The organism is Rhodococcus sp. P3_B8, from assembly GCF_056402775.1.
The window spans coordinates 57,672-112,005 of the sequence record NZ_JBFUGT010000007.1 but is presented as its reverse complement, the minus strand read 5'-3'; the positions used below and the strand labels follow the sequence as shown (position 1 = coordinate 112,005).

Here is a 54,334-nt window from a genome sequence, read left to right as displayed (position 1 = left end):
CGTGGGCTCCCGATTCGGCAGTGCGCGACGTTTCCGCATCGGCGATCGTGGAGGGCGTCGATACGACCGAGCGCTTCGACTCTCGCGAGTTGGTCGATGTGGGCAGACGACTCGGTAATGCCAGCGCGGCTTCGACGGACAGGATGCTCAGCGCGCTGCTCGAGGTCGGTTGAGGTGAAGGTGCTTGCCGACAGACGACTCGCCGTGCTGGTGGCCGGCCAGTACTCGCCACTGCTCGTTCAGTTGGTGACCGGCCCCATTCTGGCGCGCGCTCTCGGGCCCACCGACCGCGGCTACCTCGGTGTTGCCCTGATTCTCGTTGCGGTCATCCCGGTGTTTGCGTCGATCGGAACACCGGCCGCTGCGAGAAGACTTGTCGCGGAGGGATCCGACGTGGCGACCGCGAGGGCGGCGGCCGCGCGATCCAACCCGGTGATCTTCGTCGTGACGGTGGTCATGAGTGCTGTGGCGGTCTACATCTGGTTCAGTGGCCTCTCTCCCGGCGAAGTGGGTGCGATCTTCGTCCTGCTCGCGCTGTCGTATTTCGGCGCAGTGCGAATGACGATCCTCTCCCTGGCTGTGAGCGAGGGCAGTACGAACATCATCGCCAGGTATCAGATCGTCGGTGCGGGCCTGTCCGGACTCGGTATCTGCGGCCTGGCAGTTCTCGGCCGGATCGACATCGTCACCGTCTGCATCGTCTATATCGTGAGTCAGCTCGCTCAGTTCGCAGCCATTTTTCGGTACGGCAGGGGACCTCGTCGCCAGGACCGAAGAATCGATTGGACGTACGCGCTGAAGTCCCTCCCCGGACAGGTGTCGGATGTGCTGCTCATCCGGGTGGACCAGCTTCTGTGCTCACTGTTCCTCGGCGGGCATGCCACCGGCGTCTACGTGGTCGCGTTCAGCTATGCCTTCGTAGCGTTTCCCCTGGTTCACTCTGTCGGCTTGCGAATCAGCGGTGGGAAGCGGCGCGACGAACTCTTGACGAACTCTGTTCGGGTTCCCCTGTCGGTCTTGTCGGGGGCACTGTGCTTCGGCGTGGTGTGGAGCGGTGCCGCCGTCTGGGTGGTGCCCTTGCTGTTCGGGGGAGACTATGCCGAATCGGTTCCTCTGGCGGCAATACTCACCTTCGGGGTCGTTTTCTTCTCCTCGGCGACCGTGAACGTTCAGGCCGCCGTGTCACTCGGGCGGGCACATCTGATGAGCGTAATCGGCCTTGTCGCAGTGTTCCTGGAGGTCGTGGCCGTCATACTTCTGGGGAACGCCAGGACGGTGACGACGACGATGGCCGTCGTCGCTGTCCTGGCGTCCTGCGTCTACTACACGCTGTCTCTCCTGGTGCGGCAACGAAGCCTCCTCGGTGCGCGTAGCAGACCCTCGTCAGAGGGGGCCGCAGATGAATCCGCCCTGCCCGCCTCTCACAGTTCCGAACGGGGATGATCCCGTTCACCCTCCACAGTTCGGCACGCTGACGGTCACTTTCGGATCATCGATGAGCGGCTGGACCGGCACTCGCGCCGCACCCGGTGCAGTGGGCTCGTTCAGTTCGTATCGCAACTCGACGGTCGCGCCCTTCGGGATGGTGACGGGGACCGTGAAGATCGGGTGACCCAGCTCCTTTCCCTGGATGGCGAACGACTGCTTGCCATCGATGCTCGCCTTCGTCAGGGTCGCGCCGTTGGTGGACAGTAGCGACACCATGGCGAGGTTGGTGCCGTATGGCAGCGGCTTGTCCTTGAAAGTGCCTGCGACGATGCGCGGAAACTTGGTGTCCGGGGTGTTGTTGGTCAGCCGTACGGTAACGGCGGTCGCACGTGTGTCACCTGTGCAGTCGCCGGCGGTGTAGTCGATCTCGCGTTCGAGGTAGTAGTCCAGCTTGTTGCCGCCGTTGTTGTTGATCACGACGCCTGCGTACGGGGCGGGATCCTGGGGCACTGTGTATCCCAGCGTGGTGTCGGCGAGAATCGCCTGCTCTTCCGGATGCGCACTCCACACGGCGATGCGTCGCTCCCCGGCGGCCCTCCCGACCGCGTCGAGAAGTCGCTGGGGTGATTCGATCTTGCCGGTCATCTTCTCGACGACTTTCCCGGCGATGGTCTGCAGGTATTCCTTGCGGTCGGCGTTGTCGGCGTGGTAATTGGCCTCGTCGGTGATGAATCGGGTGTACGCGGTGGATTCGGTCAGTTCCACGACGTTTCCGGCATCGACAACCTCCCCATCGGGCAGGGTGACCGGGCCGACGGCGGCCAGGACGTAGCTCAGTGCCACAGGATCCGTTGCGATTGCTCCGTCCACCTGCTCACCCGACTCCTGCGCCCACATCGACTGCCAGATCCGGCCGGCGTACGGGAAGTGGGAGCTCAGGTTGCTGTTTCGGATGTCGACCGAGGGATTGTAGTTGCCGTACATGCTCTTGTAGTCGGGGCCGAGATCGAGAGGTCGCTTGTCGTAGGACACTTCGGTGTTCTTGCCGAGCTTCTCGATGCCCAGCTTTCCGTCGCTGGCGCGGATGACGCTGTAACCGCCGACGAGTCCGCCGGTGGCGCGTGCCTCCGCGTTGGTCTGAAACGCGAGGAAGTAGCTCCGCGGTCCGTCGAGGCCCAGCATGGCCGGAAGTACTTTGGCGCCGATCGTCGTGTTTTCCAAAAGTTTTGCCACGTCGTCGGTCTGATTCTGTAACTCGGTCCGCGCATCGTCCACCAGGCCGACGTATCCCGCGCCTCGAATGCCCTGTGCCTGAGTTGCCAGGTTCCGCGCTGCAGTCGATGTCTCCTGCAGCGCCGGGGCCGCGTCGCGCAGCGGCTGGAGTTGCACGCTGCCGCCCTCGCCGATCAGATCCCGGGGTGACAACGCGACGCCGACGTCGACCGCGGGTGTGAGAACGTCGCGAGTGAGCCCGACCACGACGTCGGACATCTGCTGCGCCGATTCGAACGGGGCTCCGACGCCGGGCACGGCTGCCAGGGAACTCCACGGGACCGAGTGCAGGTTGTCCTGTGCACCCTCCGCCCGTTCCCGGGCTTCGGCCGCCGCTCGCTGGGCGCCCTCCGTGTCGCCGTCGAGCAGTGAATCCTTCGCGAGCTGCGCGTTGTCCCGCGCGCCGGTGAGGTTGTGCTGGACCTGCCAGGCCGAGAAGCCGAACCATACGACGACGGCGACGGCGGCAACGCCCACACCGGTCAGTACGCGCCGGCGTACGGTCCATCGGCGCGGCGCCGTCGGCGCCTCAGCTGGTATCGAACCGTCGCTGTGGGAGTTGTTGGGCGACTTCGCGTCCATTCAGGTCTGCTCCTAGCTATCGAGGATAAGGTTTCTGGTCGCGTAGCTGAACTGCCAGTCGCGGGAGGAATGCGCAGGACTACTGCCGGTCGTGTCATGATGACGGTTTCCGCTGCCGCACTCCCGTTTTCTGCGAAGTTCGTGGACTTGCGCCAACCTGTCGTATCCTCCAGTGTCCGTGTCTGTTCCGGTTGTCAAAGAGTAAGGGTAAGCGTCGTCATGTTCCTGTTCGGTGGTGGCACGGGTACCCGAGCACGAGCGCTGCGCACGAGCTGGGACTGCGAGTAGGGTCACCGTAACGATTTCCTCTGCAACACCCATACGTATACGGCCCGCTTTCGGGCTGTTCGTCAAAGTTGTAGATCGGGGGACAGATAGTGGGCTCGGGGTTCCCGCGCAAGACTGCAGGTGACGTGGATTCACGTGCATTCCCGCTCTCGCATGCCCAAAAGGGACTGTGGTTCGCGCAGCAGTTGGAACCGAACGTCCCCATTCTCGTCGCGCAGTACGTCGAGCTGCGTGGGCCTGTGGACGTCGGAGCGTTGAAGTGGGCGTCCGAGCAGGGCTCGTTCGACATCGAGTCTCCTGGTGTTCGGATCGTCGACTACGCGGGTGAGCCGTACCAGTTGGCGGACGAGACGATCGACGACGAACTCGCCTACGTCGACCTGCGGTCCCGTGAAGATCCCGTGGCGGACGCGCATCGATGGATGGACGAGCGGCGACGCCGCCCCATGTCGGTGTACCGGGACCGGCTGATTTCGGCGACACTGCTGCACGTCGGCCGTGACCACTACTTCCTCACCACCTTCGCGCACCACCTGATCCTCGACGGCTACGGCGCCATGGTGCTGATGAACCGGGTGGCCGAGCTCTACACGCACGCGGTCGAGCGCACGGAAGCTCCTGCGTCGAAGGCCCTGCCGCTTCGCGAACTGTACGAGGCCGAGGACGCGTACCCGCGGTCCCGCCGTTTCGAGATCGACCGAGAGTATTGGGCCGAACGAACGGCGAACCTGCCCGAGCCCTCCCGTTTGACCGACCGGGAGAGCGCCCCGTCGGCCGTGTCGTTGCTCGCCAGCAAGGTGATGGATCCCGGCGTCGTCGACGAGCTGGAAGCACTCGCTCGAGAGTGGAATTCGTTCGAGGTACCGATCGTGGTCGCGGCGTTCGCCGCATTTCTCGCGCGGATGACGGGCAATTCGGATGTCGTGCTGAGTCTCCCGGTGTCTGCTCGCACGACCGCGGGCGCGCGCCGTTCGGGCGGCAGTGTGGCCAACATCGTTCCGCTCCGGATCGCGGTGGATGCGCACGGGACTACCCACGACCTGGTGCGCCGTGTCCAGCTGGAACTGACCGGTGCGCTGCGACATCAACGTTTCCGGTACGAAGACATCCTCCACGACATGCGGTCGACCTCCCGCGTCGGCCGCGGCTTCGGGCCGATGGTCAACATCATGATGTTCCACACCGAGACGTGGTGGGGTGAGGTACTCGGTGAATTGAACGTTCTCACTGCCGGCCCGGTCGACGACCTTGCGGTGGCGATCTATCCGGGTGCCGCCGGCCAGAACGTGCGCGTGGACTTCGAGGGCAACCCGGCGGTGTACGAACGAGACGAACTTGCGGGACACCACGAGAGATTTCTGGAGTATCTGGGCGGATTCGTCGGCGCGGATGCCGAGGCGGCGGTCGGCAGCCTGCCTTTGCTCACCGACGACGAACTCGAGGCGCTCGTGCCTCTCACCGGCCCTCCCTCGGTGTCTCCGCTCACCCTTCCGGACATGTTCGACCTGACAGTGGATTCCGACACGGTTGCCGTTCGCTGTGGCGATGTCGAGATGACCTACCGCGCTCTGCACGAGCGATCGAATCGGCTCGCGCGCAGACTGCTCGCGCAGGGTGTGGGCGTCGGCAACCGCGTTGCGTTGATGCTGCCCCGCTCGATCGAACAGGTGGTCGCGGTGTGGGCCGTCGCGCGTTGCGGTGCGGCGTTCGTTCCGGTGGACCCGGACTATCCGGCCGAACGCATCGCGCACATGATCGACGAATCAGGCGTCACCATCGCTGTCGCAACGGAACCGGAGGTGGTGCCTCCCGGTGTCGAGTGGGTGGATGTGGCCGATGCGCCGGGGAACGGCGCACCTGTCGCCGATGCTGAACTGGCACACCCGATCAGGCTGGACAACGCGGCGTATGTCATCTACACGTCCGGCTCGGTCGGGGCGCCTCGCGGTATCACCATGCCCCATCGGGGACTTGCGAATCACGCCGCCGCATTGCGTCGTCTCTACGCAGCAGATTCCCGCTCGCGAGTGCTGATGTGCGCGTCGCCCTCGTACGACGCCTCGATTCACGAGTTGCTGGTCGCGGTCACGGCGGGCGCGACGCTGGTGATCGCGCGGCCGCCGGTGCGCGGAGGGAAAGCGCTCGCCGAGCTGCTGCAGCGGGAGCGGATCACCCACTGGACCACCACACCGGCCGTCCCAGCGCAGATGGATCCGGCTGGATTGACCGATCTCGAGGTACTCGCCGTCGCGGGCGAGGTCTGCCCGCCGGAACTGGTGGCGCGGTGGGGTGTGGGGCGCACCGTGCTGAACCTGTACGGTCCGACGGAAGTGACCGTGTGGGCCACGGCCACCGACGCACTCGTCCCCGGTTCCCGCACCACGATCGGGCGACCGATCGAAGGTGTGTCCGCAGTGGTGTTGGACCGTTTCCTGCAGCCCGTGCCGGCCGGAGTGGTGGGCGAGTTGTACCTGTCCGGTCCGGGAGTGGGCCGCGGATACCTGGAGCGGCCGGGTGCGAGCGCGACTCGTTTCGTCGCCAATCCGTTCGCGACCGATCTGCGACGCATGTACCGGACGGGCGATCTCGTCCGGTGGTCGAAGGACCACGAGTTGGAATTCGTGGACCGGGCCGACGATCAGGTGAAGATCCGCGGATTCCGGGTCGAACTGGGCGAGATCACCGCAATCCTCGGTCGGCATCCGGGGGTCGACACGGCCATCGCCGTGGCACACGACCGGAACGGTGAGTTGGTGGTGGATGGTTACGTTCACGGCACCGGCCTGGATCCGGACGACGTTCTCGCCGGCGTGGCGGAGCGGCTGCCGGCGTACATGGTGCCCTCGACGGTCACGGTTCTCGATGCGGTGCCGCTCACCCCCAGCGGCAAGGTCGATCGATCTGCGTTGCCGATTCCCGCGCCGTATGAACGCGAATTGCGCTACTGGACAGAGCAGCTCAGGGGTCTGCCGAGTTCCCTGTCGTTGCCGGTGGACCACGAAGTCTCGGTGAACTCCGGGGCTCTCCCCGGTGTGGTTCCGTTCGCCGTGGGTCCCGCCGTGTGCCGGGATGTGCACCACCTGGCGGCCCGGCACGAGGTCTCGCTCTTCACGGTCGTGCACGCGGCCGTGGCCGTGTTGTCGTCCGTCGTGAGCGGTGAGGACGACCTCGCCGTCGGAGCGGTCCTGCCGGACTGCGCCGACGGACGGGACGGTCACGATTCCGACCCTCTGGTGCTGCGAAGCAGACTGGATCCACGTCTGACGTTCGAGGAGTTCCTGGTCGAAACCCATCGCGCCGAGCAGGCCGCACGCGCGCACGGTGCGGTCCCGTTCGCGCAGGTGGTCGATGCTGTCGGGCAGGAGCTTTCGCCGGATCGTCATCCGCTTTTCCAGGTGATGCTGTCGGTGGAAGCGGAGCCGGTGCGGGAGTTCGACGGCCTGGATCTGGTGGTATCGCTGCGCGGTCGGGTCGACGGCCACGGCGACCGGATCGAGGGGGTATTGCGTTACGCAGCATCTCGTTTCGGGCAACAGACCGTGGAGCAATGGACGCGGCGGCTGCACCGGCTCTTCGTGGTGGTCGCCGACAACCCCGGCGTTGCGCTGAGCTCGATCGACCTGCTGACGCCGAACGAGCGGGCCGGAGCCATCGGTGGAACGAGGGATTCAACGCACCGGGGCATGTCGTTGCCCGAGGTCTTTCTGCAACGAGTTGCCGACCGCCCGGACGCCGCAGCCGTCAGCTGCGGTGGGGAGGTGCTCTCCTATGCCGAGATCGACCGTCGCTCCGACCGGCTGGCGCGGACACTGGGAGCGTCCGGAATCGGAGATTCGAGCATTGTCGCTGTCGGACTGTCGAACTGGGTCGACAAGGTTGTTGCGCACATCGCCGTGCTGCGGGCGGGTGCAACCTGCCTGCCACTGAGTCCGGACCATCCCACCGAACGCATCCGGTACATGCTGGCCGACGTGGTGCCGACACTGCTGCTCATCAGTCGTGCCGATGCCGGAGCGATCCCGCACGGCGGATATCCGACAGTGCTGCTCGACGAGGTCGAGCTGAACAATGATGACGACCGCGACGTCACCGCGTCGAAGTCGGAACCGATTCACCCCGACCGCGTTGCCTTTGTGCTCTGCCCCGTGGGCTCGGAACCGGTCGCGGTGACCCACGCGAATGTGCTGGCATGGTCGGGCAACGACTGCGACGCCGTGGTGGCGGACATCTGGGATCCACTCGTCGATGGCGGGACGGTGGGGCGCGATCGACGGGACCGCGAGGCTGCGCAACCCGACGAGCTGGATGCCGGGTCCCGCATTTACGTGCTGGACCGGGCGTTGCGGCCCGTCCCGCCCGGCACGGTCGGGGAACTGTATGTGGGAGGGCAGCAGGTTGCCCGAGGATTCCACCGTCGGCCCGGGGGTACTGCCGAACGGTTCGTGGCCGACCCGTTCGTGCCCGAGGGTACGGAGGGAGCCGGGGGAGTACGGATGTACCGAACCGGGGACCGAGGGCGGTATCTCGACGGGCGACTGGAGCGGCTGCCGGGGACATCCGGAGACAGCAGCCTCGCCCGGTGGCAGCGGGCGTTGCGCGGCGTCGGGTCGTCGTCGCCGGTGCCGACCGACCGGGTAGTCGGGGGAGCCATCTCCCCGTCGGATTGCGTGCACGAGTTCGCGATCGGCTCCGATCGCCACGAGGCAGCCCTGCGGTTGGCGCGCGAGCAGAGCGTGACGCTGTTCACGGTGTTGCGGGCGACTCTCGCAATCCTGCTCGCACGCATCGGTGTTCACCGCGACATCGTCGTCGGCGGCAATGCGGGGCTGACACGAGATCGCGCCCACATGGTGGCGCTGCGGGCAAGCGTCACCCCGGACATGTCGTTCCTCGAGGTCCTCGAGCAGGTCCGCAGCTTCGATGTTGCGGCTTTCCAGGACGCGGACGTGCCGATCGAGGCCCTGGCCGACCTGCTCGGTGGCGAGCGACCGCAGGTGTCGCTGGCGCTCGCACCGACCTCGGAGAACCACACAACGCCGACGCCGTTCGATCTGGCCTTCACGTATTCGGAGCGCTGGTCGGATCACGACCCGGTCGGAGTGGACGGTGTCGTCACCTACACGCCGTCGCTGTTCGACGCCGCGACCGTTCGATCGCTGGCCGAGTTGTTCGTGGACGTGCTGGCCGTCGTCACCGACCGCCCCGAGATCGACGTGGGCAGCATCGGCCTCGCTGCCGGCGCAGTCCTCGACGGCGGCGAACCTTCCGAACCGAGAACCCTTTCCGAGATTCTGACCGGCACTGCCCGCAACTTCCCGACCGTGCCGGCGCTCTCCGACGGTGCCGTGACCCTCACCTACCGTGACCTCGACGCGCGATCCGATTCGTTGGCGCGGGTCCTGATCGACGCAGGTGCGCGGCCGGGCCGCGTGATCGCGCTCGCCCTGCCGCGGTCGGTGGATTTCATGATTGCGTTGTGGGCCATCACCAAGACCGGTGCTGCCTTCCTCCCGGTGGATCCGACACATCCGGCGGAGCGTCTGGAGAGGGTGCTGACCGAGGCCGACGTGTGTGTCGGCGTCGGGGAGATGTCGGTGGGCGGTTCGCGGATCGCGTGGCTGCCGGTCACCGCGGGCGAATATCTGAAAGATGTGGCTCCGGTGCATGTTCCGGTGCATCCGGACGAGGTGGCGTACGTCATCTACACGTCGGGTTCCACCGGTACGCCCAAGGGGGTGATGGTGCCCCACCGCGGCGTGTCCTCGCTGACCGAGGAAGCGGTGCGTCGGTACCGGGTCACGTCGGACTCGCGGGTGCTCCACGCCTACAACCCCACCTTCGACGCCGCGCTCCTCGAGGCGCTGCTCGCGTTCGGTTCGGGTGCCTGCCTGGTGGTCGCCCCCGCCGAGGTATATGCGGGACCGGATCTGCACCGAGTGCTCGTGGAACACCGGGTGAGCCATTATCTGTCGACGCCGGCAGTGCTGGCGTCTCTGAGCACGGACGGGCTCGAGCACATCGACGTCGTTGCGGTCGGCGGAGAGGCTCTGCATCCCGATCTTGCCGCGGCATGGAGCGACGGCCGGCGGATGCTCAATGCGTACGGGCCGACGGAGTCGACCGTCGTCGCCACCCTCGCCGCGGTCGAGCGCCACGTGACCATCGGTGGACCGATTACCGGCACCACCGGTCGGGTGCTCGACGACCGCTTGCGCCCGGTTCCCGTCGGTGCGATCGGCGAGCTGTATCTGTCCGGTTCCGGACTGGCGCGCGGCTACGTCGGTGATCCTGGGCGGACCGCGGTGCGGTTCGTTGCGGGTGCGGGTGGTACCCGCATGTACCGGACCGGCGACCTGGTGCATCGCCGCGCCGACGACAATCTGCAGTTCATCGCTCGAGTGGACCGGCAGGTGAAGATTCGTGGCGTCCGCATCGAACCGGGGGAGGTCGACGCGGTGATCACCCGGGTCGCCGACGTCGACGGTGCGATCACGGTGGCCCGGCCCAACGCGGCCGGTGCCGACGCATTGGTGTCGTATGTCGTGCCCCGCGGGTCCCTCGACGTCGAGTTGTTGCGCAAGAGACTCGAAGACGTGTTGCCGTCGTACCTGGTGCCTGCCGCAGTCGTGGTGCTCGACGCATTTCCTCTCAACCCCTCGGGCAAGATCGATGTGAAGGCGTTGCCGGCGCCGGTACTCGAGTCGAGGGTCTTCCGGGCACCCGTGTCGCCGGTGCAGGAGGCCGTTGTCGCCGTCTTCGCCGAGGTGCTCGCGGTGGAACAGGTCGGGCTCGACGACGAATTCTTCGCACTGGGCGGTAACTCGCTGATCGCGACGCAGGCGGCCGCCCGATTGGGTGAGGCGCTGAACGCGCACGTGCCGGTCCGGATGCTGTTCGAGGCGTCGACGGTGGAGGCGCTTGCCGAGCAGGTGTCTTCGGTGCTCGGCACGGGTAACCGCCCGGTCCTGTCGAGGCAGCCTCGGCCGGAACGCATCCCCTTGTCGCCGGCGCAGCAGCGGATGTGGTTCCTGAGCCGCTTCGACCCGGCATCCCCGGCCTACAACATGCCGCTGGCTGTGCGGTTGACCGGAGCGCTGAACGTGCCCGCGCTGCAGCAGGCGGTGCACGACGTGCTGGAACGGCACCAATCTCTCCGGACGGTGTTCCCGGAACACGAGGGCGAGCCGGTGCAGATCGTGGTGCCCGCAGAAACTGTGGAGTTGGATCTGTCCCCGACAATCGTCGCCGAAGACGCTGTCGACGCCCACGTACTCTCGGTCGTCGCACGAGGATTCGACGTCTCGGCGTCGGTCCCGATCCGTGGGCGACTGCTGCGGGTGAGCGACAACGAACTGATCCTGGTCGTGGTGGTGCACCACATCAGCGCGGACGGCTTCTCCATGGCGCCGCTGGCGCGGGATGTGGCGGCGGCGTACCTGGCGCGGTCGCGGGGCGAACGTCCCGGGTGGACACCGCTCGAGGTCCAGTATGTCGATTTCGCTTTGTGGCAGCGGGAGGTGCTGGGCGACGAAGGCGACCCGGAATCGCTGGCGGCGACGCAGATCGACTACTGGACGCGCAGACTCGCGGGGATACCCGAGTTCCTCGAGCTACCGACCGACCGCCCCCGGCCCGCGACGCGCACCAACCGGGGTGCCGTCGTCCCCGTGACCATCGGTGCCGACACGCATCGACGTCTCGGTGATATTGCACAACAACACAATACGACCCTGTTCATGGTGGTGCACGCCGCTCTGGCGGTGTTGCTGGCGCGCCTGACGGGGACCTCGGACATCGTGATCGGCACTCCGGTCGCTGGCCGTGGTGAACGGGTGCTCGACGACGTGGTCGGCATGTTCGTCAACACGCTGGTACTGCGTACCGAGGTGGATCCCGGCGCCTCCCTTCTCGACGTTCTGGACGAGGCGCGCGAGGCCGATCTCGGGGCGCTGGCCCACGCGGAGGTGCCGTTCGAGCGGCTGGTCGAGATTCTGAATCCGGCTCGTTCGCAATCGTATTCGTCGCTGTTCCAGGTCATGCTCGCATTTCAGAACCAGGCCGCGGCGGCGCTGGAACTGCCGGGACTGACCATCGCGCCGCTCGACATCGATGCGCAGGTCACCAAGTTCGATCTCGACTTCTCGCTCTCGGACAGCTACGACGCGAACGGTGACCCGGCCGGTGTCTCCGGGACGCTCACGTACTCCACCGAGTTGTTCGATTCAGAGACGGCGGATCGGTTCGCCAGCGGTTTGGTGCGCGTCGCGGAGGCTTTCGCAACGCAATCGGGAGGTCGGGTCTGCGAGCTGTCCCTGCTGGCGGACGACGAGACGGCCTGGATGCTGGACACGTGGAATTCGACGGACGTGGAGTTGGGAGCAGCGACGCTGGTCGATCTTCTCGATGCTCAGGTGGCCCGCGTCCCAGGTGCTGTTGCCGTGGTCTTCGAGGGCGATGCGTTGACGTACGGCGAGCTGGACTTGCGCGTCAACCGCCTGGCGAGGCTGCTCGTCGAGCGTGGAGTGGGCCCGGACTCCCTCGTGGCGCTTGCGTTCGAGCGCTCGCCGGACATGATCGTCGGAATGTGCGCCGTCCTCCGGGCCGGCGGTGGTTACGTGCCCCTCGACCCGGACCATCCGGCGGAGCGTATCGAGGACGTGCTGAGCTCCGCAGCAACGGATCTGGTGTTGACCACGTCGTGGACGCGCGCGTCCTTGCCTGCCGGTATCGCACGCGTCGACATCGACACCGTCGATCTGTCCGGGTTCGGTTCGCACCCGATCTGCGATGCCGACCGGGTGCGTCCGCTGCGGCCGCAGAACACCGCCTACGTTCTCTTCACGTCGGGATCGACGGGACGCCCCAAGGGCGTGACCGTCAGCCACGCGGCAATCGTGAATCAGTTGCGCTGGCTCGCCGAGGAGTACGCGATCACCGCCGACGACCGCGGAGTGCTCAAGGCTCCGTACACGTTCGATGTCTCGGTGTGGGAGATCTTCCTGCCCCTGATCGTGGGTGCCCAACTGGTGGTGACGCGGCCCGGCGGGCATCGCGACCTCGGTTATCTGGCGGCGGTCATCCGCGAGCACCGGATCACGATGATGCATTTCGTGCCGTCGGTCCTGGCCGCGTTCCTCGCGATCGGTGAGGGGGAGGCCCTGTCCTCGCTACGGCACCTCCATGTGGGCGGCGAGGAGGTGGCGTCCGAGCTCGCGGAGGACGTGATTGCTCTCCGTCCGGGCGCATTCCACAATACGTATGGTCCCACCGAGGCGGCGATCACCACGACAACCTTCAGGCTGGGCGAATCCGTGGATGCGCGAGTGCCGATCGGTGCGCCCGTGTGGAACACCCGGGCGTACGTGCTGGACGCACGGCTGAATCCGGTTCCGGTGGGTGTGGCCGGCGAGCTCTATCTCGGCGGCGACCAACTGGCCCGCGGTTATGTGGGACGCAGCGAGCTCACCGCGGAACGATTCGTAGCCGACCCCTTCGGCCGGGGAGGGGAACGCCTGTACCGCACGGGCGATCTCGTGAAATGGACCCGAACTGGTCAGCTGGTGTACCTGGGCCGAACGGACCTCCAGGTCAAGTTGCGTGGCCTGCGAATCGAACTTCGGGAGACCGAGTCGGTTCTGGAGGCGGCGGCGGGGGTGTCCCAGGCCGCCGTGGCGCTGGTCTCGGACGAGCGTGGCGGTGACCACCTCGTCGGTTACGTCGTGGCCGAACAGGGCCGGCGGATCGATCCCGACGCATTGGCGGCGTCTGCCCGAGAACGGCTACCCGCGTACATGGTGCCGTCACAATTCATGGTTCTGGACGAGCTGCCCCTGGCGTCGGCCGGGAAGCTGGACAGGCGTGCGCTTCCGAAGCCGCGGTTCGAACCCCGGGCGTTCCGCGCCCCGGTGACGGACACCGAGGTCGCGGTGGCCACCGCCTTCGCGGAGCTGCTGGGTGTCGAGAGGGTCGGCGCGGACGACAATTTCTTCGAGCTGGGCGGCAACTCTCTGCTGGCGGTCCGCGTGGTGAGTGCGCTCGAGGCGTCCACCGGTGTTGCGGTTCCGCTGCAGACGGTGATGACGGATCCGACCCCGAGTTCGATAGCGGCACGGTTGAGTTCGGCCGATCGGCACCGTGACGGGGCGCTCGATGTGCTCTTCCCCATCCGGTCGGCAGGGGAGGGGCGCCCACTGTTCTGCATTCACCCGATCGTGGGTCTCGCCTGGTGCTACACGGGTCTGACGTCCAGGATCGATCCCGTACGGCCGATCTACGGCCTTCAGTCGCCGGCGATCACAGGCGAGGACTCGCTGCCGGCGTCGATCGACGATCTCGCGGCGAGGTATGTGGAGGAGATCCGCAAGATCCAACCCCGCGGGCCCTATGAACTCCTGGGTTGGTCGCTCGGCGGAGTCCTCGCGCATGCAGTCGCGGTGCAACTCCAGGCTGCGGGTGACGAGGTGGCGACCGTCGTGATGCTCGACAGTTACGCGCAGCAGCCGGACCCGAGGGGCACCGAGATGCCGGTGAGCGCGGGTGACCTGCTGGCGGGACTCGGCGTCGAGGCGGACGTGCCTGCGGCCGTTGCGGACATGACACCCGACTCGGCGGTGGACCTACTGGCGGCGACGGGCGGCCCCACGGCCGTTCTCAGCCGCGACCAACTCCACAGGCTGATCGAGAGCGCCGCGCACAACTGCGCGCTGCTCGAGCGCCACACCCCGGGCGTCTTTCGAGGTGACGTCGCGTTCTTCACTGCCGGCCGGGACGATCCGACGGGATCCGCGGCGGCAGCGAGTTGGGAGCCCTACGTGACGGGCGCTGTCCGGAACCGCCTCGTCGACAGTGCGCATTGGCACATGACGTCACCTGGGGTGTTGAGGGTGGTCGGGTCGGCCCTGAGCGGCTGAGCCGGTCAGTACCGGGTCCGGAACGGCGTTCGGCGGCGTCGCCCGGTCCGTCGAGCCGACGGTCGGTCCCCGGTGGTCGAGAACGTCCAGACGGCGATGGCGACGGCCGCAACGGACAGCAGATCGGACACCGTGAGGCCGTGCGTGGCGTCGAACTCCCACAGCACTTGACCCTCGAGCGGGCCGTTGCCGAATATCCACAGCACGGCGGCAGCGACGGTGGCTGCGGCGGCCGCGCGGGAGGGTCGTGCAAGGCACAGTGTGGTCGCCGCAAACAACAGGTTCATGAACACGAGTGGATAGAAGGGCAGCGCCATCCCGTCATTCTTCCAAGCTGCAGCGGGACCGCACCCGGTGGGGCGCGGTCATGCGACCGTTCGGTCGGGAGGGTCGTTCTTACTCCTCGCGTCCTCTTTGGCGGGCAGTTCGTGCAGGTCTTTCTGCCGTATCGCTTTCCCGATGAGGATCGCGAGCGGCACCGACAGCGCTATCCACACCAACGCGACCCAGGCAATCCACCACACAATTCGAGTATGCCCGCCCCTGGACGCTTGCCCAAGGGCGCCGCGGTCCGTGGGGACTGGTCGGTAGCACAAACTCGCAAAAATTACCTGGTTATCGCTGGTTTGCCCTGTCAAGTTCGGGGCACCCCCTTCGGTAGGGATTGGTTCTCTTTTCAAGGAGGTGGGTGATGACGACACCAGGTATGTCGATCGAGCGACACCCTGATATCGCCGAGTTGCGGGCTCGCTACGACCGAGTCTCGGAACAGCCGATGACGCAGGTCACCGAAGGCCTGATGTTCATGGCGGGCCTCTACATGGCGGCGTCGCCGTGGATTATCGGGTTCGCGAGCCAGTCGGGCCTGGCGATGTGCAATCTGTTGTCGGGTGTTGCGGTGGCACTGCTTGCCGTCGGCTTCACGTCGGCCTACTCACGCACACACGGCATGGCGTTCGTCGCGCCGCTGCTGGGTCTGTGGATGATCGTCAGCCCGTGGCTGGTCGTCGGAGTAACCACCACGGCGGGAATGATCTGGTCGAACGTGATCTGCGGCATCGTCGTCTGTCTGCTGGGCCTGGGCATCACCGCCATGGGGATGGCGGACGGCGGAATGCGGATGAGGAGGAGGTAGTCGCGGCGCGTGCCTTCATGGGGATGGGGCACGAGTCACAAAAGCGCCCGCCGACTCGGTGGGCGCTTCTGTGAGTTCACCTAATTTTGTTTGAGGAACGCGTCGTGCTCCTGGTGGGAGCGTTTGATGAGGTCCATGAGTGCGGTTTCTTCGCGGACCATCTTCTTGAACTTCGGGTCGAGCTTCTTGAGTTGTTCCTCCTCGTTGATCAGCTTGTCGTACATCCGTTCGCGCTCTGCCTTGTCGGCGGTGTAATCGAGGTCGAGGTAGTTGATCGCGTGCCGCCGGGCACCGGCGATCGCGGACTGCGCTCTGCCCTTCTGGCTGGTGAGCGACGCGATGACGGTGATCACGAGGATGCCGATGATGACTCCGAGCGACACGAAGGTGCTGATTTCGACGACATTCACGGGTTCGCCGTCGTTGACGAACGGCAGGTTGTTCTCGTGCAGCGCGTGCAGGATCAGCTTGACCCCGATGAACGCAAGGATCGCGGCGAGTCCGAACGACAGGTAGATGAGGCGGTCGAGGAGTCCGTCGAGCAGGAAGTACAGCTGTCGAAGACCCATCAGCGAGAACACGGTGGCCGTAAAGACGACGAAGACGTTCTGGGTGAGGCCGAAGATCGCGGGAATGGAGTCGAGCGCGAACAGGATGTCGGTGCCGCCGATCGCGACCATCACCAGCAGCATCGGCGTCATCGCCCGCTTGCCGTTCTCGATGGTGAAGAGTTTGTCGCCGTCGTAGTGCTCGGTGGTGTGCATGAACTTCTTCGCGATCCGGATGATGAAGTTGTCGGCCGAGTGCGAATCCTCGGTCTCGGGTCGCAGCAGGTTGCCGGCGGTGATCAGCAGGATGAGGCCGAAGAAGTAGAAGATCCACGCGAACGAGTTGATGAGCGCGGCGCCGAGGAAGATGAACGCCGTCCGGGCGAAGATCGAGAACACGATGCCGAACAGCAGGACCTTCTGCTGGTCTTCGCGCGGCACCCGGAAGCTGGACATGATGATGAGGAAGACGAAGAGGTTGTCGACGGACAGCGCCTTCTCCGTGACGTAGCCGGCGAAATACTCCGAACCCATGTCGACGCCGCCGAAGATCAGGACCGCGACGCCGAAGAGCAGCGCGAGGCCGACGTAGATCGACGACCAGATCGCCGCTTCCTTCAGCGTCGGGATGTGCGCGTGGCGGACGTGGAAGAAGTAGTCGAACGCGAGTAGGGCGACGATCACGATGATCGTCACAATCCAGGCGAACGGGGTCACATGCATCGTCTCTGCCTTTCAGCTGAAGCGAACGCGCCTGTTCGTCAGCGTAGTCGCGCGCGGGGCGCGACTTGGCAGAACCGCCGCGGTCGCCGGGACGGCACCCGTGCTTCCGTCCCGGCGACCGGGCTCATCGTCGGTCGCCGAACACCGTCCGGTGCCAGTCCTTCCTGGCGGTTCCGGTGATGTCGGACATGACGTGCTTGACGTTGGTGTACTCGTCGAGCGAGTACGTCGACATGTCCTTGCCGTAACCGGACGCCTTGTACCCGCCGTGGGGCATCTCGCTGATGATCGGGATGTGGTCGTTGATCCACACACAGCCCGCGGCGATGTCGCGGGAGGCGGTCTGGGCCCGGTACAGGTCCCGTGTCCACGCGGACGCCGCCAGCCCGAAGTCGGTGTCGTTGGCGAGCGCGATTCCGTCCGGATCGTTTTCGAACGGCAGGACGACGAGAACCGGGCCGAAGATCTCCCGCTGCACGATCTCACTGGACTGGTCGGCACCCACGACGAGCGTCGGCTCGTAGTAGAAGCCGGACGCGAGGTCGCCCCCGGGGACGGATCCGCCGCGGACGATCTTCGCCCCGGTGTCGCGGGCGCGTTCGATGAACCCGGCGACGTGCTGCTGTTGTCGCCGCGACACCAACGGACCCATGTCGGTGCCGGGATCGGACGGGTCACCGAGTCGGACGGTGTCCATGAGCGACGCCACTCCCGCGACGAAGTCGTCGTACAGCGGACGCTGCACGTAGGCGCGGGTGGCCGCGGTGCAGTCCTGGCCCGAGTTGATGAGGGCACCGGCGACGGCTCCGTTGATCGCGGCCTCGAGATCCGCGTCGTCGAACACCACGAAGGGGGCCTTCCCACCCAGTTCCAGGTGGAGTCGTTTGCCCGCCGCGGCGCCCGCGATCTGCCGTCCCACGGGTGTCGAGCCGGTGAAACTCACCATGCTCACGTCCCGGTGCGACACCAGCGACGAGCCGGTCGTCACGCCGCGGCCGGTGATCACGTTGACGACGCCGTCCGGCATTCCGGCTCGGGACGCGGCCTCCGCGAACAGCAGCGACGTGAGGGGAGTGATCTCCGCCGGTTTGAGCACGATCGTGTTGCCTGCGGCGACCGCGGGCAGGACCTTCCACGCCGCCATCTGCAGCGGATAGTTCCACGGCGCGATCGAGCCGATCACCCCGACGGGTTCACGGCGGATGGTGGACGTGTGGTCCGGGGAGTACTCGCCCGACGCCTTGCCCTCCAGGTTGCGGGCCGCGCCGGCGAAGAACGACACGTTGTCGATCGACCCGGGAACGTCGAACTCGGTCGACAGTTTGATCGGTTTGCCCGTCTGCCGGGTTTCGGTGCGTGCGATGTCGTCGGACATCTCCGTGAGCTCGGCGGCCCATCGAGTCAGGACGGCGGAACGCTCGCCCGGCCTCGTCGTCGACCAGTCCGCGTAGGCGGTCTTCGCGGTGGCGACCGCGTCGTCGACGTCGTCCACCGACGCCTCGGTGCGGGAGGAGACCACCTCGCCCGTGGCCGGATCGAGCACCTCGTACCGCTCGGCCGCCCGGCCCTCTCGGTAGCGGCCGCCGACGTACATCCCGGGAAGGTCCTGGTGGTTCACAGCAGGGTCCAGGCTTCGGTGAGGACGCTGCGGAGGATGTGTTCGATTTCGTCGAATTCGGCCTGTCCGCAGATCAGGGGTGGGGCGAGTTGGATGACCGGGTCGCCGCGGTCGTCGGCGCGGCAGTACAGGCCGGCGTCGAACAGGGCGGTGGAGAGGAACCCGTGCAGGATCCGTTCGGCCTCGTCGTCGGTGAACGACTCCTTGGTGGTCTTGTCCTTGACCAGTTCGATGCCGTAGAAGAAGCCTTCCCCGCGCACGTCGCCGACCATCGGCAGGTCGGTGAGCTTGTCGAGGGTGGCCCTGAACGCCGGCGCCTGCTCGGCGACGTGGGCGTTGAGGCCCTCGCGTTCGAAGATGTCGAGGTTCGCCAACGCCACCGCCGCCGAGACGGGGTGCCCGCCGAAGGTGTAGCCGTGCGCGAACATCGACGTCCCGTCGGCGAAGGGTTCGAACAGCCGGTCCGAGGCGATCATCGCCCCGATCGGGGAGTACCCCGAGGTCAGGCCCTTGGCGCAGGTGATGATGTCGGGGACGTATCCGAAGTCGTCGCAGGCGAACATCGACCCGATCCGGCCGAACGCGCAGATCACCTCGTCCGAGACCAGCAGCACGTCGTACTCGTCGCAGATCTGCCGGACCCGCTCGAAGTAACCGGGCGGGGGCGGGAAGCAGCCGCCGGCGTTTTGCACCGGTTCGAGGAAGACGGCGGCGACGGTGTCCGGGCCCTCGAATTCGATGGCCTCGGCGATCCGGTCGGCGGCCCAGATCCCGAACGCCTTCGGGTCCGAGCCGAGCGGTTCGGGGGCCCGGTAGATGTTGGTGTTGGGGACCCGGAACGCGCCGGGGGTGAGCGGTTCGAACGGGGCCTTCAGGGCGGGGATGCCGGTGATGGCGAGGGCGCCCTGCGGGGTGCCGTGGTAGGCGATGGAGCGGGAGATGACCTTGTGTTTGCCGGGTTTGCCGACCTTCTTGAAGTACTGTTTGGCCAGTTTCCAGGCGCTTTCGACGGCCTCGCCGCCGCCGGTGGTGAAGAAGACCCGGTTCAGATCGCCGGGGGCGTAGCCGGCGAGGCGTTCGGCGAGTTCGATCGCCGGTTCGGTGGCGTAGGACCAGAGTGGGAAGAACGCGAGCTGTTCGGCCTGTTTGGCGGCGGCCTCGGCGAGCTCGGTGCGGCCGTGCCCGGCCTGGACCACGAACAACCCGGACAGTCCGTCGAGGTAGCCCTTGCCGGCGGTGTCCCAGATCCGGGCGCCCTCACCGCGGGTGATGATCGGCGGGGTGATGTTCTGCCCGTGCCGGGAGAAATGCCCCCACAGATGGCGGCGGGCGGCCGCCTCGAGGTGCGCCGTGGTGGGCGAAGAGTTGGTAACCGTAGTCATCGGGTTCCCCAATCATATTGCTGTTTGACAAGTTTCAGGTACACCATCGTCTCGGTGCCGAGCACACCGGGAATAGTGCGAATTTCTTTGTTGAGCACGGTCAGGAGGTGGTCGTCGTTCTCGCACACGATCTCGGCCAGGATGTCGTAGGCGCCTGCCGTCAACACGACGTAGTCGATGGCGTCGACGTCCGCGAGGCGGGCGGCGATCTCGGTGACGTCCCCCGAGCAGCGGATCCCGACCATGGCCTGACGTGAGAATCCCACTTGCACCGGGTCGGTGACCGCGACGATCTGCGTGACGCCGGTGTCGATCAGCTTCTGCACGCGTTGGCGTACAGCCGCTTCCGACAATCCGACGACCTTGCCGATGGCCGAGTACGACCGTCGTCCATCCTCCTGAAGTTGCTCGATGATCTGCTTGGACACGGGATCGAGAGAGGCAGGCTGCTCAGACATGGTCGAATCCTCCCTTGCTCGTCGTGTCGAAGACAATCGGCTCGGACATTTCGGAACTATCGCCTCTTCCTGGTGACGTGGGTACTCACGATTCGGGCACCTTCACTTCGGTGTCGGCGGTGAGGGTGCGTCCGCGGAAGAAGTTCCGGGAGCCCGTCGCGAAACACAGCAACATCAGGGGGATTCCGACCACCAGCATTCCGACGCCGAGAACGAACACGCCCCCGAACGGGCCGAACGCGGTGAATCCGTAGTCGGGACGCAGCATGTCGACTGCGCTCTGGACGAAGGCCCACGTCATGCAGAGTGCACCGAGAAGCGGAAAGATGCCGCGCATGAACAGATTACGTGCCGAGTCGAGGAGTGTCCGACGGAAGTACCAGACGCACGCGTAGGCGGTGATGCCGTAGTAGAAGGCGACCGCGAGTCCGAGCGACGCCACCGAATCCTGCAGGGCGTTGGCGCTGGCGAACGACAGGACCAGGTAGAACAGGAGTGCCGCAGCTCCCATGACCAGGGTTCCGAAGCCGGGGGTCATGTACCGGGGGTGCACGGTGGAGAACCGGCGCGGCAGTGCCTCGTAGACCGCCATCGACAACGTTCCGCGGGCCGTCGGCAGGATGGTGGTCTGGGTCGAGGAGAGCGCGGAGATCGAGACCGTCAGCAGCAGCAACGAGGCGGCCACCGGCCCGGCGACCGGTCCGCCCAGCGTGGTCAGCACGTCGTCGACGTTCTCGGGATTGTTCAGTCCGATCCCGGTGTCCCCGAACCCGGCGAACGACTGGACCGCGTATCCGACCAGGACGTACGTGGCGACGAGAATGACCGTGGTCAAGACCGCGGCGCGACCGGGAGTCCGCTCGGAATCCTTCGTTTCCTCACCGACCGCCAGGCAGGCGTCCCACCCCCAGTAGATGAAGATGCACAGGATGATGGCCTGTGCGGCACTGGACATCGAGACACCGGTCGGAATGATCCAGTCCAGTCGCGGGGTGACCGCCTGCGGGCCGGCGGTGCCGCCGAACACCTTCGACAGTGCGAGGACGCTGACCCCGATGAGGACGGTGAACTGCACCGCGATCAGGACGTTCTGCAGGCGTTCGCTGATGAGGATGCCGCGAAAGCTGACGTACGTCATGGCCGCGATGAAGAAGCAGCCCAGCAGCACCTTCGCGGCGAGCGACTCGGCTGCCGCGTGCAACCCGAGAACCTCGAACAGGTAGATCGCCGCGATCTCCGCGGTGTTGGCGAGGACGATGATCGCGGACACGGCGAGTCCCCACCCAGCCATCCAGCCGATCCACGGGCCGAACGCCTTGGTGCCCCAGGTGAACGAGGTGCCGCAGTCCGGGGTGTCCCGATTGAGCTCGCGGTAGGCGAACGCCGTGAGCAACATCGGGATGAACGCGACGAGGAACATCGACGGTGCCTTGTCGCCGACGGCCAGGACGACGTATCCCAGTGTCGCGGCGAGGCTGTAAGCGGGAGCGACCGAGGACAGCCCGATCACCGTGTTGCCGATCAAACCCAGAGCGCCGCTGTTGAGGCCCTTCGCGGTGCCGAGCGGATCGTGGGTCTTCGAAGGCTGGGTCTTCAAGGGTGGCGGTTCGGCAATGCTCATCAAGTCTCCCTCGAGGTGTGCGGCTGCGGGCAGAGGTGCCCGTGCGGGTGTGATGAAGGGGTGTAGTGGTTTTCGCGGTTACGCTTCCGGCGCGGCGATGAAGATCTTCCGCAGCGTGTCACGCACGATCCACCGGGTCTTCTGCCCGGACCGCACGTGGACGACACTTCCGGGACCGAGTTCGAGATCGGGGGTGTCGTCGTCGAACTGCACTGTCGCGTCACCGCTGAGTACCACGAACACCTCGTCGATCTCGACGTCGCACGAGACGCTGGGCTCGATCTCCCACACGCCGACGGTGACACCGGCGAAGTCGCCGAGCACTCGTTCGCCGACCATCGGCACGCTGTCGCCGATCCCCTGCTCGTCCGGGAGACGGTGGTAGTCGAGATCGGTGGTTCGAGCCTCGATGTGCGGTCCGGATTCCCAGGCGACGACCCCGGTCGCGGGGTCGATCACGAGTCGAATCCCAATCCCACCGCGTCGAGAGCCTTGAGGAACAGGTTCCGCCGGCCTTCCGTGTGATCGGCGCGATCGAGGGACCACCGGGTGGCGTTGATGCCGGCCGCCGCCAACGGTTCGGGCGGGAAGGGGAGGGGCATGGACTTCACCAAGTCCAACTCCGTCAACGCCGTCGTCTCACCGGACACCTTGTCGAGCATGACGTTCGCCGCGAAGCGGGAGGCGCCGACACCGAGACCGGTGAAGCCGGCCGCGTACGCGATCCGCCCCTTCGCCGCGGAACCGAAGAACGAGCAGAAGCGCGTCGACGTGTCGATGACGCCACCCCACTTGTGGGTGAACTCCAGGCCCTCGAGCTGCGGGAACGTCGTGAAGAAGTGGCTCGCGAGCCTCGTGTGGGATTCGGGACGGTCTTCGAGGTCGTGGTGCATTCCCCGCCCGAAATGGTAGATCGCGTCGTATCCGCCCCAGAGGATCCGGTTGTCGCGGGTGAGCCGGTAGTAGTGGAATTGGTTGGACATGTCGGCGACGCCCTGCCGGGCGGACCATCCCACCTCCGCGAGCTGTGCGTCGGACAGCGGTTCGGTCATGAGCACGTAGTCGTACACCGGCACCGTGTGCAGCCGGTACCGCTTCAGCAGGGACGGAAAAGCATTGGTTGCCAAGATCACTCGGCCGGCCGACAGGGTCGCGGACGCCGTCCGAACGCCGACCCGGGACGACGATCGGGAGCGGACGAGATCGAGGACCTGGGTGTGCTCGAACATCTCGACACCGTGCCCCGCACAGGCCCGGCCGAGTTCGGTGGCGAGCTTGGCCGGATGCACCAGCGCCGTGGACTGCTTGTCCCACACGCCGGCCAGATACGTCGGCGAGTTCACCTGCGCCCGCATCGCGGGCCCGTCGAGCACCGTGGTGGTAGCGCTCGGCGGCGTGTCGAACACGTCCTTCGCCTGGTAGTCGGCGATCGCGACCGAGATCGCGCCGTTCCGTTCGAAATCGCAGTCCAACCCCAGGGTGTGGACGGTCTTCTCGATGGCGTCGAGGTTCTCGAGCCCGAGCGCCTCCAGAGCGTCGATCTCCCCTGGCCAGCGTCGACGTCCGTTCTCGCTGCCGTGGGTCAGGCTGGCTTCGACGAACCCGCCGTTACGGCCGGATGCCGCCCATCCGATGGTCTCGCCCTCCACGAGCGCGACGGACAGGTCGGGGTGGCGCTGTTTCGCGAGGAGAGCACTCCAGAGTCCGGTGTATCCGCCGCCGACGACCACCAGGTCGTACGCGGCGTCGGCCGAGGCGGCCGGGTAGGTGGGGGTGTCGGCGACGTCCTCGATCCAGAACGGTGCCAACCGGGTGCGCCGGAGCGCATGGTCGACGACCTTCGCGTTCGGTTGATTCTTCTCGAACACTGTCTGCAGCATGGAGCACCTTTGTTGGTGGAATGACCGAAAGGTGACGTGTGAGGCACGTCACCGTGGCACCCATCCTGACCTACGCTCGCCACTATTTCAATAGCAATAGGCGAGAAACATTGCGGAATCAGTTGTCGAAGTAAGAATCGGAAACCGAATCGGTTGTCCTTGCTGGCCTGCCTCGTCAGCGCGCGACCGTGCCGAGGTGCAGCGACACCGAGCGGACCGGGCTGATCCTGGCCTCGTCGCCGGACTTGACGGCGTGAACGGTGCCGAACTCGACGGTCTCGTCGGGGTAGGTGCCCGCGAACGCGTAGGCGTAGTAGGTGCCGGCGACCGCATCTCCCGGGACCGTGTAGGCGATGGCCTCCTCCAGGACCTCGCCGGGCTGCAGGTCGACGTCGATCGGCCCGAAGAACGGATCGCTGGTCTGGCCGTCCGGGGAGACCGCGCTGACCCATACCTGCCCCGCGTAGGGACGATCGTCGGGTGCCTCGACGAGCATGGTGGTGTCGACGGTCCCGCCGCCCGCGGGCAGTGTGGTGTCGGAATCCGCGCGCAGCGTGACCCGCACCGGCAGGTCCGTGTCGGGGTTCGCCGGCCCGGTCGACGCGGGCGAACCGTCGCCCACCTCGGGCCAGCCGTTCGCCCACACGATCCGGTCGATCATCCCTTCGCGCCGGCGGGCTCCGCTGGGCAGATCCCGGTTGTCGCGCGGAATGGCGTGGTACACGATCCAATCCGAGCCCGCGTCGTCGGAGACCACCGTGTTGTGGCCCGGCCCTGCCCACGGTTCGCTGCCGGCGAGGATGAGGGCGCCGCCACCCTCGTTCAGGTCCTGGCCCTTCCGGTCGAGGTACGGCCCCGTCAGCGACTCCGACCGGCCGACCAGGACGCGGTAGGCGGTGTCGGCGCCGTTGCAGCAATTGCCGGCCGAGAGGAACAGGTAGTAGTAGCCGTCGTGGAATTCGACGAACGGGCCTTCGAAGCGCTCGTCCGCGACGCGTACGGGTTCGCCGGCCGCCGCAGTGCCGTCCGGGCTGAGCGGGATGGCGTGGACGCCCTGGAAGTTGCCGACGAACATCGTCTTCGTCGTGCCGTCGTCCCACACGAACGGGTCGATGGTGCCGCCGACGCCGACGTCGTGGGCGCAGAACACGGGCCGGCCGAGGTCGGTCCACGGTCCGGTAGGCCGATCGGCGGTGGCGAGACCGATGCACGGGTTCGACTCGTCGTAGAGCGAGTAGTACAGGCTGAACTGGCCGTCGGACTCGAGCACGTTGGGTGCCCAGGCGAGCTTGCCGTCCGGGTGCCACGCGGGCCGGTCGGGGAAGACGTCGCCGAGGTACATCCAATCCATGAGGTCGGCGGACTTGAAGATCGACATGTTGTGCATGCCTTGGCCGTCGCCCCAGTCGTCGGCGGTCGTGTACATGTAGAACATGCCGTCGGATGCGCGGACGACGCTCGGGTCGGCGGCCACCGGTTGCACGATCGCTTCGGCCGTCGCCGACGGGGCAGGCGCACCCATGAAGACGAGAAGCGTCAGGGTCGCCACGATCCACCCGCGCCGCGGACGGTGTCGGGTGCCGGACTTGCGCAGCGCAGCATCGTCAGTGTCCACGTCACTCCCAACCTCGCCCGCCCGGAATCCGCAAATCTATAAGGGTGAGGTCGAGGTTAAGGGTGGAACCGGCTCACAGCGCCGGACTGCAACCGAACCGTGTTCTGCCGGCGATGACCGGCGTCAGGTCGTGGGGTCGAGCAGAACCAGGGGGATCTCGCGGTCCGTCTTCTTCTGGTAGCCGGCGTATCCCTTGTATGCAGCGGTCACCTTCGGCCACAGACGGGCCCGCTCCTCGGCGGTTGCCACGTGAGCGCGCATGGATTGCGCAGGGTTTCCCTGCAGCGACAATTGGACCACCGGGTTGGCCTGCAGGTTCAGGAACCACGCGGGGTGGCGGTCGTCGCCGCCGCGTGAGGCCACCACGACGAGCGTGTCACCTTCCCGCACCGGAACGGTCAGCATGACGCTGTGCACCTTCCCGGTCTTGCGGCCGACGGTGGTCAACTCCACCGCCGGCATCTTGCCGAAACTCCGCCCCACCCGCCCGCCGGTAATGCGCAGCAGGGCGCGGTGGGCGGCGTTCATGAACTTGAGTCCGCGGTCCGTCGGCATGGTTTTCAGCGTAACGGCTTCAATGTCCGCCGGAGGCTGCCCGCGCTGTTGACGGACGGTCGTCGACGAGTTCACTCGGGCCGACTCCGGCCTCGCCGGCGATTCCGGCGAGTTCCGCGCCGACCGACTCGTGCGGCTCGTCCGCCGCCGACACCTTCTTCTGCGGGCACCCCGCACCCCAGGCGCTGTGGCCCGATCGGGGGACATCCGAATCATCCGATTCTGGGTCCGATCGGAGGACAGCCGCGGCACCCGATACGCGACAGGATGACTCTCATGCGAGTCGGATGCAGGAACAGGACGAGGTAGATGTCGACGATAGCGAGCACCACGCTGGCCGAGGTGGCGTCCGAGTGGTGCACCGAGGCGGAGATTCAGGTGCAGTCGTCGGCCGTCGCGGGCGGACGGAATGTCACGCGGAGTGTGCTGTTCATCGGCAACCCGTCCACCGTCACCGAAGTGACGCACTGGGCCGCCGTGCGGCACTGGACGGTGGAGCAGGGACTGAAGCCCGTACGCGAACTCCAGGCTGATGTGCTGTACGCGATCGTCACCGAGGCCGTTGCCGACGGCACCTGCGCGTCGGCGGATGCGGCGGTCGTGCAGCGTGTGCGCGCCCGCGGCCTGGACTGCATCCCCGTCTACGACATCGAGCCGTGGGGGACGGCCCGGCTGTCCGGTGCGCTGCCGCCTACGTCGGCTCCGTGAGTGCGCGTTGGGCCGCGGGCCAGAACTCGAATCCCGCAGTCATCAGCCCGCCGAGCCCGATGATGATCACCGCGGCGTCGACGCTGGTCCGCCCCTCCTTCGCCCAGTAGACGTCTTCCAGATCCAGCAGCAGCGCCAACTCGTCGACGATGAGCGCGGTGCCGACGCCGTACGAGATCGGCACGGTCGGATGGTGGCGTTGCTTCTCGGAGCCACGCACCGCCACCGCCCCGACCCCAGCCAGCGCCGCGATGCCGAGGTTGTAATGGTGGAAATGACGGCCGTGGAGACTCAACCCACCGCCGGCCGGCCCGTGTCCACGCCTGATCCAGTGCGTCAGCGCCCGCACCCCCACGAACGTCAGGGTGAACGCACCCCACGACACCACCGCCGACTGCTCACTCGGATCGAGCTTCCTCCGCCACGCCGCCCGCAGACGGCGCAGGCGACTGCGGTGGGGTTCGGTCGCCGGGTCCTGGGTCGTCACACCGTCAAGCGTGCCACCCGTTCGCGTACTTCGTATGTCGTTCCGGGACTTCTTCGGTGGGGTACCCGAAGGTCGCGGCTGTCACGAAACCATTGACTCGAAAGTGTGTTCGAACTAGAATTCAAGGATGGGGCTCGGGGGAGATATCCAGGGGGCGTTGTCGGACGAGATTCTGGCGACCGCGGTCGGTGATGCGTGGCGTCTGGCCGAGGCGGAGTTGCTCGAATCGGTCGTTCGTATCTCGGAAGAGATTCAGCGGCTTGAAGCGTTGCGGGTCAAGCTCGTCGGTGCCGTCGATCATCGCTGCAAGGTCGATGTGCTGGGGTTTCCGAACGCCAAGATGTGGCTGGCTTCCAAGACGTTGCTCGAGGTAGGTGCGGCCGGGCGAATCGTGCTGTTGGGCCGAGGTTTGCGTTTCCAACCGGAAATTGCGGACGAGTACTTCGACACCAACATTTCGGCGGAGCATGCTGCGCTCATCATGAAGTTCTGCGAACGGCCGCCCAAAGGCATGCCGCTCGAAGCGATGGATGACTGCCGAAATGCGTTGCTGTTTGCCGCAACCGGTCCCACCGCCAACACGGACGCGGTGCGCGCCGTGATCGCCAGGCTGGAACGTGCCTTCGAGTCCGACGATCCGCCGCCCAGTGAAGACACCGACCTCAATGAGTTCCACGCGTCCAAGACACTCAACGGACGCGTCGCCGTTAAAGGCGACCTGGATGCCGTCACCGGCGAGATGCTGCTCTCGGCGCTGTCCGGACTGTCCAAGCCGAGGCCCGCGCAGGACGGCACCAAAGACAGTCGCACGCCCGGGCAGCGACGGGCGGACGGGTTCACCGAACTCCTTCGCCGCTACCTCGACTCCGGGATCGCCGGCGAAGAAGGCGGACAACGACCACACGTCTCACTCCACGTCAACGTCAAAGATCTCGCCGACCACACCGACTGCAATGCAAGCGCAGAGCAGGATGCCGCCGCCGCCTCACCGGACGACTCACTCTTCGCCGTCGACGGAGTCGCATGGACCGAGTGGATGGGGCCACTAAGCATCAAAGCAGCCCGGCTCCTCAGCTGCGATTCGATTTACACGCCGATCGTGCTCGACGAGAACGGGGCGCCACTCGATCTCGGTATTTCCACCCGGACCGTCACGAAGAGGCAGCGAAAAGCGTTGGTGGCGAGGGATCGAGGATGTGCGTTCCCCGGGTGTGGTGCGCCGCCGTCCTGGTGCGAAGGTCACCATATCGTCCACTGGTCCGCAGGCGGGCCGTCCGACATGGGAAACCTTGTCCTGCTCTGTGGATTCCACCACCGCTTGCTGCATCACAGTGACTGGGAAATAGAGATGGGAGCCGATCGGCACCCCACGTTCATTCCACCGCGGCAGGTCGACTGGGAACGGAAGCCGATACCGGCGCACAACCAGGCCCGGCCCCGAGCCTCCTGACCGCGCGGCACAGCGCACCACGCCGACTCTGCAACAGGATGATTCCTGTTACCGAGCCGGCATGTCGTCGTGCCCGGAGACCGGCGGGTGTCACCGAACCGTCGTGCCCATCGCCTGCGCAAGACCGTTGCGATCGGCGACGTCGAGCTTGATGCACGCACGGTAGATATGACCCTCCACTGTCCGCACAGACACGAACAACCGATCGGCGATCTGGCGGTTCGACAATCCGGCCGCAACCATCGACCCCACCTCACGCTCACGACTCGTGAGGGGGAGTGGATGGGCCGCCTCCACCAGCGCGGGAGAGGACATGTGATCGCATCGTGCCGACAGGGCTTCGGCCGCGGCAGCGCACTCGATCGAACGCCGCTTATCGCCGGCATTCGTGAACGCGATCGCCGCCCGAGCGTAAGCGTCACCGGCATCCGGCAAGGCACCGATCCTCTCGAACTCGGCTGCTGCCGATGCCACACCGCATCCGTTTACTGCCGCGACTGCCGCCGCATGCCGCGCAACGATGTCGACAAATTCGCCGTCGCAGATGTCGGCCAACTCTGCGAGACGAGTGGCGGTGGTCGTGTCGCCGAACCGGATGGCAAGGTGAAGCGCGACCGCCTCGATGCCGAATTGCCCTGATTTACAAGCGCACTCTGCCGCCGACCGAGATAGATCGACGGCCCGCGAGGTTTCACCTCGTGCCGCGGCGAGCCACGCCTGCGACATCATCAGTTGGGGCCCGAAGACGGCAACGTGCCGGCCGTTCCGAGCCTGCGCCGCGGTGATGATCCCGTCAGCCTCGTGAATGCGACCGAGCTCCGAGTACGCCTGACCGAGGACGATGTAGGCGGGGAAACTCCAAGAGATCGCATCGGCGGTATCGCCGACGTTGAGGGCGGCGATCGCCTGTTCGAGTCGACCCGCGGCGTCGGTGAACCGACCGCGGGCAAGTTCCACCGTCCCCACCAGGATGTTCGCGAGCCCCCACGCAACGTAGCGGCCGCTCGACGCCAACGAGAGGTACTCCTCGGCCCGGCGCTGCGCCGGGGTGAACTGTCCGGTGAGGGTCAACGCGAGGATCTCGCCGTGCGCGGCAGGGAACCGCAGCAACCCGTCGATCTGATCGGCCACCGCAGCGCTGCGTGCCGCCAGTTCCGGCACACAGCCTCCGCGTCCCATGAGTGCCAGGGACAACCCGCCACCGAAGTACGCCCACTCGATCGCCCACGGCAGTACGCGGTCGGCGGCCAGAATCGCCTTCGCCGCCGCTGCTGCTTCCTCGGGCCGATTCTCGAACACCGCGCACACCGAGCCGATGCCCTCGATGATCGGCACGAGACTCGGATGTGTGACCTTCTCGCGGAGAACCGCGAGGACCTCGTCGGCCTTCTCCGACTCGCCGCTCGCCCAGAACAGGTTTGCGATCCGCGACGTACCCCAGCGCACCAGCTGCACCTGGTCCAGGCTGTCGGGCGAAAAGGACAGCAGCAACGATTCGGCCTCCGTCGCGTGCCCCTGCCACAGCAGAGCACGGGCCAGGAGGTCGGCCGCCTCGAAGCCGCCGGTCTGGTCGAGTGCCGCGCGTGCGAGCCGTTCCCCCAGAGGGACATTCGCCAAACCGATCGCATCCTCCGCGGCGTTCACCAACAGATCGGGTTCGACGGACCGGTCGCTGTCGAGGGCCAACTCTGCCAGGCGAATTCGATTGGAGGATCCGACCACGGCCCGGCTGCTCAGAGCCTCCACGAGCTGTCCCCGGAGCCGTCGGCCCGCCGCGCGCCCCACCCGTCGTCGAATTACCTCACCGAACAGCGGATGCGTATAGCGGACGTCGAGGCGGTGTCCATCCTCGACGATTCTGACGAGGCCACGTCGCTCGGCCTCCTCCACCGCGTCCTCACCCGCCAGCTGCCCGAGGATGTCCAGATCGAGCGGCTCGCAGAACGTGAGAAGCTGCAACGCCTGCAACACGTCGTGAGGAATCTGATCGATCCGGTGCTCCAGCAGGGAAGCGAGTTCGGACGTGATGGCGGCACGCCCCCGCAACTGCCAGACGCCACCGGAGCGTCGCAGCGTCCCCGCTTCGAGGGCGCCCTCCACCAGATGCCGGACGAACAACGCGTTCCCGCCGGACGCCTCCCAGATCATGTCCGCGCTCAGCCCCTCGAGCGGGCCGTCCAACACGGACTCGATCAACTCGATGCTCTGTTCCCGGCTGAACGGCGCCAGTTCGAGCCGCAGGAGGTGACCGTCCTTCCACAACGACGTGATCGCATCGGGCACGGTCTCGCCGTTGCGAACGGTGGCGACGATGTGCACCGCCCTGTCGAGGGCAAGCTGATGAAGGAATGTCGCCGAGAGCTGATCGAGGAGGTGCGCGTCGTCGACACCGATCACCACGTCGCCACTGTGGCCGTCGTCGAGGAGCGCCTGCCGCGCCGCGGACAGGAAGGCAACCGGATCCCGGGAGGTGGACGCCCCGACCAGATGAGCGAACACACCCAGCGGGATGCTGCGCGCCGATTCGGTGCCCGCCACCCATTTCACGTCACGCGGCAACGACTCGGTGGCGAACCTCGCGAGGGTGGTCTTGCCAACGCCGGGATCGCCCGTGAGGACGACACCGCATCCCCCGGACCGAGCCGTGAGCGACGCGGTGATCGCGTCGAACTCGACTTGCCGCTGAATCAGAGGCCACGTCGGACCCATGCACTGATTCTAGATTCTCGCGGCACCGGTGACAGTACTGAGACGAGTATTGATCGCGAGTTCTCCAGCGAAACAGTGCAATACAACCTGGGAGTCGCTTTAGGCCGCAGTACTCCAGAGACTTCGATGGGTTGAGCTGCGAGACACGGGCGCGAGTTCGGTTTTGAGATCGGCCGGAGGCGTGTCTCGCAGGATCGGGTAGGACGCTACTCGCGAGATTAGCCGACATCCGGGCCACGCTGAATGGGTATCGCGGAAAGTTGTTGCGTCGAACTACAGGAGCATGTCATGACCGCGCGGCCGGAGCCCTTCTTCAGTTGGACGGCGAGACGAGTCGAACTCCGTGAAGTCGAGTCCGCTGTCCTGGTGTTGGACGAAGTCGTGCCGGTGGGAGCGGGCACGGCACGACTGATCGCCACTCGCGACGAGGACACCGACATCGACTACCTTGCGTTGGTTGTCGGCGACGTGGCCGACCGACACGACGTCGCGGTCCGCGTCGTCGACGAGGAGGCCCTCCTCATCGAGGGCAGCCGATCCGAATCCTCGCCGGAGATCCTGATCGGGTTGCGGACCGCACCGAGCATCTGCGGTTGCTCCGATGCTCGGCACGTGGACAGCCAGCTGTGCCTGGACGGTCCGATCCGGACGATGATCGCATCGATCGGCGTGCGGTCCGTCGTCGTCGACTGGTATCACGCAATGTCTGCGGTCGCGTGAACCGAACTACTCACCCCGACAGCTCGGTCCACGAGAAATTCGGGTAGCGCGCCACTCGCGGAAGTCGGGGTCACATGCCGGACCGTTGAGTGCGTCCAACGAGCGTCATTCACGAACGAAAACCGAAGGCAAGTAGACACATCGACGTGACGACGAGTGCGCCGCGATCCAGAACAGAAGGACGAAACAGTGATATCTCGACAAGATTCCGACCGTGACGGCGACGGGCCCGTCGCCGATTCGCGGGCCGAGACGACGGGCCGTCAGGTCGTGATGTTCACAGACGACGGGAGGCGAGCGGAACCCACAGCACTCCTACGGTCCCTCATCGGGGTCTCGACCGTAACGAGAAGTAGCGAGTTCGATTCGTCAGCAATGGATCTCGAACTGGCGGAAGCGTCTGACGCAATTCTGTTCGACGAACTCGGAATTGCAGTGGTGACCGCGGACCCCGACCAGTTGGCCGCACTCCACACCGCAGCCGCCTCGCCCGACGTCGCAGTCCTCTCGGTCGAACCCGAGTTGGTCCACCATGCGCTGGACAGTGAAGACACCGTCGTAGAGATCGCACCGCCTGAGGACGGTGCAGTCGCGGCAGTAGACCTCGACCACTTCCTGGATACGCCGGAGTTCACCTGGGGACTGCAGGCGACCCGCACCACCTCGTCGGCGTGCAGTGGGCGCGGTGTCAGGATCGCCGTCCTCGACACCGGATTCGATTTCACCCACCCGGATTTCCACGGTCGCACCATCACGGCCCAGTCGTTCATTCCGGGCGCAGAACCCCAGGACGGGCACGGACACGGCACGCATTGCATCGGAACGGCCTGCGGTCCGGCGGCAGCGGCCGGCACCCGCCGATACGGAGTGGCTCACGGAGCCGACATCTTCGTCGGGAAGGTTCTGTCGGATCAGGGGCGCGGTGTGGACGGTGGGATCCTCGCAGGCATCGAGTGGGCCATCGCCAACGGTTGTCAGATCGTCTCGATGTCGCTCGGTGCCGACGTCGCGTCGGTGTCTGTCGCCTACGAGACGGTGGGGCAGCGTGCGCTGGCGGCCGGAGCGCTGATCGTGGCCGCGGCCGGCAACAACGCGAACAGAGCCGCAGGGCGCCCGGGGCTGGTGGGCGTACCCGCCAACAGTCAGTCGATCATGGCCGTCGCTGCAGTCGACCCCGATCTCGGGCTGGCCAATTTCTCTGCTGCGAGCAACCCCGTCGCCGGTGGTCAGATCGACGTGGCAGGACCTGGCGTGCGGGTGTTCTCGTCGGTGCCGATGCCCGTGCGGTACGGCTCGAAGAACGGAACAAGTATGGCCACCCCGCACGTCGCGGGTATCGCTGCCCTGTGGTGCGAGACGACCGGGCGCACCGGCCGCGATCTGTGGTCCCTGCTCACCCAGCATTCCCGGCGGCTCGGGTTGCCGTCACTCGATGTCGGCGCCGGGCTGATCCAGGCCTCCGGATAGAAGGGCTCGACGTATCGTGCCGGGGATCGTCGGAATCAGTGTCACGGTGGACGCCGACCACGTCGAGGGCATCGACGTGGTCGGCGTCGCGCTGGCCGAGGAGGGCATGCGGATCGACGCGGTGCACCGCACGATCGGAATCATTTCCGGTTCCGTCCCCGCGAGCCGACTCACAGCCCTCGAAGCAGTCCCGGGCATCCTGGCCATCGAACTGGAGCAGCATGTCGATATCCGCCGCGGCGGCCCTGAACCGGGGTAGGCGACGCCCCCACTTCGGGGAGGTGGGCTATTTCGTTTCGTCGTTTCTAATTCACGCTGCCGAAAATGAGGGCGTGCAACAGCCCCGACACGAACTGGGCGAACATGCCAAGAGGAGTATCCCAAACGCCGCTGTCCATGAGCACTCTCCCGGTAGGTATGGCGAAACCCCGCTCAACTTCGGGGAGAAGGCGGGGTTTCTCCGCCGGCTATCGGATGGGTCCACCGACGCGAGCTGATCATAAATGGACAACTCGATCACTGGCCAGTCAAAATGAGCCGTGTATATCCTCCGAATGACAAGGGCATGAACCGCTTCCATCCAGAGTTGCTCAGCTTGTCCCTCGCGCCTCACGGGATGGGGGGTTTCGTCGCCAAGCACCCCATGAGTGGGCGTTCCAGTAAGAAGAACAGGAGAATGCTCCCCAAGTCGGAGAAACAGGAGACAAGGATGAAGATGACTTTGGTCGCGGTTCTGGCCGCGCTCGCGGTGACGCTCGGTGTCGCCCCGGTGGCGCAGGCGGGACCGACCATCCATGTCGGGCCTGGTACCGCCTACACCCCGTATCCGGACGTCGAGGGGTACTGCTCGATCGGCGCGGTCGGCACCGACAACGCGGGCCGCTTGGTTGCGCTGACTGTCGGCCACTGCCACCAGGGCGCGGGTACGGCTGTCTATAAGGTGGGTGACGCTGCCAAAGGGCCGATCGGGTGGGAGACCGACGTGTACTCGCGCAACACGGACGGCACGTTCACGGCGCTCGATTATGCGGTAATCCGGCTGAACCCGGATGTTGTCGTGCCGAGCAAGTACAGCGACACCACCGACGTCGTCGTCTCGACTGTCGGCGATGCCTCGCTGTCGAACATGGGGTGCAACCACGGGGCAACCACCGGCAAGAATTGCGGGATCATCGGCAAGGTAAATGGTATTCACCTCCAGAACTGGGCGGTGATGTGGCAAGGCGATTCGGGCGGTCCGATCGTGGTGGGGGAGACGCTCGTCGGTCTCAACATCGGCATGGACTTCGGAACCCAGCCGACGACGTTCTACGGGAAAATCACGCCGATTCTGGCGGATATCAATGCAAAAGGTAGCTACGGCGCCGGGTTCACTCTCGTGCAGTAGCCACGGGGGCCCACCTCACCTCCGAGGTGAGGGATTTGGTCCTTCAGGAGGCGCTACCAGTGGATCTACCAAGGGGCACGACGACGCCCCACGCCTTCCGGGGCGGGGGCGCTTCGCAACTTCTAGTTGACGCTGCCCCAGTTGAGGGCGTGCAGCACTCCCGAGACGAACTGGATGAACATGCCAGAAGGTGTATCTCAAACGCCGCTGTCCATGAGTACTATTTCTGAAGGTAGGACGAAACCCCGCTCGACGTCGAGAAAGGCAGGGTTTCCGCGCCGGCTGTCGGAGGCGTCCGCCGGACGCGAGCTGATCATCAACAGGCAGGTCGGCTACCGACCAGTTCGCTCGTGTGCGTATACCACCCGAATGACAAAGGGGTGAAACCTTTCTGGCCGGCACTGGATACAGCTATTCCTTACCGCGTGTCGCGCTCAGGTTGGTGAGCAGTGTGTTCAGCTGCGCTTCGAGTTGCATGACGCTGACGAAGTCGTCCTTCCCATAGGCGTGCTTTAGGAGGGCGGCAAGATCGTAGAGTCGGTCGGGAATAGAGTGCATGGTGCTCCTCCGGAGCGCGTGCCTGAGCTGATGCTCATCGGGAACATGGGGAGCGTCGGCGTCACAACGATGTGGTCCGGCGGTGTTAGATCAGCGAGTGGAGGTCGAAACCCTGTCGGAACCAGCGGGCGAGCATCAGCGGGTCTCTGCACTGGCGCTGGGTTGGGATCGCGACCAGTGCGCGCTGAGCGTATCCGCGGGTTCGGTTTACCGCTACGGCGGCGAGATTCTCACCGCTGACTGCCTTCCACCTTGCCGCGAAAGCAGGATCTCGAACCCACTGCACGCCAGTCGTTGTCACTCGCACGATGTGCTGGGAGGTGTGTCGAGGGCGCGCCGTTGCCAGGTCGGAAGTGGTTGAGTAACAGGTTCATCGCCGTCGAACAGGGCGGGAATGCGAGATTTTGATGCTACGAGCTACGGTTGATCAAGTTTGCGGTCGCTTTTCCGGGTTCCGGATAGTCTTTCGGTCAGTAGTGTAATGCGCTGATCTACTTCGGGATTGATGTGACGAGCTGAAATAGCAATTCGAATGCGATCAGCCGTCATGCCTGCATCGCGAAGGAGGGGGGTGGATCGTGAGAAAAAGTTCGTGCCCGCGGCTCCCCTGCTGTTGCAAAGTCTTTCAACTCGTGTAAAAAGAACGAGTGCCCGGCAGGGGTACGGATCGAGATTCCAACACCATCGCCTCGGCAGGAGTGAAATATGTCTGTAGATTTCGCCAGCATCTCGGAATTGATCAACTTCCTTGCTTCGTTCCTGACCTTCAGTTCGGAGGGTGGGTCCGCCGGAGTGTAAGTCCAGCACCGATCTGAAACTGGGGCACACAGCAACGCTGTGTGCCCCAGTTTTTGTGCGATGGCATTCGGTGTCGGGCACCCAGTCCGGCCGTTAAACGCGCGACGCGATCAGGGGAGGCCGATTTGCCGCGTCGGCAACGTTCGGTGGACAGAACCAGAGTTGGTTGCGTGTCCGGGTTATGCGGCGGTCTGGTCGGGCGGCCCGCCAGTCCGGCTCTTGCGCCGACGGGGCAACTTTTCGCGCCGATCTTTTTGCCGGGCTGCTCTCCCGATCAGTATTGCGAGTGGTATCGACAACACCACCCACGCAATTACGATCCCGATTGTCCACCACCACACGGCCCCAGTATGCCGCACTCGAGGGGGTAGCCAGGCTACCGTACTCGACATTCGTAGCTGCGAAAATGCTGAGAATTTCCGGGCCGATCGTTCAGAATGCGGGCAGGTAGTTATCGGGATCCGGACCGCGAGCAAATTGCGGCCGGCACCATACCTGCTCGCCGGCGCGATCGCCAGCATTTCGTGTGACCTCCGGTATCAGATGGTCCGCGTGGCAATGTCATTCGCTCGATATACACACCTGCTGACCTGCGATAGAAGGGCTGTACCGCCCTGTGGATCGGGTACTGTGAACCTGATCACTTGATGTCTCAACTTTGGGGTCCGCGTGCGAATATCGACGCGGCAGCAAACATCGGGCGATCGTCGTCTTCGCCATGTCGTGAGAACACACGAGCTCGCCAGTCAGGATGGCTCGAGCTCGGAAGGCGAATGGTGACGGCATTCGATGTTTCACCCGACCCGTCTCGGGCTCCGGAGAACGCAGCGGCGTTCGCGGAGGAAGGGGGTGGGTCGTACAGTCGCCGCAAGTGGCAGGCTGCGTACATTCGACGTCTGCTGATCTCGGACACGCTGATCGTGATCGCCGCGGTCGCGCTCGCGCAGTGGGTGCGGTTCGGCGACAGCGGCATCCTGACCACGAGCGGTATGGGACACGACCTCAGCTACACGCTCGTCTCCGCTCTGCTGATCGTGGCGTGGCTGACGACCCTGACGATCTTCCGGACTCGCACGGTGCGGGTGATCGGGAGTGGGCCCGACGAGTATCGACGGATTTTCGTGTCCACCGTGCGGCTGTTCGGCTTCATCGCGATGCTGGCGCTGTTGTTCCGCCTCGATCTGGCTCGGCTCTACCTCGCCATCGCGTTTCCCGTCGGGCTGGTGGCTCTGATGGCGAGCCGCTGGGCGTGGCGTCAGGTGATTGCTCGTAAGCGGTCGCGCGGAGAGTTTCAGACGTCGGTCCTGGTCGTGGGCAACGAACGTGCCGTCCGGAATCTCGCGGAATCCTTCGCCCGAGGTACGGCCGACGGGTATCGGGTGGTGGGCGTCTGCATTCCGGGACACTCCGGCGACCATGGCGACAAGATCACCGTCGCCGGCCGCGACATTCCCGTGCTCGGTAGCGAGCTCGATGTGATCGATTCGCTCGAGTTCTGTCACGCCGACACCGTGGCCGTCACGGCTACCGAGCATCTCGGGCACGAAGGGATGCGCGCGCTCGCCTGGGACCTAGAGCCGCACGACGTCGACCTGGTGGTTTCACCGGGAATGATGAATGTGTCCGGTCCGCGTCTGTCGATGCGGCCGGTAGCGGGACTACCGCTGATTCATGTGGAGAAGCCGCAATATCACGGCGCGCAGAAGTTTTCGAAGCTCGTGTTCGACATGATCTTTGCGGCATCGGCACTCGTCTTGACGAGCCCGGTGATGATTCTGGCCGCGCTCACGATCAAGCTGACCAGCAAGGGCCCGGTGTTCTACAAGTCGGAGCGGATGGGCCTGGACGGTCGTCCATTCCCCATGCTCAAGTTCCGCAGCATGGTGGCGGACGCCGACAAACAGGTCGCGGCGCTGATGACGGCGAACGAGGGTGCCGGCGTCCTCTTCAAGATCCGTGAGGATCCGCGGGTCACCCGCGTGGGCGGAGTTCTGCGCAAGTACAGCCTCGACGAGCTTCCGCAGTTCCTCAACGTTCTGCGCCGGGAGATGAGCGTGGTAGGTCCGCGCCCGCCTCTGCGCCGAGAGGTCGAGGCCTACGACGGCACCGTCCGTCGCCGACTGCTGGTCAAGCCGGGCATCACCGGCCTGTGGCAGGTGAGTGGGAGATCGGATCTGTCGTGGGAAGAGACCGTGCGGCTAGATCTCTCGTATGTGGAGAACTGGTCGATGATGGGCGATGTCCTCATCATCGGCAAGACGGTGCGGGCTGTGGTGGCTGGTGACGGTGCGTACTAGGGCATCGAGAATCCGGCGACGGACCTTGCCGTCGAACACTGTGCGTTTCAGTGCACATCAATGTTTCAGCGGGTCGCAGCTAGATTCTCGACGAGTGTCTGATCGATGAATCGCCTCCATGGAGCAATCCGGTCGTATGACTGGGGCTCCCACACTGCGCTGGCGGAGCTCACGGGTCGACCCTCGCCGTCCGATCGGCCCGAAGCCGAACTCTGGCTGGGTGCGCATCCGGCAGGCCCGGCTCGCGTAGACGTTGCGGGGCCCGGCACCTCCCTTCTCGACGTGATTTCGGCCGACCCGCACGGGCAACTGGGGGCTGCCAACGCGGAGCGGTTCCGAGGTCGCCTTCCGTTTCTGCTCAAGGTGCTCGCCGCGGAGGAACCACTTTCGTTGCAGGCGCACCCGAACTCTACGCAGGCACGTGAAGGATTCGAACGCGAAAACGCAAGCGGTGTCCCGCTGGACTCGCCTGCCCGCAACTACAAGGACGACAACCACAAACCGGAACTCGTGGTTGCGCTGACGAGATTCGAGGCGCTCGCCGGTTTCCGCGACGTGCGGCGAACCGTCGCGTTGCTGCGAGCGCTGGGTGCTGCGGAGTTGGACCGATGCGCGGAGCAATTGGCAGCTCAGGCCGACTCTTCGGGTGTGCGCGCGCTGTTCACGCAGTGGATCACGGGCGACGAACACTCGGCGCCGCTGATCGGTGCTGTGGTCGAGGCCTGCCGGCGTTATCTATCGGCGGAGCCCAACGGAGCGGTGGGTGAGTTCGCGGCCGAGGCGCAGACCGCGCTCGACCTGGGGAGCAGGTATCCGAACGACCCCGGTGTGCTGATCTCGCTGCTGCTCAATCGGATCACGCTCGAACCGGGGGAGGGCCTGTTTCTCGCGGCCGGAAATCTGCACGCATACCTGCGAGGCGTGGCCGTCGAGATCATGGCCAGCTCGGACAATGTGCTTCGGGGTGGTTTGACACCCAAGCACGTTGATGTGCCCGAGCTGCTGAAAGTCCTTGATTTTCGGCCGGGGTCCATGCCGGTGGTGCGTGCGGACGGTGATGGCCGTGACAACACGCGCGTGTACGAGACGCCGGAGAGAGAATTCGAGCTCACCCGGCTGCAACTAGACACGAGCCGGAGTAATGCCTCGTCATCCACAGCGAATCTTGCCGCCGGGGACCCACGGATCGTTCTCTGCACGGCGGGATCGACCGTACTCTCGTCCCCGGGCGCCTCGCTCGAGCTGAGTGCGGGACAGTCGGCGTGGTTGCCGGCATCGAACCCGGCGGTGACCCTGGCACCGGCACAGCAGCGCGCCCAGGTCTTCGTCGCCACTATCGGCTCCGGATGATGCGGACTCTCCTCACCGCCAAGGGATCTGCGCTCACGTGTATTCAGTAGACCTGGACGACTGACCAGTGTGACGGTCGGTTCACACGCAGGGGTCGTGGCACTGCAGCCCAATTAGGCAATTCGAGAAAGGCATAGCCATGGGGGAATTGGATTCGACTGCTTTTCGGACGGCTGTGGTGCCGGCCGCGGGAATGGGTACTCGATTTCTGCCGGCGACCAAGACGGTCCCCAAAGAGCTACTTCCTGTGGTGGACACGCCCGGGATCGAGTTGGTGGCCGGCGAGGCAGCCGCATCGGGGGCGGAGCGGCTGGTCATCGTGACAGCGCCTGGCAAGGACGGCGTGGTGGCGCACTTCGTCGAAGACCTGGTGTTGGAAAACAACCTTGCGGCCAGGGGTAAACACAGTCTGCTCGATAAGGTGCGCAGGGCACCGGGCCTCCTCGCTGTGGAGTCGGTAGTCCAGCATCAACCGCTGGGGCTCGGCCATGCGGTCGGTTGCGCTGAACCGGTGTTGGGCGACGACGAGGATGCGATCGCGGTTCTGCTGCCGGATGACTTGGTTCTGCCGAACGGCGTGCTCGATGTCATGTCGCGCGTGCGAGCCAAGCGTGGCGGAACGGTGCTGTGTGCCATCGACGTCCCTAAAGATGAAGTGAGCGCATATGGAGTCTTCGACGTCGAGACGGTCCCCGATGCCGCGAATCCGAACGTACTGAGGGTGAAGGGCATGGTGGAGAAGCCGAAACTACAGGACGCACCGTCGACACTTGCGGCCGCCGGCCGCTACCTCTTGGACCGGGCTATCTTTGATGCTCTCCGACGTATCCGCCCGGGAGCGGGCGGCGAGTTGCAGTTGACCGACGCGATCGCGCTGCTCATCACGGAGGGGCATCCCGTGCATGTAGTGGTTCATCGCGGGCCCCGGCACGACCTCGGCAATCCCGGTGGATTTCTCCGCGCGTCGGTGGACTTGGCGCTGAGTCGTCCGGAATATGGAGCGGCCCTGCGGACGTGGCTTGAGCAGAGGGTCAAGGGCTAGCGCGATGTTCCGTTCATTCAACTTGGCATTGCGGCCGACGTCGCCCTGGTCAGAGCGGCGTTACCGTGTTGTTACTGTCCAGTACGAAGTGCGCAAAATACTCGAAGATCGGAAGCGGTGCCAGCAGTCGGGTCTGAGGTCCGCCTGCGGACTGGCCCCCGAGCGCGTCACTCTAAGTGCAGATCCTCGGGTTGACCAGGGTCGAAAGTCCCTCTCTCTGAAGAAAAATCGCCGGTGTGAGTCGCATCACTCCTGGGCCTCTCGAGTGTAACGAGACGGCCACTGGTGCGATTATTAGCTGGCAGCAAAACTCCGGGGGGCGGACTTCCTCTACCGCCACGCAGGTCGCGAGACAGTGTCGCTCGCCGACTCTTTGGTCCTAGTTGGAAGGCTCAGATGGTGACGTCGTTCGGTGTCTCGCTCGACTCGGCAACCCCTCCTGGGGGCACCACCCCAGCATCGGGTCTCGAAGGCCGACTCAATGGCAGGCGTGCCTGGCAGGCCGCGTACATCCGGCGTCTGTGGGTCTCGGACACGCTGATCGTGATCGCCGCGGTAGCGCTCGCACAGTGGGTGCGGTTCGGCGACAGCGGCGTCCTGCAGACCTCGGCCTTTCCTCAAACACTGAGCTATGCGCTGGTGTCTGCCCTGCTCGTGGTGTCGTGGCTTGCCACGCTCATCATCTTCCGGACCCGCACGGTTCGTGTGATCGGGAGCGGACCGGACGAATACCGGCGAATCTTCGTCTCCACCGTCAGACTGTTCGGCTTCATTGCGATTGTGTCGCTCCTGTTTCGCCTCGACCTCGCTCGCCTGTACCTCGCGATTGCATTCCCAGTGGGGCTGGCCGGTCTCATGTTCAGTCGGTGGGTGTGGCGTCGGGTGATCGCCCGTAAGCGTTCTCGTGGTGAGTTCCAGACCTCCGTGCTTGTGGTTGGCGGTGAACGCTCGGTGCGGAGTTTGGCGGAATCGTTCGAACGTGGCACGGCAGACGGCTATCGGGTGGTTGGCATGTGCATCCCGGGGCACACAGGCGCACGTAACGACAAGATCGTTGTCGGAGAGCGTGATATCCCCGTGTTCGGTGACGAGCGTGAGGTGGTTCGCGCGTTGGGTTTCTGTCACGCCGATACCGTCGCAGTGACCGCCACAGAGCACCTCGGGCACGAAGGAATGCGCTCTCTTGCGTGGGACCTCGAGCCACACCATGTGGATCTCGTGGTTGCGCCGGGGATGATGGATGTGTCCGGTCCGCGCCTGTCGATGCGGCCGGTCGCTGGCCTTCCGCTCATTCACGTGGAAAAGCCCCGCTACCACGGCGCTCAGAAGTTCTCGAAACTCTCCTTCGACTTCGTGTTCGCGACGCTTGCGCTCATCATCATCAGTCCGGTGATGATTGCGGCTGCGCTTGCGATCAAGCTGACGAGCACAGGTCCGGTGTTCTACAAATCGGAGCGCATGGGCCTGGACGGCAAGCCGTTCCCGATGCTCAAGTTCCGCAGCATGGTCGTGGACGCCGACAAGCAGGTGGCCTCGTTGATGAACGCGAACGAGGGCGCCGGCGTGCTGTTCAAGATGCGCGAGGATCCCCGCGTGACGAAGGTGGGGAAGTTCCTCCGCAAGTACAGCCTCGACGAGCTACCACAGTTCATCAACGTGCTGCGCCGCGAAATGAGTGTTGTAGGTCCGCGGCCGCCCCTGCGGCGGGAGGTAGAAGCCTATGACGGCGCAGTCCGCCGTCGATTGTTGGTCAAGCCGGGGATTACCGGGCTGTGGCAAGTCAGTGGTCGCTCGGACCTGTCTTGGGAAGAGACTGTGCGGCTCGATCTCTCGTATGTGGAGAACTGGTCGATGATGGGCGACGTGCTGATAGTCGGGAAGACTTTGAAGGCGGTGTTGGCGGGTGAGGGCGCGTATTGAGGCCGAATCAAGTCGCTCGAGATCAACCGCAGGTCCAACGCTAGCTCGATCTGTCTCCGGTTCGTTCTCTGGTCGCGCAGCGATGGGTTGCGTCTTTGAGACCCTGTCTAAAGAGGTGGAGTAAATCTTGGCGAAAATGGACAATCCGCGTTACGTGTTCTACCTCGCGGTGGTGCCTGTCTATCGGGACGCGTGTGTCAGAGTGTTGCTTGACCAGCACGGAGATCAGGTCCGCTTCTACGCGGGTGAAGCTCACCTGGACGAGACTGTAAAGACTGGATTGGCTCCGAACCTGGTCCAACGCGTCAGAAACGTTGGGATCCTACAGAATCGGGTCTTGATACAAGTTGGCCACTTGCGTGAGGCGATGCGTTCTGAGGTATGTGTCATTGATTTGAATCCCCGGAGTGTCACTGCCTGGGGATTGGCGGTCGCACGCAAGATTCTGAGACGACGGACGCTAGCTTGGGGCCATCTTCATCCCCGCGCCGGCGCATCCTCGAGATCAGCACCCATTCGCATCTTCCTCCGAAGAATTACTGATGGGACCGTTCTCTACGGTTACGACAGTGTCGTTCCGGCGCGCTCGGAGCTCCCAGGCAAGCCAGTCTGGGTAGCACCAAATTCGCTGTATAGCACCGTCGATATCAAAGCGGCCGAAAACAGCGAACGCCGACGGATCATGTATGTGGGTCGACTTGAAGCGGCAAAAAACGTACAGATACTTGTTGAGGCATTTGCGTTGTCTGGGCTATCAGCTGCAGGCTATACGCTCGACATAGTAGGATTCGGATCTCTCGAGCCTGAACTAGTCAAGCAGACTAAGAAATTTTCTATCGATGAATCCGTCAACATACACGGACGGATAGACTCGGTTACTGAATTGTCTGCCCTCTACGCGGAGGCTGCTTTTTCTGTTTCGCCCGGTTACTTGGGTTTGACATTAACTCAAAGTCTCGGGTTCGGCGTTCCGATGCTTTACGCGGAGGATGCACCACATTCCCCTGAAATCGAGCTGAAGCGATTCGGAGGAATGCGGAGTTTCAGCCCGACTTGCGCAGAGGGTCTTGCTGCCGCAATGAGATCCTTCGTCTCAGAACTAGATGAGGAACCCGTCAAATCTCAGCATCTCGCGCGAAGCGTTAGCACCTATTATTCCGCCGAGGCTATGGCCAACGGTCTTTGGCTCGCGTTAGAGGGCGAGAGATCAGAGTTGGGTGCGGACGGGTGGCCCACATCAACAGAGGTGACACGTGTCGAATAGATCACGCCTTCCTGCGCCCTTGCGGTCTGGGCTGCGCAAGCTGATAAATAAGCTAGCTGTATTTGGGAATGTCGAAGTCGGCGATAACTTTAGTGCAGGCAGAGGTGCCATAATCAGCGCGCCACACAGCCTTGTCATCGGAAGCAATGTGAGCGTAGGTCCTCGATCGATTATTCAAGTCGACGGCGAGATAGGCGACTTCGTAATGATTGGTATGGGAGTACAGATCGTTGGGCGCGAAGATCATGCCTTGGATGAAATCGGGGTACCGATGCTGCTCTCGACGTGGGTCGGTGATCGGCCGGAAATGGGCCGCGACTCAGTCGCAATCGGTTGCGACGTTTGGATCGGTGGAGGGGCTCTGGTGCTAAGCGGCATCGAGATCGGTGACGGTGCCGTCATTGGAGCAGGGGCTGTCGTCACGAAGGACGTAGACAGCTTTGCGATAGTCGGGGGATCTCCGGCTCGAGTTATTGGATACAGGTTTGCGAATGACGACGACCGACGGAAGCACCTCGCCATTGTCAAGCAGTTGAATGTGTCGAAATAGTCCGCAGTTCAGTCGGACGAATGTGCAACGGCTTAACCTCCAATATGATACTTGCGAATGGGTGCGATTGAAATGGATAAACCTAGCATTGCCATTATGGGCATCAATTACTCGCCCGAGCCTACCGGGATTGCGCCTTACACATCCGGCCTTGCGAGTGGCCTGGCAAGGAGGGGCTACCAGGTAAAGGTTTTGACAGGTTACCCGCACTACCCGTCGTGGCGGGTGCTTCGGGGTTACCGAGGCACGTCCATGGCGGAGAACGTCGGCGGCGTCGATGTGATGCGGTATCGGCATTACGTTCCTTCGCGCACGAGTCCGCTTGGGCGGATCCTGATGGAGGCGAGTTTCGCTGCGCGATTGCTTCCGGCCCGACTGGAGCGTCCGGACGTAATCGTGAGCGTGTCCCCGGCCCTTCTCGCGACGGCGGCGGCGCTAGCACGCGCGCGATCGACACGCGGAAGACCGGCCGTCGGAGTGTGGGTCCAAGATCTGTACGGACTCGGTGTCGTCGAAACCGGAGCTCTGGGCGAGCGGGCAGCCAACGCAACGTCTGCACTTGAATCGCGCGTGTTACGAAATGCCGACGGCGTGGCGGTCATTCACGAGCGATTCCGCAACCACATCATCGGGGAACTAGGCGTGAGTCCGGGCCGGGCAACCGTGATCCGCAACTGGAGCCACGTTGCGCTGAACCCGCTCGATGACAAGGCGCGTGTTCGCGAAGCGCTGGGATGGAAGAGCCACGAGACTGTTGTTTTGCACGCCGGAAACATGGGTGCAAAGCAGGGATTAGAAAATGTTATTTGCGCAGCAAGATTGGCAGAAAGCCGTGGTCTCCCGGTCAAGTTCGTGCTGCTGGGTGATGGAAATCAGCGGGCAAGTCTGGAGCGTCAATCCGCTGGAGTATCGAATGTTGACTTCGTTGATCCGCTTCCGGACTCCGACTTCTTCGCGGCGCTTCAAGCCGCGGATGTCCTCTTGGTAAATGAGCGTGCATCGCTATCGGAGATGGCCGTTCCGAGCAAGCTCACGTCGTACTTCGCCACCGGCCGACCTGTGCTTGCCGCTACCGATTCGCAGAGTGTAACGGCAGGAGAAATTGAGTCGTCGCAAGCCGGCTTGCTAGTTGAGCCAGAGAACCCACAATCTCTGCTCACCGGTGTCATGAAGCTATCAGAGAACCCGGTCCTCGCAGCGCGATTGGGAGCCGCTGGCCAGAAATTCAGGGCGGACAATTTGACGATGGACAAGGCTGTCGATGATTTTGAGGAATGGATTCTTCGGCTTAACCGCGGACGAAAAAGCCGTTAAGAGAAAAGGGACAGAGTAAATGACCAAACGGGCATTCATTACAGGGATTACTGGCCAGGATGGCTCGTACCTAGCAGAGCTCCTCCTGAAGAAGGGGTACGAAGTTCACGGATTGATTAGACGTTCGTCGAGCTTCAACACCGCCAGGATTGAGCACCTTTATCAGGACCCTCATAATCCTGACGCCCGCCTGCACCTCCACTATGGCGACCTCAGTGATGGATCTAGGCTTGTCACGCTCCTCAGTTCCATTCGGCCTGATGAGGTATACAACCTGGCGGCACAATCACACGTCCGCGTAAGTTTCGACGAGCCCACGCACACAGCCAACACAACTGGCATCGGGACTGTACGACTACTCGAAGCGGTAAGGCTTACGGGACTACAATGTCGATTCTATCAAGCGTCGACATCGGAGATGTTTGGCGCTAGCCCACCGCCGCAAGGTGAAGATACACCGTTTTATCCACGATCGCCTTACGGCGCGGCCAAAGTTTACTCATACTGGATTGTGAAGAATTACCGCGAGGCATACGATATGTTTGCCGTGAACGGAATACTATTCAATCACGAATCGCCGCGGCGTGGCCCAACTTTCGTAACGAGAAAAATCACCCGTGCAGTCGCGCGGATCAAAGCCGGATTAGAACGTGAACTCTACATGGGAAATCTCGACTCGGTACGCGACTGGGGTTATGCGCCTGAGTATGTAGAGGGTATGTGGCGTATGTTGCAGGCCGATAAGCCTGAGGATTTCGTATTGGCAACTGGCGTCGGATACACCGTCCGCGAGTTTCTCAGCCACAGCTTCGAGCATGTCGGTCTGAAATGGGAGGATTACGTACGATTCGACGACAGATATTTGCGTCCCACTGAAGTTGATGCGCTGGTGGGAGACGCATCAAAGGCTGAGCGGATATTGGGATGGAAGGCTCAGACCGAGGGTGCCGAACTAGCACGGATCATGGTTGACGCAGATGTTGAGGCGCTAAAGCACGAGGGGCGGCCTTGGATTGATACAGCAAAGCACATTGATTGGGCGCGGTCATGAGTCATAAGATCGATTATGTTCCCCGCCCCCTCAGCCGGAATGCGCCGATTTACGTTGCTGGGCACCGAGGGCTGGTCGGTTCTGCAGTCTCGCGAAAGCTTGTCGCAGAGAACTTCACCGATGTAAGGGGCCTAACCTCCGCGGAGCTCGACCTGCGCAATCGGGATGCCGTCTTTGAGTACTTCGCGAAGAACCGTCCTGACACGCTTATCATCGCTGCTGCCAAGGTTGGTGGTATCTACGCGAACAATACATTTCCGGTCGAATTTATTTCGCACAACCTGCAAATTCAGCTGAATCTACTCGACGCTGCGCTTGAACAGCGTATCGAGCGAGTCATGTTCCTTGGCAGTTCGTGCATATACCCCAAGATGTCCCCACAGCCAATCAAAGAAGAATATCTCTTAACTGGGGCATTGGAACCAACAAACGAGGCATACGCGATCGCTAAGATCGCCGGAATCGTTCAGGTGCAGTCCGTTAGGCGCCAATATGGTTTGCCCTGGATCAGTGCAATGCCAACCAACTTGTATGGTCCCGGTGATAATTTCTCCTCGGACACGTCGCATGTACTCCCTGCGCTAATTCGCCGATATGATGAAGCGTCGCGGCGAGGGGAGGAAAGCGTGACTAATTGGGGTACGGGTTCTCCGCGCCGAGAATTCTTGCATGTTGACGATATGGCATCTGCTGTTCTTCACCTGTTGGAGAATTACGATGGTCCTGCCCAAGTGAATGTAGGCACTGGAACAGACGTGACAATTCGTGAGCTCGCCGGAACGGTTGCGAATGCGGTTGGTTATGAGGGCAAGGTTAGGTGGGACGCGACTAAGCCGGACGGAACTCCTCGTAAATTATTGGATATCTCGACATTACTTGCGACCGGCTGGAAACCCACTGTGCCGATTGAAGTCGGCATCGCCGAGACGGTGGAATGGTACCGCGCGAATCTTGAGGTGATTAGATCATGAAGGTCGGAACCCACCCGGATCTGGAACTTGCCGCCTTCACCGGTAGCGGTTACAACAAAGGCAGGGGCGTTGTCATCCAAGCATTGTGGATGCTTGTCTCTTCGACAATATTCATGAGATGGTGGTGCCCAAGCGGGTTTCGTGTTCGAATCCTGAGGCTATTCGGCGCGACCGTCGGTTCTGACGTATTAATTCGACATAGGGTTCGCATCCATTGGCCGTGGAAACTGAGTATTGGATCAAATGCTTGGATCGGTGAGGGAGCTTGGCTCCTCAACCTTGAGCCTATATCTATTGGCAGTAACGCTTGCATCTCTCAGGAAGTATTGCTGTGTACCGGGAGTCACTCTCGACGCTCACGAACTTTCGAATTTGATAATGGGCCGATCGTAATTGGAAATAGAACATGGATCGCTGCTCGGGCGACAATATTGCGTGGAGTCGTTGTCGGAGATAACGCTGTCGTCGGTGCGACGGCGTTGGTCACCTCAGACATCGGCAATGGTGCAATCGTCACAGCGCCGTCTGGCGCGTCACGAATCGGCGCGGTCTAGGCCATGGAAACTGCACCGTGGGCCGTGTTGACGATTGTCGTTGGTGCATGTGCGTTCATTGTTGTTACACGTTTCCGGCTTGGATTTATGATCTCTCCGATGGCTGTTACATTGTTGATGTTTATCGCAATATTTGGTATTCGGCCTTTGCTGATATCGGGAGATCCAGACCATTACTTCTACGGATACTCGATTGCCGCCGAAATCGGATCGGCCACTTCATTGGGATTCGTTGGGATCTGCGCTCTGATCTGCGGCTATATCCTTACCGCGCGGAGCGGTGGGGGCAGCGAAATCAGTCGAAGCGCTGTCAAAATTTCCCGTTTTGGGATGGAAAGGAACTCGGGACTCAATCGAATCTCGAAGGTATCGACACTGGGGGCTGCTGCATCTTCCATAACCTTGCTAATCATGTGGGTTCTTGCAATGCTGTACCTTAGGGGGCCGCAGGTTATATCCGACCTTAGTCGGGGGCGATCCGAGGAGTCCTCGCAGGTTGTGGCGGGTCTACCTGTCCTCGTGTTTGCACTCCCGTCCGCCGCTGCCTTCGTTGCTATATTTTGGCGGATTTCAGCGGAGCGGGAAGTTGCATTTTCGCGCGGCCAAAAATGCGTCTTCTGGGCAATTATCGCTTTGTCGGTGGTTCCGCCAGGGATGCTGGGAAATAGGCGATTTATCATACCCTGCCTTATCGGTGCGGGGATGGCTGCGTTACAGAGTAAGTGGAACGACCGTCTGCGTTTCAAGGGTGCGCTGTTGGGATCCGCGTTCTTTCTGATACTCGCAATCGTGCCGTACATTCGAAGCGCCGGTTCACGAGGGCAGGGAGAAGGATTTGCGTCCGCTCTCCTCCGTCAAGTGAATGAAGAGGGTGTTGTAGGAGTTTTGCGTCGCTTCTTTGTCTCTCATGATACTGAGATGCTCGACTATATCGCGTTTATGTATCCACGTCTCGGTGATCGGATCGACTGGGGTCTCGGACGGGGTACGGTGCAGGAAATATTCATCACGCCGCTCCCTGACTCGCTAACCACTGAACCTGTGTGGTCAGATCGCATTTTGGTCGACGCCTTTGGGGCCACGTGCGGTCAAGGGATATGCCCTGTTCCTAGCGTTCCTGGTACGTGGTATTTCGACTTCGGCATCGTCGGAGTGATTTTCGGGTGCCTCATCCTTGGATATCTATGTTTAAAGTTCGAAACTTCTTTCATACGTGGATCTGGTTCGCATTTGCTTGGCCTGATCATACTTGGTGCGCTTGCTGTGTCGGCAGTGCGAGGAAACTACGTGACGCAATTATGGATTGGTCTAAATATATTCCTGCTGGCGCTTGGCATGCTTGCGTTGGCGGTCGTGTTGTTGCCCAATCGTCGGGCGCCGCGACTGCCGAATTCGTCGATCGAGCTGCTTTGTGGATCAGATGAGGGATTTGCCCCCCGTCGTCATCCGAGTGTGACTGGGCATGGTTCTCGCCATGGTCAGTGAGAGCGTGATAGCGGGTTCTCTACGTCGGCAATTCTCGTGGATACTTGCAGGTCGACTGCTGGGTGCCCTCATCCAGGCTGTTAGCGTGGCGCTGGTCGCGCGTTGGTCAGGCCCAACGAACTTCGGTACATTCGCAGTTGTTTACGGGCTTGCAGTCTTCGTTCAATCCGCATCTGATCTCGGGCTTACGCCATTCTTGACGCGGACCCGGGCAGTTGAGGCGAGTGACGGCTATGTCGGTGCAGCCTTAAAGTTGGTCGACAGAATCTGCGTGGGTGTGGGGATCATTGCGACTGCCGCCATTGCTATTGCCTCCTATTTCGATCCGGTCTACTTTCTCTTATTGCCGTTGGGCGTGTGGATGGCGTCCGAGAAGGCTGCGGAGGCTTGGCTAGGAATTCCCCTTGCTGATGGTGATTCTTCCAAGAATGCGCTTTCGTTGGTCGGTCGAAGAGTAGGAGCGCTGGGGGTGTTGCTAATAACTACGGCTCTGGGTTTTGATGCGGTCTTGGGCTTCTCCATCGGACTTGCAATATCGTGCGTGGTGGCTGCGTTGGTTGCGAAGTTGCAGGTACGTGGAGAAGTTGTCAGGGGAGAAACTCACGCTATTGGAGAACTAATCCGTCTTACAGTGCCGTTCTGGCTGAACTCGATGGCCGCGCAAGCCCGGAACCTGGATACCCTACTTGTCTCGATTTTCGCATCCTCGACCCAGGCCGGCGTTTATGGTGTTGCGAGTCGGTTGACAACTCCACTCAGTTTGGTTCCGCAGGCCTTTGCGTCGGTTCTAATGCCTGCGGCGGCGAGGAGCGGAAAGGCAGCTTTTAGTCGAGTCGCGCATAGCCTCCTCCTGCTGAGTCTCTTCACTTCGGTTTTGTATGTCGCAGTGTGTATGGCGGCTCCATTTATTGTACCCATGGCCCTTGGCCCAGAATTTGAAGATGCTGTCCCAATTGTGCAGCTGATATGTGTTGGACTGGTTTTCAGCTCCATCGCGGCGCAGTTTGGCGCTCTGTTGCAGGGGTGGGGACACAAGAAGACCGTTGCGGTTGTTCAGGGGACATGTACGACTGCCTTTCTAATCGGGATCGTTATCGTGGTTCCGATTTGGGGAGGTCTCGGTGCGGGGGCGATGTTCAGCCTGTCAGTGTTCTTCCAGACGGTCGTTCTCGGCGGTCTGGTGGCATTGGCAATTCGTGGGGATGATGTGATGTCTGCGTAGAATTTCTGTCCGGTAGCGTGCGGCGAAACCATTGACGAGCGTTTTTCAATATGCCCGCGTACTGGATGTCTTGTTGATCCAAATGGTATTTCGAGTGGATTTCAATATCATGTGATTGTTCAGTGACGGAGGATTGACAATGGTAATTGCTGTTTTTGGTACCGGGTACCTCGGCGCGACGCATGCTGCATGCATGGCGGAGCTCGGGCATGATGTCCTTGGTGTGGACGTGGACCCCATGAAGCTATCAAAGCTGGAGGCAGGCAAGGTTCCATTTTATGAACCGGGTCTTGAAGAGGTTCTACAGAGGAATCTGGACAACGGCCGCCTGAAGTTTACTGCTTCGTATGAAGAAGCTGCTGAATGTGCTGACATTCACTTTCTTGCGGTGGGGACCCCGCAGAAGAAGGGGGAGTATGCGGCCGATCTTCAGTACGTTAACGCTGTCGTTGACCAGCTTGCCCCGTTGGTAAATCGGCCCTCCGTAATATACGGTAAGTCAACTGTTCCCGTGGGGACAGCTGAGCGTCTGGCAAAGCGTGCGCAGGCACTTTCGCCTGTCGGCAAGGAACTTGAGGTCGCATGGAATCCAGAATTCCTGCGTGAAGGGTATGCCGTCCAGGACACCCTGCACCCCGATCGCATTGTGCTTGGCGTTGATCGTAATAGTCCTGGCAATGCGGAGAAGATTGCGAGAGACGTATACGCAAAGTTGATCGATGAAGGGGTCCCGTTCTTGACGACGGACCTCGCGACCGCTGAGCTTGTGAAAGCATCAGCGAACGCCTTCCTCGCGACAAAGATTTCCTTTATAAACGCTATTTCTGAGGTTTGCGATGCTGCAGGTGCTGACGTAACTGTATTGGCTGATGCGATCGGGCACGATGTGCGAATTGGTCGCCGTTTTCTTAATGCGGGAATTGGGTTCGGTGGAGGTTGTCTGCCGAAGGATATACGAGCGTTCATGGCCCGTGCAGGCGAGCTCGGTGCTGACCAAGCGTTGACTTTTCTCCGCGAAGTGGACAACATTAATATGCGTCGACGGACACGGATGGTTGAGATCACCCGTGAAATTTGTGGCTCACTATTGGGTTCCCGTGTTGCAGTTCTTGGCGCTGCGTTTAAACCCGACTCAGACGATGTACGCGATTCGCCAGCACTGAATGTTGCCGGACAGATTCAATTGCAGGGCGCTGCTGTGAGCGTTTACGATCCGAAGGCAATGGCCAACTCGCGTGCGTTATTCCCCACGCTCGGATATAGCAATTCTGCCCTTGAGGCTTGCGAGGGGGCGGACGTGATTCTTGTACTCACTGAGTGGAAAGAGTTTCAGGACCTGGATCCGGCGATTCTGGAGAAAGTGGTACGAACGAAGTCGATAGTCGACGGCCGGAATTGCTTGAATGTGGATCTGTGGCGTTCGGCAGGGTGGACCTACCGAGGTCTTGGAAGGCCATAGTGGTTGCAGAAGAGCAGGTTCCGTCGACGACAAATTTTCGCCGCGTGGTGGACTGCCGAACTTTGAATTCGCAAAATCGGGGACGCTAGGAGTGCGGCTTAAGTCTCATTACCATATCCTCGATGAGTGGTTGGATCTTGTCGGCGAGATATATGTGACCGGCGTTGTTTGGATTCAGGCCATCCTGCCCGACTAACGCCGACTCTTGACCGAAGAACCACCGCTCGGTGATTGGGTCGACGTATTGGGCGCCAGCCGCGAGCGCGGATTGGCCGACTGATTTTGCCACCTGTTCAATGTCTGGTGTCAGCGCGCCGCGAGTCCAGGCGGGCCCAATGACCAGGATTTGCACCGCTGGCGATCGTTCCTTGGCTCTTGCGATTGCGTCGCTGACACCCGACGGGACGCCGCTTGGATTGTGTAAATCATTGATGCTGCCGAAGAACACCGCGATATCTGTGTGGGTGTAGACCATTCGGTCGGCTTCGGTTACAAAGGTTGTGCGGTCTGTCCCCGGGTGGGCGTAGCCTGCGCCGCTCTTTCCAGACACCTCGAAATAGACCGGTGTATCCGGGTGATAGAGACGAGCGGCCAGGATGGCCGTCCAGTTCGCTGACTCACGGCCGCCTTCCGCAGATCCTCCAACAAAACTGTCACCAATTACTGCGATGGTCGTCGTGGTGGGTTCGATGGGGACCGCTGCGGTATATGGCACCCAGCTGGAATTGGTCGCGGATTCTCTGGTACGCAGATGGTCCCACACCGCGACGCTGACAACTAGAAGCGCGGATACTGCAAGGGCTATGGCGATTCGCGAACGCTGCATAGTAGATATTCTGCACTATCTGTCCGCGTGTCCACGCACTGAGCTGGCGCCCGTGCCAGTTGTCGCAGTGGGCTTTTGGCTGAAGCGTTCCTGCTTGTTGGAGCATGATCCGTGTTGCTGGCCGATCGGTGCACCCGGCGGTTGAGCTGATGGGCTGTTGCTTGGCTGCGCTGACCGGCAACCGTGCCGATACGTCAAGGCGATACGGAAAATCAACGCGCGCGTGTTCAATCGTTGTTCCGCAGGGATCGTGGGTTTGCAGGTTGGCACGAATAGTGTCAAGCGTTGACCGGATGTCGTTTTTCGGCAGCGCGAGCCTCGAGGCATCGAAGAATGAGGCAGATGACTGTGCTTTTCCTGGGTGCTAGACCTTGTTATCGCTGTAGTGGGCGCAGTCGCTATTTCGTCGATGCCAGGTCGCCTGTATCGCCTGTGCAGCGACCATCCGAGACTCAGCGACGCCTACCCCCACCGGGATCTCAGCGCGGTTCGGCGGGGTGCTGGTAGCAAGCTGGCGTTTCCTTACCCTCGCGATTGATCTGCTCGCAAGGTTACGACGTGGAGATCACATGCGGCATGTGTCGTGGGACTACCATTTCAGCGTTTCCGAGGGGGAGTACTTCTGCGAGGATACTGCCGAGAATCGCTAACGATGCTCCGGCCAGCAATCTCCGCTGAGCTAGTGTAACGCCCCTGCAGAACAAAGAAACTGAATTCCGTGCATCCTCTC

36 protein-coding genes and 1 pseudogene are annotated in these 54,334 nt (G+C 63.2%); 22 read left to right on the top strand and 15 right to left on the bottom strand.

The window, feature by feature from the left end:
* Window positions 1-174 precede the first annotated feature (174 nt).
* Entirely contained in the window at window positions 175-1,443 is a 1,269-nt protein-coding gene (locus AC1D1G_RS05235) for a lipopolysaccharide biosynthesis protein (RefSeq protein WP_477951442.1), read from the top strand.
* A 6-nt stretch (window positions 1,444-1,449) separates the two neighbouring features.
* Here the strand turns inward: AC1D1G_RS05235 and AC1D1G_RS05230 are convergent, their stop codons facing one another.
* Complete coding sequence (locus AC1D1G_RS05230; RefSeq protein WP_477951441.1) at window positions 1,450-3,282, bottom strand: DUF4012 domain-containing protein; 1,833 nt, start codon at window positions 3,280-3,282, stop codon at window positions 1,450-1,452.
* Between the two features lie 413 nt (window positions 3,283-3,695).
* Here AC1D1G_RS05230 and AC1D1G_RS05225 point away from each other — a divergent pair, with 413 nt between their 5' ends.
* Entirely contained in the window at window positions 3,696-14,480 is a 10,785-nt protein-coding gene (locus tag AC1D1G_RS05225; protein WP_477951440.1) for an amino acid adenylation domain-containing protein, read from the top strand.
* Between the two features lie 5 nt (window positions 14,481-14,485).
* Here AC1D1G_RS05225 and AC1D1G_RS05220 read toward each other — a convergent pair whose 3' ends face one another.
* Window positions 14,486-14,797: a hypothetical protein gene (locus tag AC1D1G_RS05220; protein WP_283351735.1), complete on the bottom strand. Its 312-nt coding sequence runs from the start codon at window positions 14,795-14,797 to the stop codon at window positions 14,486-14,488.
* 374 nt (window positions 14,798-15,171) lie between these two features.
* Here AC1D1G_RS05220 and AC1D1G_RS05215 point away from each other — a divergent pair, with 374 nt between their 5' ends.
* Window positions 15,172-15,615 carry an SPW repeat protein gene (locus tag AC1D1G_RS05215; RefSeq protein ID WP_271213923.1) on the top strand — a complete coding sequence of 148 codons (444 nt, stop codon included), beginning with the start codon at window positions 15,172-15,174 and terminating at the stop codon, window positions 15,613-15,615.
* A gap of 80 nt (window positions 15,616-15,695) precedes the next feature.
* On the opposite strand, the gene AC1D1G_RS05210 is transcribed toward AC1D1G_RS05215, so the two are convergent.
* The 9 genes from AC1D1G_RS05210 to AC1D1G_RS05170 all read right to left on the bottom strand — a co-directional run bounded on the left by AC1D1G_RS05210 (window position 15,696) and on the right by AC1D1G_RS05170 (window position 26,015).
* A complete protein-coding gene (locus AC1D1G_RS05210) occupies window positions 15,696-16,886 on the bottom strand; it encodes a TerC family protein (RefSeq protein WP_283351736.1) in 1,191 nt (396 codons plus the stop codon).
* Window positions 16,887-17,010: 124 nt separating this feature from the next.
* On the bottom strand, window positions 17,011-18,504 hold the full coding sequence (locus AC1D1G_RS05205) for a gamma-aminobutyraldehyde dehydrogenase (protein ID WP_477951439.1): 1,494 nt from the start codon (window positions 18,502-18,504) through the stop codon (window positions 17,011-17,013).
* Window positions 18,501-19,886 carry an aspartate aminotransferase family protein gene (locus AC1D1G_RS05200; protein WP_477951438.1) on the bottom strand — a complete coding sequence of 462 codons (1,386 nt, stop codon included), beginning with the start codon at window positions 19,884-19,886 and terminating at the stop codon, window positions 18,501-18,503. The genes AC1D1G_RS05205 and AC1D1G_RS05200 overlap by 4 nt, the downstream gene beginning before the upstream one ends.
* The gene (locus AC1D1G_RS05195; protein ID WP_009478710.1) at window positions 19,883-20,344 is read right to left on the bottom strand and encodes an Lrp/AsnC family transcriptional regulator; all 462 of its coding nucleotides are present in this window, start codon (window positions 20,342-20,344) and stop codon (window positions 19,883-19,885) included. Before AC1D1G_RS05195 ends, AC1D1G_RS05200 begins: the two co-directional genes overlap by 4 nt.
* A gap of 85 nt (window positions 20,345-20,429) precedes the next feature.
* Complete coding sequence (locus AC1D1G_RS05190) at window positions 20,430-21,965, bottom strand: APC family permease (RefSeq protein ID WP_283333437.1); 1,536 nt, start codon at window positions 21,963-21,965, stop codon at window positions 20,430-20,432.
* A 78-nt stretch (window positions 21,966-22,043) separates the two neighbouring features.
* Window positions 22,044-22,424: a cupin domain-containing protein gene (locus AC1D1G_RS05185; protein ID WP_477951437.1), complete on the bottom strand. Its 381-nt coding sequence runs from the start codon at window positions 22,422-22,424 to the stop codon at window positions 22,044-22,046.
* Complete coding sequence (locus AC1D1G_RS05180) at window positions 22,421-23,845, bottom strand: NAD(P)/FAD-dependent oxidoreductase (protein WP_477951436.1); 1,425 nt, start codon at window positions 23,843-23,845, stop codon at window positions 22,421-22,423. Before AC1D1G_RS05180 ends, AC1D1G_RS05185 begins: the two co-directional genes overlap by 4 nt.
* 175 nt (window positions 23,846-24,020) lie before the next feature.
* Window positions 24,021-25,460 (bottom strand): family 43 glycosylhydrolase, encoded by a 1,440-nt coding sequence (locus AC1D1G_RS05175; RefSeq protein WP_477951435.1) that lies wholly within the window; start codon window positions 25,458-25,460, stop codon window positions 24,021-24,023.
* 123 nt (window positions 25,461-25,583) lie between these two features.
* A complete protein-coding gene (locus AC1D1G_RS05170) occupies window positions 25,584-26,015 on the bottom strand; it encodes a nitroreductase/quinone reductase family protein (RefSeq protein WP_477951434.1) in 432 nt (143 codons plus the stop codon).
* Window positions 26,016-26,324: 309 nt separating this feature from the next.
* On the opposite strand from AC1D1G_RS05170, the gene AC1D1G_RS05165 reads away from it, so the two are divergent.
* Window positions 26,325-26,723 carry a hypothetical protein gene (locus AC1D1G_RS05165; protein WP_317567882.1) on the top strand — a complete coding sequence of 133 codons (399 nt, stop codon included), beginning with the start codon at window positions 26,325-26,327 and terminating at the stop codon, window positions 26,721-26,723.
* Here the strand turns inward: AC1D1G_RS05165 and AC1D1G_RS05160 are convergent.
* Window positions 26,707-27,210 carry a hypothetical protein gene (locus AC1D1G_RS05160; protein ID WP_477951433.1) on the bottom strand — a complete coding sequence of 168 codons (504 nt, stop codon included), beginning with the start codon at window positions 27,208-27,210 and terminating at the stop codon, window positions 26,707-26,709. The two genes, AC1D1G_RS05165 and AC1D1G_RS05160, sit on opposite strands and share 17 nt — an antisense overlap.
* Before the next feature lie 127 nt (window positions 27,211-27,337).
* Here AC1D1G_RS05160 and AC1D1G_RS05155 point away from each other — a divergent pair, with 127 nt between their 5' ends.
* The gene (locus AC1D1G_RS05155; protein ID WP_477951432.1) at window positions 27,338-28,660 is read left to right on the top strand and encodes an HNH endonuclease signature motif containing protein; all 1,323 of its coding nucleotides are present in this window, start codon (window positions 27,338-27,340) and stop codon (window positions 28,658-28,660) included.
* Between the two features lie 90 nt (window positions 28,661-28,750).
* On the opposite strand, the gene AC1D1G_RS05150 is transcribed toward AC1D1G_RS05155, so the two are convergent.
* Window positions 28,751-31,369: a helix-turn-helix transcriptional regulator gene (locus tag AC1D1G_RS05150; protein ID WP_477951431.1), complete on the bottom strand. Its 2,619-nt coding sequence runs from the start codon at window positions 31,367-31,369 to the stop codon at window positions 28,751-28,753.
* A 288-nt stretch (window positions 31,370-31,657) separates the two neighbouring features.
* On the opposite strand from AC1D1G_RS05150, the gene AC1D1G_RS05145 reads away from it, so the two are divergent.
* The 4 genes from AC1D1G_RS05145 (at window position 31,658) to AC1D1G_RS05130 (ending at window position 34,943) form a co-directional block, all read left to right on the top strand.
* On the top strand, window positions 31,658-32,089 hold the full coding sequence (locus AC1D1G_RS05145) for a hypothetical protein (protein ID WP_477951430.1): 432 nt from the start codon (window positions 31,658-31,660) through the stop codon (window positions 32,087-32,089).
* 189 nt (window positions 32,090-32,278) lie between these two features.
* On the top strand, window positions 32,279-33,556 hold the full coding sequence (locus tag AC1D1G_RS05140; protein ID WP_477951429.1) for a S8 family serine peptidase: 1,278 nt from the start codon (window positions 32,279-32,281) through the stop codon (window positions 33,554-33,556).
* Between the two features lie 16 nt (window positions 33,557-33,572).
* Window positions 33,573-33,815: a hypothetical protein gene (locus AC1D1G_RS05135; RefSeq protein ID WP_280780818.1), complete on the top strand. Its 243-nt coding sequence runs from the start codon at window positions 33,573-33,575 to the stop codon at window positions 33,813-33,815.
* 456 nt (window positions 33,816-34,271) lie between these two features.
* Window positions 34,272-34,943 (top strand): chymotrypsin family serine protease, encoded by a 672-nt coding sequence (locus AC1D1G_RS05130; RefSeq protein ID WP_477951428.1) that lies wholly within the window; start codon window positions 34,272-34,274, stop codon window positions 34,941-34,943.
* Window positions 34,944-35,354: 411 nt separating this feature from the next.
* Here the strand turns inward: AC1D1G_RS05130 and AC1D1G_RS05125 are convergent, their stop codons facing one another.
* Window positions 35,355-35,501, bottom strand: a complete 147-nt coding sequence (locus AC1D1G_RS05125; RefSeq protein ID WP_477951427.1) for a hypothetical protein — start codon at window positions 35,499-35,501, stop codon at window positions 35,355-35,357.
* Window positions 35,502-37,072: 1,571 nt separating this feature from the next.
* On the opposite strand from AC1D1G_RS05125, the gene AC1D1G_RS05120 reads away from it, so the two are divergent.
* The 13 genes and pseudogenes from AC1D1G_RS05120 (at window position 37,073) to AC1D1G_RS05060 (ending at window position 52,778) form a co-directional block, all read left to right on the top strand.
* Complete coding sequence (locus tag AC1D1G_RS05120) at window positions 37,073-38,596, top strand: sugar transferase (protein WP_477951426.1); 1,524 nt, start codon at window positions 37,073-37,075, stop codon at window positions 38,594-38,596.
* 105 nt (window positions 38,597-38,701) lie between these two features.
* Window positions 38,702-39,946, top strand: a complete 1,245-nt coding sequence (gene manA / locus AC1D1G_RS05115; RefSeq protein WP_477951425.1) for a mannose-6-phosphate isomerase, class I — start codon at window positions 38,702-38,704, stop codon at window positions 39,944-39,946.
* 139 nt (window positions 39,947-40,085) lie between these two features.
* Window positions 40,086-40,988 carry a UTP--glucose-1-phosphate uridylyltransferase gene (locus AC1D1G_RS05110; RefSeq protein ID WP_477951424.1) on the top strand — a complete coding sequence of 301 codons (903 nt, stop codon included), beginning with the start codon at window positions 40,086-40,088 and terminating at the stop codon, window positions 40,986-40,988.
* 396 nt (window positions 40,989-41,384) lie between these two features.
* Window positions 41,385-42,908, top strand: a complete 1,524-nt coding sequence (locus AC1D1G_RS05105; RefSeq protein WP_477951423.1) for a sugar transferase — start codon at window positions 41,385-41,387, stop codon at window positions 42,906-42,908.
* Window positions 42,909-43,044: 136 nt separating this feature from the next.
* Window positions 43,045-44,172 (top strand): glycosyltransferase, encoded by a 1,128-nt coding sequence (locus tag AC1D1G_RS05100; protein ID WP_477951443.1) that lies wholly within the window; start codon window positions 43,045-43,047, stop codon window positions 44,170-44,172.
* 328 nt (window positions 44,173-44,500) lie between these two features.
* A pseudogene (locus AC1D1G_RS05095) lies at window positions 44,501-44,668 on the top strand (DapH/DapD/GlmU-related protein); the annotation flags it as partial.
* Between the two features lie 111 nt (window positions 44,669-44,779).
* Window positions 44,780-46,036, top strand: a complete 1,257-nt coding sequence (locus tag AC1D1G_RS05090; protein ID WP_477951422.1) for a glycosyltransferase — start codon at window positions 44,780-44,782, stop codon at window positions 46,034-46,036.
* A 19-nt stretch (window positions 46,037-46,055) separates the two neighbouring features.
* Complete coding sequence (gene gmd / locus AC1D1G_RS05085) at window positions 46,056-47,087, top strand: GDP-mannose 4,6-dehydratase (protein ID WP_477951421.1); 1,032 nt, start codon at window positions 46,056-46,058, stop codon at window positions 47,085-47,087.
* Complete coding sequence (locus AC1D1G_RS05080; RefSeq protein WP_477951420.1) at window positions 47,084-48,058, top strand: GDP-L-fucose synthase family protein; 975 nt, start codon at window positions 47,084-47,086, stop codon at window positions 48,056-48,058. Before gmd ends, AC1D1G_RS05080 begins: the two co-directional genes overlap by 4 nt.
* The gene (locus AC1D1G_RS05075; RefSeq protein WP_477951419.1) at window positions 48,055-48,612 is read left to right on the top strand and encodes a DapH/DapD/GlmU-related protein; all 558 of its coding nucleotides are present in this window, start codon (window positions 48,055-48,057) and stop codon (window positions 48,610-48,612) included. The genes AC1D1G_RS05080 and AC1D1G_RS05075 overlap by 4 nt, the downstream gene beginning before the upstream one ends.
* 3 nt (window positions 48,613-48,615) lie before the next feature.
* A complete protein-coding gene (locus AC1D1G_RS05070) occupies window positions 48,616-50,097 on the top strand; it encodes an O-antigen polymerase (RefSeq protein ID WP_477951418.1) in 1,482 nt (493 codons plus the stop codon).
* A complete protein-coding gene (locus tag AC1D1G_RS05065; protein WP_477951417.1) occupies window positions 50,087-51,319 on the top strand; it encodes an oligosaccharide flippase family protein in 1,233 nt (410 codons plus the stop codon). The genes AC1D1G_RS05070 and AC1D1G_RS05065 overlap by 11 nt, the downstream gene beginning before the upstream one ends.
* Window positions 51,320-51,458: 139 nt before the next feature.
* Window positions 51,459-52,778 carry a UDP-glucose dehydrogenase family protein gene (locus AC1D1G_RS05060; RefSeq protein WP_477951416.1) on the top strand — a complete coding sequence of 440 codons (1,320 nt, stop codon included), beginning with the start codon at window positions 51,459-51,461 and terminating at the stop codon, window positions 52,776-52,778.
* 85 nt (window positions 52,779-52,863) lie between these two features.
* Here the strand turns inward: AC1D1G_RS05060 and AC1D1G_RS05055 are convergent, their stop codons facing one another.
* A complete protein-coding gene (locus tag AC1D1G_RS05055; RefSeq protein WP_477951415.1) occupies window positions 52,864-53,604 on the bottom strand; it encodes an SGNH/GDSL hydrolase family protein in 741 nt (246 codons plus the stop codon).
* Window positions 53,605-54,334: the final 730 nt, after the last annotated feature.

Coding starts and splice junctions, on each gene's coding strand:
- AC1D1G_RS05210 (WP_283351736.1), bottom strand. CDS start 16,886: ATGCATGTGACCCCGTTCGCCTGGATTGTGACGATCATCGTGATCGTC.
- AC1D1G_RS05060 (WP_477951416.1), top strand. CDS start 51,459: ATGGTAATTGCTGTTTTTGGTACCGGGTACCTCGGCGCGACGCATGCT.
- AC1D1G_RS05080 (WP_477951420.1), top strand. CDS start 47,084: ATGAGTCATAAGATCGATTATGTTCCCCGCCCCCTCAGCCGGAATGCG.
- manA (WP_477951425.1), top strand. CDS start 38,702: ATGAATCGCCTCCATGGAGCAATCCGGTCGTATGACTGGGGCTCCCAC.
- AC1D1G_RS05100 (WP_477951443.1), top strand. CDS start 43,045: ATGGACAATCCGCGTTACGTGTTCTACCTCGCGGTGGTGCCTGTCTAT.
- AC1D1G_RS05125 (WP_477951427.1), bottom strand. CDS start 35,501: ATGCACTCTATTCCCGACCGACTCTACGATCTTGCCGCCCTCCTAAAG.
- AC1D1G_RS05120 (WP_477951426.1), top strand. CDS start 37,073: ATGGTGACGGCATTCGATGTTTCACCCGACCCGTCTCGGGCTCCGGAG.
- AC1D1G_RS05215 (WP_271213923.1), top strand. CDS start 15,172: ATGACGACACCAGGTATGTCGATCGAGCGACACCCTGATATCGCCGAG.
- AC1D1G_RS05105 (WP_477951423.1), top strand. CDS start 41,385: ATGGTGACGTCGTTCGGTGTCTCGCTCGACTCGGCAACCCCTCCTGGG.
- AC1D1G_RS05070 (WP_477951418.1), top strand. CDS start 48,616: ATGGAAACTGCACCGTGGGCCGTGTTGACGATTGTCGTTGGTGCATGT.
- gmd (WP_477951421.1), top strand. CDS start 46,056: ATGACCAAACGGGCATTCATTACAGGGATTACTGGCCAGGATGGCTCG.
- AC1D1G_RS05165 (WP_317567882.1), top strand. CDS start 26,325: ATGTCGACGATAGCGAGCACCACGCTGGCCGAGGTGGCGTCCGAGTGG.
- AC1D1G_RS05110 (WP_477951424.1), top strand. CDS start 40,086: ATGGGGGAATTGGATTCGACTGCTTTTCGGACGGCTGTGGTGCCGGCC.
- AC1D1G_RS05130 (WP_477951428.1), top strand. CDS start 34,272: ATGACTTTGGTCGCGGTTCTGGCCGCGCTCGCGGTGACGCTCGGTGTC.
- AC1D1G_RS05055 (WP_477951415.1), bottom strand. CDS start 53,604: ATGCAGCGTTCGCGAATCGCCATAGCCCTTGCAGTATCCGCGCTTCTA.
- AC1D1G_RS05170 (WP_477951434.1), bottom strand. CDS start 26,015: ATGCCGACGGACCGCGGACTCAAGTTCATGAACGCCGCCCACCGCGCC.
- AC1D1G_RS05150 (WP_477951431.1), bottom strand. CDS start 31,369: ATGGGTCCGACGTGGCCTCTGATTCAGCGGCAAGTCGAGTTCGACGCG.
- AC1D1G_RS05200 (WP_477951438.1), bottom strand. CDS start 19,886: ATGACTACGGTTACCAACTCTTCGCCCACCACGGCGCACCTCGAGGCG.
- AC1D1G_RS05230 (WP_477951441.1), bottom strand. CDS start 3,282: ATGGACGCGAAGTCGCCCAACAACTCCCACAGCGACGGTTCGATACCA.
- AC1D1G_RS05075 (WP_477951419.1), top strand. CDS start 48,055: ATGAAGGTCGGAACCCACCCGGATCTGGAACTTGCCGCCTTCACCGGT.
- AC1D1G_RS05090 (WP_477951422.1), top strand. CDS start 44,780: ATGGGTGCGATTGAAATGGATAAACCTAGCATTGCCATTATGGGCATC.
- AC1D1G_RS05195 (WP_009478710.1), bottom strand. CDS start 20,344: ATGTCTGAGCAGCCTGCCTCTCTCGATCCCGTGTCCAAGCAGATCATC.
- AC1D1G_RS05180 (WP_477951436.1), bottom strand. CDS start 23,845: ATGCTGCAGACAGTGTTCGAGAAGAATCAACCGAACGCGAAGGTCGTC.
- AC1D1G_RS05155 (WP_477951432.1), top strand. CDS start 27,338: ATGGGGCTCGGGGGAGATATCCAGGGGGCGTTGTCGGACGAGATTCTG.
- AC1D1G_RS05220 (WP_283351735.1), bottom strand. CDS start 14,797: ATGGCGCTGCCCTTCTATCCACTCGTGTTCATGAACCTGTTGTTTGCG.
- AC1D1G_RS05145 (WP_477951430.1), top strand. CDS start 31,658: ATGACCGCGCGGCCGGAGCCCTTCTTCAGTTGGACGGCGAGACGAGTC.
- AC1D1G_RS05065 (WP_477951417.1), top strand. CDS start 50,087: ATGGTCAGTGAGAGCGTGATAGCGGGTTCTCTACGTCGGCAATTCTCG.
- AC1D1G_RS05190 (WP_283333437.1), bottom strand. CDS start 21,965: ATGAGCATTGCCGAACCGCCACCCTTGAAGACCCAGCCTTCGAAGACC.